We start from the raw sequence: 52,071 nt of genomic DNA, 5'->3' as shown, positions 1-52,071 counted from the left end.
CCCGACACCGCCGACACCCTCAAAGTCAAGATCGGCCCGTTCCCCGACCTCCAAGTCCCCGTCCAGTAACGGCCGGGGGTGCGGCGATTGGCACGTGCACGTCCGCTACCACGGCCAGTTCGCCTATGTCGAAGGTGAACTGGCCGATGGCCACCATCTGCCCCTCATCCGCCTTCGCTACGGCGGATCGGCCTCCATCTGGGGATTCGGGCTCTACCTCGCCAGCAGCGGCAAGTATGAGAACCAGATCCTGCCCACCGGCATGTCCGCCGGCGAGCGGGGTCGTTCAGCTCTTTCTGCCGCCGGGAGGAACTCGACCGCCGCGTGGCGGCTGTTGCGGCGGTCCGAGCCGGTCCAGGTGGTAGCGGATGGCGGCGAGGGCGTCGCCGGGGTCGCGAACGCCGAGCAGCAGGTCTCCGCCGAGGCCGTCGATCATGGCGAGTAGCGCTGTGGCGTCGTGGACGGGGTCGAGTTCGGGCCGGAGTTCCCCGTCGCGCTGTCCTTGTTCGATCAGCTCGGTCACCCGCTCGTGCAGCCACCGATCGCCTTGGCGCAGTTCCTCGATCAGCTCGGGCACGTCGACCGCCCGCGTGGCGAACGCCCGGCCCGCGCGGCGTTCGGCCCGCCGCCGGTCGTCCAGCGGGAGCATCTCGGTGGCCATCGACATCAGGAACGACCGCACCGGGGATGTTCCCCGCACCTCGCACATGCCGTGCAGGATGCGCTCGGTGACGCGCTCGCCCAGGTGTCGGACGACGTAGCGGAGCATCTCGTCCTTGCTGCGGAAGTAGTGCTGGACGGAGCCGAGTGAGCTGCCCGCCTCCGCCGCGACGTCGCGCAGCGTGGCCCGGTCGAGTCCGTCGCGGCCGGCGAGCCGCAGCACGGCCTCGGCGCGCCGGCCGGGCGCGACGGCGCGCTACCGCAGCGAAGGGCCTGGCGTAAGCCCGAACGGGCTTACGGTTCAGGCGACTTACCCGGTGAGGTCGCTCTTGTAGAAGACGGTCGCCCGGAACTGGTCAGGGCTGCCACTGATCTTGCTGGAGAAGCCGAACGCGAGGCGCGGGCCGCCCGACGATCGCCAGATCGCCATTCCCTGAGGTTCGCGACCGGGCAGCGACTCGCCCGCTCTCGTCCGGTACACCTGCTCGACCGAACCCCCGGCCTTGTTCATGTCGAGACGGACCAGGTAGGACGGCCTGGCCGGGTCGGAGGGCTTGGCGGGCGGACCGCCGTAGGAGAGGTACGCGTACTGGCCGTACGAGGTCATGCCCTGGAAGTGGTCGGAGTCGGAGAGACCGAGTTGGGCGTTGGTCGGGAGGGCGCGCTTGGCAAGGATGGGGGTGGTGTCGCTGATGCCCTTGTTGATGACGGCGGGGAGGTCGAACAGTGCGAGGCGCCACGGGCTCGTCGTCCCCATGTACCGGACGAGCAGCCGGTTGGTGTAGGGATCGATCGACGGTCTTGGACAGTCCCGGAAATCGGAGAGGCCTATCGGGAAGTTCCAGACCCCCGCGTCCTTGGCGTAGTCGAGCCGGCCCCCGTCCTTGTACTTGATGCGGCAGATCGTGTGGCTGTTCGGGGCCGTACCGGAGGACAAGCTCCTCCAGTCGCCCGCGAGCCACACATACGGAGATCCGGACGTGTGCGGCTGGATCGCCATCGACGAACCGTGGTCGAACCCGTGGAGCGCCATGGCGCCCAGCACCTTGCCGCTCAGGTCGGTCCTGGTCATCCAGAGATCGCCGTTCTTGCTCCCGACCTTGGTCTGCACGAAGTAGATGTGCCCGTGGACGTGGTCGAAGGCGAAGGACTGCATCGCCCAGTAAGGCTGGTGAAGTGTGGCCCGCACAACGGGATCGCCGCCGGCCCCCTCGAATACGAAACGCCGTGATGTCGGGACGTCCGCGGACGCCGATTCAGCCGAGAACAAGGAAAGGCCGCTGGCGGCGGCTATCCCTGTACCGGCTCGGAGGAGTACGCGACGACTTACGGCAGACGTTCCGCCGATTTGGGTATTTTTGCGCAAGTACCTCACCTTACTGGCCGTTCGGTTGGTTGGGTGGATCGCGATCAACCTAGCAATCAGACCGATGGGTGTCGAAAAGATGAACTGCGGGCGAAATATGGGCACTTCACGCGCCAGAAGCAGGTCAGCGCCCCTCCCCGGCCACCGTCCTGCGCATGCTCCGCGAACACCACCAAATGGGTGCTGTCAAGAACTGCAACGGCGAGGCGCCGGACCGAGCCTGAGCCGGGATCTCGTGCACAGCCAGCACCGCGTCCTTGACCAGCACTTCAGGGAGGTGGAGCTCAAGACCTGCGCGCCTTCCGGAGAGGCAGCCGAAGGCGGTGTGCCCAGCCCTTGTGGCCGACATTCCAGGAGGCCGGCGTCTCGGCGCCGTGCTTGCCCACAGACGTGAAGGGTGCGCGTGGACGCCAGGTTGAGCGCGGCTACCTCGTGGCACCCCTATGGGCAGATTCCGCCCGGCGACGGACACCGCGGCGGCGCGGGCACGCCCGCGCCGAGCGGCTACCGCGCCGCCCGGCACGGCGATCACCCACCACCCTTACGGGAAGTCCGGTTCCCAGCCCTTCGGTGAATGATCTGATTACCGAGAAAATTCACTCGGCCTGAGAACGGACGCAGAATCCGCGCCGACCCCGAAAGAACGCACAAGCTCTGGGTCGTACCGTGGGCGCCGGGGTGCAGATCGTCAGGTGCCACAGCAAAGGTCAGGTAATGCCGACGGTGAGTTCGTTCTCCAGGAATCGGGTCGCCTGCCATTCTCGACCCGGCCCCGATATCCGCACCGGAGAGATCAGAGGCTGATCGGCCGCCAGTCCTGCTCCCCATGGGGACCGCTACTGTACTGCCACTGGATGATCGCCGCACCGTTGCTGTAACTGTCGGCGGCAACGGACCGGTACAGTTGGCTGTTCGCATTCTGCAGCTTTATGTCGTGCGCGCCGTAAGTCCTGTACCAGCGCTGCTCCGGGCCGCCATTGCAGGGCCACTGGATGGCGCGCTCCATTGGTTGTGCTGCCGTTCTCGATGGCCAGACACTTTCCCGAGGAACCGTAAAGAGAACCGAGTCGGAATGGGGTCGCGGCGTTGACCGGTGCCGCGCCGACAAGCGACGCCACCATGGCGACCCGCAGCCTTGCCGGAAATTCCGCTCACAAGTTCGCCTTCCGAGGAATGGCCTGAATTCTTGACCAGGTTGTCGATTGTTGATGCTGTGTCCATGTCGATGGTGGCGCGAGGAGACGACGTCACCCCGACGACGGCCCAGCGCCGCCCACCCCCGGAGTCGGCGAAGGAGGGCATGAGGCAGCACGGCGACCTCTTCACCCGAGATCTCTCGCGATCAAGCAGACCAGTTCCACTGCCCCCTGTCCAATATCGGTTCGAGTCGATCATCGATAGCGAAACGGATATCACGCCTGATCATCTCGGAATGCCTGGACCACCGTGCATCCCGGAGGAGTCCCACCCCCGGACCGGCCAGGATCCAGGGCTTCGGTCGGCGGGGCCGACTTGCCAGGCGGGCAGGCTCCGACTTGGCCGACGGCCGTGACGGCGGCTCTACCGGACCACGCCCACGTACTTCCCTCTCAAGATCGAAGGGCCTCCTTTCTCGGGTATGATCGCCGACAAGCTTCTCCTCCGAGCCATTCATCTGGCATGCCTATCGCCGGATTTCTGATGCATCGGTGGTAGATCAAGCACTGTTCACGGCATTAGATGTCTGACGCTTCAAAGCGTTCTGGCGCCACGCCCTCTCATTCGGAAGGTTTTTCTATGACCATTTCAAGTTTCACTCGTTCCGCTGCGATGGCCCTCGCAGGTCTGGCCCTGGCCACGACGGTCTCTGGCTGTGGGGGTGGCGACAGCACTGCGGATAGTGCCAGTACCGGGAGCGTCGACAAGGCCGCCCTGATCACCAAGATGAAGGAGAATCCGGCCTCGAAGGAAATCCCGGATGCAGTCATCGACTGCATGGTCAGTGTCATGGTGAAGCACGGCGACCAGGCCACATTGCAAGGCATTGTGGATGGCAAGGTGAACGTCGACAACGACTTCAAGGCCTTCGGCGCGAAGGAGAAGCAGGTCGACGAAGAGATAAACAAGTGTCTCTAGCCTCGATGATTCACGGGTTTGGGTGGCCGCGCCCAGCGCGCGTTGCAGTTGCCGGCCCAGGGCCAGGTGTAGGAGATCTTGATGGTGCGTCATCGTCGGCCGCGGACCAGGCGGGCGCCGGTGTGTAGCAGCGTGTAGCGCAGGGTCGACGGTTCGGCGATGGCCGGCCTGGCCTCGCAGCACAGCAGGCGAAACCAGGTGAGCAGGTCGCAGCCGATCGCGGCGGCGATGCACCAGGAGGGCAGGCCGGCCAGGCCGGTGTTCTTGCCGCAGTGGATGAGGTGCTCCACCCGTGCATGGACGCGGTGGCGCGCCTCGCCCTGCCGCAGCGGCAGTGTGCGGGCCGGGGTGTTGGTCGCGATCGGCTGGTACGCCAGCCGATCGCTTCTCGAAGTCAGTCAATTTGGCGCCGGAGGCGGGCTTCTCCCGGCGCACCAAGAAGCGAGAACAGGTCCAATCTCAACATCGCTGAAGTATCACGGTGAATGAAGTATTAACACCCTTCAGGAGAAGATCGACGGCTTGGTGGTATTCGCGGGGCTCGCGGGCGTGGCGGCGGGCGGCGGCGGGGTCCAGCAGTTCCGAGCGAACCCTTGTGGCGTCATCCTCGATCACCCGCAACAGCAGCGTGTCCTTGCGCTTGGCGGGCAGAGCGCCGATCCAGCCGGCCAGGGCCTTTCGATCGTGCTGTACGGCCGGCCGACTTCGGCGGCGGCCGCGAGCAGGTCGTGGTCCAGGCGCAGGAAGTCGGCCAGGGCCCGTTGCGGCGCGCTGAGCGAACCCCGCCCCGACGGGACGGGGGCTCCAGTTCGTCCTCCTCCTCGTAGTCGAAGGCGTCCTCGTCACGTCCCGTACGCCGACAGCCAGGCAAGATGGGGCGGCGGACGCAGGTCTGCGAGTGCCGGAAACTACGTCCAACGATCTGACATGCGAGTTCCTGGTATCTCAGGATCATCTCTTAAGTAAGTGCTCAAGCTTGTCGGGCCGCCGGCTGCCATCATGGGCAGCGTCCCAGGTCAGGACGGCTGGACGAGATACCACACCCCACAGCAGGCGAGGGCCGGCGACCGAGGCGCCACTGAGGTTTCACCAGATGGCAGCCGAGCCGTGAGGAGCCGGACAAAGTTTGGATACAAGGCCTTGCGCCTGGTCAGGCGTTCGTTTAACCTCACACCTACCAACAGCGGACCTCGACGATGCGGCCTGACGAGCCGGATGCTCACGTCACCCACATCAAGGTCGGGCCCTCTCCCTTGGCAGGCGTCGCCGTCCGCGCCGCCGTTCGCCGCCGGGTTCCGGCGCGCCGAGGGAGTGTCCATGTCTCTTCATGTTTCCGGTGCCGCCGTGCGAGAACAACTCGCCGACATGGGCACCACATCGTTCGTCACGAAAGCGGTGTTCGGCAACGCGGCGTCGCTGATGATCGCGACCCGCCCGTCCGGCTATCACTCCAAGCCGCACACCCACGACTGCGAGCAGTTGAACTGGCTGCAGACCGGGCAGGTGTGGGTGTTCGTCGAGAACCGGGCGTTCCGCTTGGAAGCGGGTGACTTCCTGCGGATCCCCGCGGGCGTGGTGCACTGGGCCTGGAACAAATCCGAGCGGCCCTGCACGATGGTGGAGGTCCACGCGCCCGGCCTCCAGCGTGACCGGACGCTCGCCGCACACGCGGTCGGCCTGTTCGACGACGGCGAGAGGCCGCAGCCCACGGCCGAACCGACAACCACGTTCGTGGACTTCGACGCCGAGGCGGTCGAGAAGCTGACGGAGCCCGCGCCATGACGACGTCGCAGCTCACCGAGTGGTGGCACACTACCCCTATGGGTGCGCGTGCCAGCCTGATCGTCGTGGGCTACGCCAAGGTGCCGCGGACGTCCGCTGTCCACGGCGCCAGCGAATTCCTGACGGTCAGCCTGCGCATCGACCGCGAGACCGGCGCGATCATCGAGGTCGATTCGACCGCCGTCGCCGGCATGGTCCGTGATTGGGTGTCCGAGCTCCTGGTGGGCGTCGACTTCGCCGACGACATCGGCCCCGTGCTGGCCGAGATCGACGCTCACTACCTCAGCAACGCGGCCGGCTCGCTCAAGCAGGCCATCTCCGACGCATGGCGGCGCTACGCGGCCTATCGGTCGAGCTGACGACCCAGTTCAACCAGGCCCCGCTTCAACCAGCCCTCCGTTCATCCAACGGGAACCTCCCTTCTGTGAAGGAGCAGGCCATGTCGCCGTCCCGGCTTCGCGCTGCCCTGCGCAACCGCCCCCTCGTCGTGCCGGGGTGCCACGACCCGCTGAGCGCCCGGATGGCCGCCTCCGCCGGTGCCTGGGCGGTCTTCGTCTCCGGCAGCGCGGTCGGCCGCGCGTTGTTCGACGAGCCGATGATCCCGCGCTGGGGCGCGAACACCTATCTGTCCTACGTACGCCATATCTGCCAGAGTTCGCCCATCCCGGTGATTGTCGACGGCGAGGACGGCTTCGGCGACCCGATGGCGGTCTGCGCCGAACTGTCGGCCGTCGGTGCCGGGGCGGTGGTGATCGGCGACTCGCAGCCCGACGGGAGCCTGCTGCCCGTCGGCGCCTTCGCCGAGCTGATCGGCGAGATACGCGACCGCTTCGAGCTGCTGTTCGTGGCCCGGGCGGATGGTCTGGCACACGACCGCGCGGACACTGCGGAACGGCTCGGCCGCTACCACGAGGCCGGCTCAGAGCTCACCCTGGCCCTGCTGAACCCCGTCCTGCGAGCAGAGTCCGCCGACCGGCTGCTCAACACCGTCACGGAGTTGGCCTCCGCTGCCGGAGGGGCGCTGGCCGTGCATTCCAGGCTCGGTCACGAACTGCCGCCGACCAATCGACTACCGGGGGGAGTCGCCGCCGTCTTCGTGACGGCGATCTCCGTACCGCCGTCTCCGGACCATCTCAGACGGCTTCTGACTCAGCGCTGACACCCGGCTGGGCGTCAGGCGGGGCCGCACGCCCGGCCGCGCAAGAAAGGTCACCTCAATGACAACGTCACCGGTGGACATCCAGACCAGGACGCTACGCAAGGTCATGTGGCGTTTTCTGCCGCTGCTGGGACTCTGCTACTTCGCCCTCTATCTCGATCGGCTCAACGTCTCGGTCGCCGCGCTGACGATGAACGAGCAACTCGGAATCACCCCGGCCGTCTATGGGCTGATCGCCGGGATCTTCTTCTGGACCTACTCCCTGTTCGAGATCCCGAGCAACTACATCGTCTCCCGGGTCGGGGTGCGGCTGTGGGTCTCCCGCATCATCGTCAGCTGGGGCCTGGTGACGATGGCGACCGCGGCCGCCCAAGGCGAGCTCAGCCTCATGCTGCTACGCCTGCTGCTCGGCGTCGCCGAGGCCGGCTTCTCTCCGGCCATGCTGTTCTTCGTCGCGTGCTGGTTCCCGCCGGCCCAGCGCGCGATCGCCATCTCGCTGATGGTGGTCGCGGTCCCGCTGTCCGGCTTCGGCACACCGATCTCCACGCACATCATGACCGGCATGGACGGGCTGCTCGGCCTGCCCGGGTGGCGGTGGATGTTCCTCGTCACGGGATTGCCGCCGGTGATCCTGGGCTTCGTGTTCTACATGGTGATCCGCAACCGGCCCACGGATGCGAGCTTCTTGGAGCCGGACGAGCGGGCGTGGCTCACCACGGAACTGGCCAAGGAGGCCGAAGGGCTCGGCGGGCACACGGCCAACCCGTTCCGCCGCGGTGTACTGAACCCCCGCGTCGCGGTGCTGGTCGTCGTGTACATCATGTTCGCGTTCAGCCTGTTCGGATACCAGTTCTTCATCCCGCAGATCCTGCGGCAGTTCGGTATGGAGACCAACCTCATCGGCTGGGTCGCGGCCCTGCCGCCGGTCCTGGCCGTGGTGCCGATGGTGTGGTGGTCGCGGCATTCCGACCGCAGCCGGGAACGGATCCGGCACTTCGCCGCGTCCGCGGCGACGGCGAGCGTCGGATTCCTTGCCGCCGGGCTGCTGATTGACCAGCCGGTACTGGCCATCGCCGGGTTCTGCGTGGCCGGCATCGGGCTGTACTGCTGCATCCCGATTCAGCTTTCCATCCCCTCGACGTTCCTGGCGGGCTCGGCGCTTGCGGCCGGCCTGGCCACCATCAACGGCCTCGGCAACATCGGCGGCTACATCGGGCCGCAGGTCACGGGCATCATCCGCGAGGCGACCGGCGACTTCAGACTCGCCGTACTGGTGATGGGGGTCAGCATCATGGGCTCAGCCGTGCTCGCCCTCGTGCTCGATCTGCGGATACGGCGCGCCAAGGCGGCCGCCACCCGCGCGGCGGTGCTGGATGCGTCCTGAAACCGCCGCGAAGCCTCGCCATCCATCTGGAAGACCCCGCCGGCCCGGCAAGCTGCTCCTGCTCAGCCGGCCTCCGGACGAGGTGATCGCTCCGGACGCCGTCACCGATTACGCGTGTCTCGACACCGTCGTCGCCCTCTACCGTCATTGTTTCACTGGAAAGGAGACCTGATGCCGAGCAGATCGCTGGCGGGAAGAGTGGCCGTGGTCACCGGAGCTGCGAGCGGGATCGGCGCCGCGAGCGCGCGCCGCCTCGCCGCCGAAGGAGCGAGCGTCGTGGTCGTGGACGTTGACCGCGCCGGCGCGAAACGCGTGGCCGCCGAGTTGCCGGGACCCGCGCTTGCCGTGGCCGCCGACGTGTCGCGCGAGGACGAGGTGGAGGGGTACGTCGCTGCTGCCGTAGAGGCGTTCGGCGGCCTGCACCTGCACCACCTCAACGCCGGCATCGCCGGCAGCCTCGCGCCGCTCACCGAGGTGAGCAGCGAGGAGTTCGACCGGGTGATCGCGATCAACCTGCGCGGCCCGTTCCTCGGGATGCGCGCCGCATTCAGGCAGTACGAGCGGCAGGGCGGCGGCGGGGCCGTCGTCGTCACCGGATCGATCGCGGGCCTGAGGGGCAGCCACGACCTGCTGCCGTACCAGGCGTCCAAGCACGGCGTGCTCGGCCTCGTGCGCGGCGCGGCCATGTACGGCGGGCCCAAGGGGGTACGGGTCAACGCGGTCGCTCCCGGCCTGGTGCCCACCGGCCCGGCCGCCGCGTCGCCCGCCGCCGCGGCCGACATGATCCAGCGCGGGAGAACGGTGCCCCAGCGGCGGACCGGCACGCCCGACGAGGTCGCTGCGGCGGTGGCGTTCCTCCTCAGCGACGACGCCGGCTACGTCAACGGTGAGGTGCTCTCCGTCGACGGCGGGGCTGCCTGGGTGAGCATCGTCCGCGCCTCCGGTGGCGCGGGCGCGTGGGACCCCCAGGCCATCGACGGTCACCAGGGTGGAGCCAATGACGAACGTCGATAGTGGTGCGGGCCGTGGCGATGAACGTGGCGATGAACGTGGCGATGAACGTGGCGATGAACGTGGCGATGAACGTGGCGATGAACGTGGCGATGGCTGGGCGTCCGCCGGAGCCGGGCTCGGTGGGGTGGCGCCGATGAACCGGCCCAAGGTGGTGGTGACCGGCCGGCTGCCGGAGCCGGTGCTCGCCGGGCTCGCCGAGGTGGGCACACTGTGGACGCCGCCTCCCCATAGCGGGCCGCTTTCGCCCGAGGCGCTGCGGGCGGCCGTGCCGGGCGCGAGCGCTGTCGTTTCGATGCTGCACGACCAGATCGATGCGGCGGTCGCCGACGCCGCGGGGCGGGGGCTGCGTGTGGTGGCAAACGTGGCCGTCGGCTACGACAACCTCGACGTGACCGCGCTGCGTGAACGCGGCGTCGTCGCGACCAACACCCCGGGCGTGCTGACCGACGCAACCGCCGACCTGACCATGGGGCTGCTGCTGGCGGTGACCCGGCGGCTCGGCGAGGGAGAGCGGCTCATCAGGGACGGCCGCCCGTGGCGGTTCGCGCTGGAATTCATGCTCGGCTCGCAGGTGACCGGCAAGCTGCTCGGCGTGGTGGGGCTGGGCGAGATCGGCCGCGCGGTGGCCCGCCGGGCGCGCGCGTTCGGCATGCGCGTCGCCTACACCGGCCCCCGTCGTGCCGATCCGGAGGTGGAACGCGAGCTTGACGCGACCTACCTGTCTCAGGCCGACCTGCTGGCTCGCTCGGACGCGGTCACCCTGCACTGCCCGCTGACCCCGCGCACCCGCCACCTGATCGACGCCGCGGCGCTGTCCGCAATGAAGCCGACCGCATTCCTGGTCAACACGAGCCGCGGCGCGGTCGTGGACGAGGCGGCCTTGGTGGAGGCGCTCAGAAGCCACGCGATCGCGGGCGCGGGGCTGGACGTGTTTGAGGACGAGCCGCGGGTTCACCCCCGGCTGCTCGAACTTGACAACGTCGTGCTCGTGCCGCACCTGGGCTCAGCCACCACGGAGACGCGGACGGCGATGGCGCGGCTCGCCGCCGACAACGTACGTGCCGTGCTCTCGGGGGCCCCGCCTCTGACCCCGATCACCGGCTGAACTGAGGGCTGAAGGATGGGTTCTGAGGGCCGCCCACCGATCGCCGACGCTCCACCACTGCGCCTGCCGATAATTCCATCCGCCCAGCTCATGACTCTGCGAGGGCTTCGCGTGGCGTACGCGAGCTCCGGTCACCTGGCCTATCTGACCGTCACGAACGCCTTCGCCGCGCTGCGGTTGCCGCCCATGAGTGATCGGGACAAGGACGTGGAGATTCTCGTCCTGCGTCGCCAGACCGCCGTCCTCAGACGGCAACTCGGCGCTGACATCAGAGCGAGATTCGGTCCCGAGGACCGGGCCTTTCTCACCGCGCTTTCGACCTCGTTGCCGCGCGAGGTCCTGCGCCGGCTGCGGCTCCGGGTGGACTTCCCCGAGCTGCTGCCGAAGGTGTTCGACCGGACCGAGCTGTCGGCCGACTTCGCCCACGTCTCCGGCCGATTCCCCGATGGAGGACTTCGCGACCAGCTTGTGCGGACTGGTCGTGTCGGAGGCGTGCGACGTCGGCCTGGTGCCGATCGAGAGGCCCAACGTGCCCGCGCCGATCCGGGCTCGGCTGCCCGCCCGCTAAACCGCAAGGTTCGTCCCAAGTCCGTTCCGGGGTCTGAGGCGCCCGCCCCGGCCGTCGTCGTGCACCAGGCCGTCGAGCACGTCGCGGCCGGCTGACCGGATGGCCGAGTGGCGGCCCGCCGTACGGCCGCGCAGCACGGGCCCGTCCGCAGGCGCATGGCGCCTCCACGCGAGCATGTGGCCCCGGCGTCGACGGACCTCCTGATCGCGCAGCGCGCCATGACCATTCGCGGCACCGCGATCAGGTAACCAGTCCACCGCCGGCCCTCGCCTTGACCGCGTTCGAGCGTTGAGTTTCGGACGGAGGACACGGAACCCGGCTCGAAGATCAACATCGAACTGGGTTGGCCTGATCAGGCTGCCTAACGCGATGACCGTGTGCGGTGCCAAAAACGGCGAATACTGCTGCTGAGCTGAGCGTTCGCAGGGCGATCAGGCCGCTCTGCGGTACTCGCTGGTCAGCCCGCCGAGGACGTGACGGCGCTCGGTCCGGCCCACCGGCAGCGGAATCACGTCAGACCCGGTGGGCGCTCGAAGGCCGAGGGAGCGGTGTGGCCGGTGCCGCTTGTAATGATCGGCATATTCGTCCAGCACAGTACGAAGGTGCCGCTCGTCGAAGATCAGCAGCCTGTCGGTGCACTCCGCGCGTGCGGTGCGGACCCATCGCTCGGCGAACGCGTTCGCGCGAGGCGACCGCGGCGAGATCTTCAGCACGTGAATGTCGTCGCCCGCGAACACCTCATCGAAGCTGTCGGTGAACCTCGCGTCCACGGGCGAACGCGTTCGCCGAGCGGTTCGTCGGCACACTCCGGCGCGAATGTCTCGATCACCTTCTGATCGACGGCAACGCTCCCCCGCCACGCCGCCCACCCCCACCCGCGCAGGCCACCACCCAATGGCCTGCCGATTACAGCCTGCCCACACTGCTAGTCTTATGTCAGACAAGAACTCTAGCTAAGGGTGGGGAGTGCGGGTTTTGTCCACTTTGCACGGGTCAACGTTGATCATCTCAGGCGCCGCTAGCGGGATCGGGCTCGCCACCGCGCGCCTCGTGGCCGGCGCGGGGGCCACCGTCGCGATGCTGGATCGGGACGCGGCCGCCGTGAGCGAGGCCGCCGCGCGCATCGCCGGCGAGGACGGCTCCGCGCTGGCGATCCAATGTGACGTCAGCGACAGAGACCAGGTCGAGGCGGCGGTCGAGCAGGTGACAGAGCAGTTCGGGGCGCCCGACGGACTGGTGACCGCGGCCGGCATCGAGAAGGGGGCGCCGAGCCACCTGGTCTCACCCGCCGACTGGCGGCAGACCCTTGAGGTCAATCTGACAGGTACGTTCCTGCTGTGCCAGGCCGTTCTGTCCGCGCGGCTGGCGGCGGGTTCCGGCGCCACGAGCATCGTCTGCGTGTCGTCGCCCGCCGCCTTCGTCGGATTCGCGGCCGGGCAGAACGCCGCGTACTCCGCCTCGAAGGGCGGCGTGAGCGCGCTGGTCCGGACCCTCGCGGTCGAGTACGCGGCGCACGGCGTGCGGGTGAACGCCGTCGTGCCCGGGGCCACGGAGACGCCCCTGATGTGGGCGAACGTAGCCGACGAGGACGTCGAGGAGGTGCGGCGCGGCGTGGCGGAGGCCGTGCCGCTGGGCCGGCTCGCCGAGCCCGGGGAGGTCGCGGAGGCCATCTCCTGGCTCCTGGGTGACGGGTCCCGATACGTCACCGGCACCCATCTGGTGTGTGACGGAGGGCTGCTCGCCAAGGCTACGATCGCCGTATGACCGCGGGCATCGATCGGCGGAGCGCATCCGGCGCCGACACGGGACGAGACGGCATCCGGCGCATCTCCACCACGAGCGTCGCGGATCGGGTGGCGGGCGAGTTGCTGCGTCTGATCAGCACCGACCAGCTCTCGCCGGGCGACAAGCTGCCCTCCGAGCCCGATCTGGCGCGACAGCTAGGGGTGGGCCGATCGACGGTTCGCGAGGCCAAGCAGATGCTCATATCCAGGGGCTTCCTGGAGTCACGCGGCAAGGTGGGCACCTTCGTCGCCGACCAGGAGAGCCGGCGGGTGCCCCTGGAGATGCTCGACGTGCTGCTCACCATGAGGCGCGTCGAAGAGTTGCACCAGGCCCGCAACATCCTTGAGGTCGGGGCCATCCGCCTGGCCTGCGAGCTCGCCACCGAGGCCGAGCTCGCGGCCCTCGACGCGCATCTCGACAGGCTGTCCCAGGTCGACGGCGACGAGGAGTTCTGGTCGGGGACGGTCGCCTTTCACAGCGAGATCGTCCGGGCGTGCCACAACACCGCCATCATCTACATGTTCAACTCGCTGTCCGACGCCATGCGCACCGACCAACTGCCCATACACGCACGCGCGAACGTGCGGGCCGACGGGGTCGAGCGCCACCGTCGGCTGCTTCGCGCGTTGCGCACCCGCGATCCGAATGCCGCGGCCGCGGAGATGGCCGACCACCTGGCGCAGTCGCACCATCACGACCTGTCCGTGCTGGGCACGGACCGTACGGACTGACGAGACGCCGGCCCGTCGCAGGCACCCGCCGCAGCGGCGTGAGACGCGCCCTCCCCCCGGGAGGGCGCGTTTCGCTGTTTCTGGCCCGGATCTCGCCTCGGGGCCTGACCGAAATCCGCGACCGCACATCGTTGACACCCCGGAGCCGGGTCTATAGCGTTGTCCGACAAGAAGTTCTTGTCTGACAACAGACTAGAGCTGTGTGAAGGACGCTTTCACCGGAGTCTGAGCCCCGAGCCCGGTCACCGCCACGAGGCAGACCACATCTCTCGTGACCACATTTGGAGGACCTTGTGAAGATCGTCGATGTCAAGTGCCACGTGCTGCTCGACCCCGACTACAACATCGGCGCCACCAGCTCGGCACAGGACGACATCGTGGTCGAGATCATCACCGACGAGGGCTTGATCGGAATCGGTGAGAGCGACGTCAACCCCTGGATCGCGCGGGCCTGCATCGAGGCTCCAGGAACGCACACGATGGGCCGCGGGATCACCGAACTGCTCATCGGACGCGACCCGCTCGACGTGGAGGCCATCTGGGAGGAGCTCTACGTCGGCACCGCGATGAACGGCCGGCGCGGCGCGGTGATCCACGCCATCGGGGCCGTCGACATGGCTCTGCACGACCTGCGCGGCAAGGCCCTCGGCAAGCCGTGCCACCAACTCCTCGGCGGAGCGGTACGGGACCGCGTCACGCCTTACGCCTCCCTGCAGCCCGACCAGTCGAGCTTCGACAGTTACAAAGCCTCGCTCGTCGAGTGGGCGCTGAAGGCGCAGGGGCTCGGCTTCGTCGCCGCCAAGTTGGAGGTCACGCTGGCGGGTGCGTACGCTCATCTGGGGCTTAACGCTGAGGTCGAGCGGATGGCCGAGGTGATCGAGGCGGTGCGCGGCGCGGTCGGGCCGGACATGACGCTCATGGTCGACGCACAATACTCGTTCACCGACGCCGACTCCTGCCTGGCCGCGATCCGCGAATGGGAGCCGTACGACGTCTACTTCCTGGAGACGCCGCTGCCGTCCGACGACGTCGAGGGCTACGCGCGGCTGGTCGCCGAGCAGCCCATCCCGATCGCCCAGGGCGAATGGCTGGCCACCCGGTTCGAGTTCGAGGAACTGCTCCGCCGCGGGGCGGTTAGCGTGGTCCAGCCCGACATCGGCAGGGTGGGCGGCCTCACCGAGGCCAGCCGGGTCGTGCGCGCGGCGACGGACGCCAACGTCCCGGTCGTGCCGCACATCTGGAAGACGGGGATCTCCATCGCGGCGGGCATCCACCTCGCGGCGACGACCGAGTCGATTCCCTTCCTGGAGTTCCTGCCCAGGGACCTGTCGTCGTCGAATCTGCGCCGCTCGCTGATCGTCGACGACTTCACGATGGACGAAGGCCGGCTCGTCGTGCCCAGCACCCCCGGTCTCGGCATCGAACTGGATCGTGACGCCCTGGAGCGATTCGCGACCGTGGTGCCGAATTCCGCGTGATCGTGCGGCCATGGCACCACTGGCACCCAGAGGAATCTACGGAAACGCCATCCCGACGTTAGGCAGCACGAAGAGGCCCGCGGAGGTCTGATCATGACAAAGGACGCACTCACCGATACGACGCAGCACACTCTCGACGCCAGTGCCGTTTCGCTGCCCGGGGTACTGATGCAGGCGATCACCCACATCGCTCCAGCCGTTGGACTGATCTTCACGGTCCAGGCGATCTCTGGGGTCGCGGGCATCGCCAGCCCCTTCGCGCTGGCCTTCGCCTGTCTGGCGATGGCGACCGTCTCCGTGTCGGTCATCCAGCTCTCCAAGAAGATCTCGTCGGCCGGCGGCTACTTCACGTGGGTCGGCTCGACCATCGGCCCCCGTGCGGGATTCTTCGTCGCCTGGATCTTCCTGCTCTTCGAACCCATCGGGGCCGGCATCAACCTCGCCTTCCTCGGCGGGATCCTGGAGTCGACGCTCAAGGCGGAGTTCGGATTCCGGTTCGCCTGGTGGATACCGGTCCTCATCGGCATCGTCCTGCTGACGGTGGTGTCCTACTACGGGCTGAAGCTGTCCATCCAGGTCGTCGTCCTGCTGGGTGCCTTCGAGATCATCGTCTGCGTCGCGCTGGCGCTGACCGGCCTCCTCCAACCCGGGCCCGGCGGCGTCAACCTCATCCCCTTCGACCCGTCGAACGCGTCCAGCTTCAACGGCCTCTTCCTCGGCATCGTGTTCTCGATCTTCGCGTTCGCCGGGTTCGAGCAGGTCGCCCCGCTGGCGGAGGAGAGCCGCGACCCGGCGAGGACCCTGCCTCGGGCAGTGGTGCTGTCACTGCTCATCTCCGGCGTGTTCTTCCTGTTCACCTCGTGGGGCATCATCATCGGCTGGGGCACCGACGACCTGTCCGGCTTCGTGTCGGACGGCTCGCCGGTGCTGACCCTGGCACACCGGCTGTGGGGTGTCGGGTGGATCCTCCTCCTGATCACGTTGATCAACTCCGCGGTAGGGGTCGGCATCGCCGTGCAGAACGCCTCGACACGGGTCATCTACGGCATGGCTCGGGCCGGCGCGCTGCCGGCGCCGCTGGCGAAGATCCACCCGGTACGCCGTACACCGGTGAACGCGGTCTGGACACAATCGGTCGTCACGGCGGTTGTCGCGCTGGGCGGCGGCGCGCTCTTCGGCCCGGTCGGTGTGCTGTCGTTCGCGGCCATCATCATCACCCTGCTGGTCATCGTCGTCTACTCGGCCGGCAACCTCGCGATGTGGCGGCTCTACTCACGCAGGTACCCGCAGGAGTACAACCGGCTGACTCACCTCGCCATCCCGATCTTCTCCACGATCGTCCTGCTCTACGTCGGGTACAAGACGGTGAGCCCGCTGCCCGAGGGGATCAACGGATGGGCGCCGGTCGTGGCGGTGGCCTGGTTCGTGGCGGGACTGCTCGTCGTGGCAGTGCTGTCGCGCACCGGACGTGGCGACTGGATGGCCCGCATCGGCCGCGCGATCGCGGCCGACGACGGGTCGCAGGCAGAGCGGGCCGGCACTCTCTCAGACAAGGCGGTAGGCCGATGACTCGCGAGTTCGGCGGGGACCTGGTGCCCGCGCCCCGTTCGTACGGCATGGTCGACCTCGTCCTGGCGGCGCGCGCCGAACTCGCCGAGGGGCCCTGCTGGCTGGACGGCGAACTGCTCTGGGTCGACACACCACGAGGCGAGGTGCACTGGACGGACATCCGGCGAGGCCGTGACGTCGTGGCCCGCTTCGGCCGGCACCTCGGCGTGGTCGTCCCTGCGGACGACGGTACGTACCTCGCCGCGACGGACGAGGGTTTCGCCGTCATCGACGGCGACCGCCTCGACGTCCACGACCCCGTCGCCGCCGGCCCGGGCCTGCTGATGAACGACGGCAAGTGCGACGCCGCCGGCCGGTTCTGGGCGAGCGTGAACGGGAGCGAGGAGGAGCCCGGACGTGGCACCTTGCGCGTCTGGGCGCCGGGACGGCCGAGTCGCCTGGTCGACGAGGGGTTCACCCTGCTCAATGGCATCGGCTGGAGCCCCGACGACACGATCATGTACGTCGTCGACAGCGTGGCCCGGCGGTTGTACGCCTACGAGTACGACCTTGAGACGGGCGACGCGGGCATGCGTGAGACGCTGCGCCACTTCGACGACATTCCCGGCCTGCCCGATGGCTTGGCCGTCGACGCCGAAGGCTGCCTCTGGGTGGCGTTCTACGCCGGGTCGTGCCTGCTGCGACTGGCGCCATCCGGACGCACGATCGCGCGGATCGGGATGCCGGTGTCCCGCCCGACGAGTTGCGCGTTCGGCGACGGCACCGATCTCTACGTCACCTCGGCCAGGGAAGGACTGTCAGCGGACCAGCTCCACAGCGAGCCGCTGGCCGGCAGCCTGTGGCGAATCGACGCCGGTGTCGCCGGAGCGCCGGTCGCCGCCGCCGCCCCGCGATGAGCGTCACCACCCGCCTGGGGTGGGACATCGTGACCCTGCGCTCGGCGTACGCGGAGGTCGAGGTGCTGCCGGGCAAGGGCGGGGACATCCTGTCAGTTCGGCGCCCTTCGGACGGCGTCAACCTACTGTGGTCGACGCCGTGGGGACTGCGACCACGTGGCGCCCTCAGCGCGGCGACGGACAGCGAGGGCCGCCTCATGGAGGCGTACCCGGGCGGATGGCAGACCGTGTTCCCCAACGGGGGCAACGCCGCCTCCGCCCAGGGCACCACCTGGGGGATGCACGGTGAAGCCTGGCTCGCGCCATTCGACTGGCACCTCGACGCGTCCGCCACCACCATCGAGATGACCGCCGAACTGGTTCACAGCCCGTTCCGGATCCTGAAGCGGATCACCGTCGACGGCCCTCGCGTGGCCGTCACCGAAACGATCACCCACCGCGGCGGGCACTCCGTCGACGTCATGTGGAGTCACCACCCCGCCTTCGGCCCGCCCTTCCTGTCCGCCGACTGCGTGATCGACAGCACGGCCACGCATCTCACCGTCGACGCCGTACCGCCCGGCGGCCCGACCGACGTGCAACCCGGCGCGACCGGCACATGGCCACACGTCGCAAGCCGACCGGGCGGCGAACCGGCCGACCTCCGGCGGGTACCGCACCCGCGCGCCGGGGTCAGCCGCATGGCCTACCTCTCCGGCTTCCCCACCGGACTGGTCACGCTCCGCAACACGCGACTCGACCTGGGCGCGCGACTCGAATGGAACGCCACCCTCATGCCCTACGCCTGGTATTGGCTGGAAGCGGCGGGAACACCCGGATTCCCGTGGTACCAGGGCGTCTACGTCCTCGGTATCGAACCGGCGACCAGCATCCCGGGTCTCGGGATCGAACAGGCACAGGCCGCCGGAACAACCATCTCCTTCACCCCCGGCACGACCAGAACCGCCGAAATCGCGCTGACCCTGACGGACGGGGCGGGCAGGTGAGCAACCCGGCGTTGGCAGGCCGCGTCAACCCGTACGGGACCGGGCTGGTCACGCCGCGGCCGCCGCGCGCTGCCACCTCTCTGACATCGCTGCGGTCGGACAGCAGCTCGACGATCCAACCGGCGCGCAGCCTCCATGCCGACAACGCGGGCAGGCCCCGGTCGGTTGGTGATAGGCGCACCAGGAGTTGATGGGGTTCTTGGCCTGGGCGGTGGTGCGGCGCGGCCGGAACTGATACCGCGAGATGGACAGGCCCTCGGCCTGGGCGACTACGAGGCCGTGGTTACGCCGGATTCCAGCGCCATGTCACTCTTGTCTCGACAGCCCACCTGTTTGTTCTGCCTGGAACAGCGCCTCAGCCCAAAAGGAATGCACACGGCCTGAACCTGTACCAGGTCGTGTCCCGTCTCCAGACCACGCTGATCGCCGTGCTGTGGCGATGCCCCGCCTGCCTGTCGGGCTCGATAATTGGATTCGGTGCCCGACCTGTGGCTTCTTGACAGTGTCAACTGGCGATCCGGTACTCGTTGATGAGGCCGCCAAGGATGGTCCGGCGGTGGACTCGGTGTGCGGCGAGGGCCGTTCTTGATGCTGCTGTGTCGCCGGCAGCGCCGATGGCTATTGTCGCGATCATGAACAATGAGAAGATTGACCACCTGTGGCAGACTTTTTTGGCCAACCGCGACCCGCGCATCATCGAGCGGCTGATGCAGCACAGCGTGACCCTGCTCGAACCGGAGTCGAGTGAGGCAGCCGAACTGCGAGGACTCTTGCTGCTGGGCGGTGACGGTGACGTCCCGTTCGCCGAGGACTCCCCATGGGGTGTGCCGACCGGTGCGGGCCTCGTCAATGCCCTGGAGCATGTCTGGGCACCCGTCGCCGGATGCTCCCCGCGCTTCCTGGCGGCGCTGCGCGCGGAGGTGCTCGGGCTGGCGCTGGTCGCATTAGAGGGCGAGTATCTGCTCGGGTATCTGCACGTCCACGGAGGCCTCTCGGATCTCTCGGGGGAGCCACCGCGTGACCTGGCGGACGTGCCGCCGGACTACCCAGATGTGCTGTGGGCGACGGCCCCGACCCGCCTCAACCCGACGGACGTCGTCCCCACGCTTGCCGAACCGCTCCCCGCGCCCGTCCGTGACCTCACGGCAGTCCACGCCTCCCTCGCATCCTCCGACATCGATCTGCGCCTCGACCGCTTCACCACCACGCTCGGCGCCTCAATCCGCGCGAACTACGCGGGCGAGGATCCTGCCGACTACGACGAGACCGATGATTTCGTCCGCGCGGTGAACGGTGAGTTTGACCGTCGCATACTCTTCTGCACCTGTCGCTCCGCTGCCGAGGCCTACTTCTTGGACATGGCCGACCGCGATCCAGACGACATCCCCCGAGTCGCGCTCTCGGGCGTCGACGGCACATCCGAGCAGCCGGGCACACCATTCTGGGAGTGGGTCGACGAGGCGCTTCCGTCCCTGCTCTTCTGCCGTTGAAGATGGCGATCACGACCCGTCCGTTGAACCCCGTAGTCAGTCCTCAGGGCGAAGGGCTACAGAAGGACTACGTACGGGGCGGCTACAGCCAGACGCCCCCGCATCCGTGTAGCCCGCGTGTGTGCATGCACGATCCGCACGCTTGTGCGCGCCCCCGTCGCCGTGGCCGCCGCCCGCACCCGATACATGTCTCCGGAGCGATACCCTAGGACAAGGCCCCGAAAGGGCATAACGGTCCGGGGAACATCCGACCTGACGCCGCAGCACTGCCACTTCGTGACACAACACCATGATCTCCGTGTCCTTCGACGCTTGACCACGGCCCAGCACCATCAGCCAGCCGAACACCCGGAGCGCGATCAGCTAGAGCAGGCGGACAAGCACAAGACGCGATCTTTCCTGCTGGGACGAACCCCGTCAGACCGCAGGTCAGAGCCGTCGTGGCTGTATTTTGACGCGGTACAGGTGCGGACGGAACGGCGGAGCAGGCAGCTGAGCTGGTCGAAGATGCCGTCTTTTGCCAATGGGCGAAGTAGGCGTAGGTGGTCTGCCAGGGCGGGTAGCCGTGGGGCAGGTAGCGCCAGGGGATGCCCGGTGCGGTTGACGTAGAGGACGGCGTCCAAGATGGTGCGCAGGTCGTGCTCGGGTGGCCGGCCGACGTCGAGGGCGCCTGCGCGGCGTTCGGCGCGCCAGGCGATCAGGTCTGGCTCGACGAGGGCCCATCGGGCGTCGGACAGGTCGCTGGGATACGGTCGCGATTGCGGCATTTTTTCGGGGTGCTGCCGGATGAAGCGGCTGGCCAGACGGCCGTTCGACCGTCGATCAAACGCGGGCGAAGCGCCGCCTTTTGGGATGAGGCAGGATCTTTCAGGGCCAGATGGGCGTGATGCGCTGGCTTGAATCGCCTATGCAGTACCGAAACGGGTTGAAGCGTGCGCCCATCCGACGACCGACCTGCGGAACAAACGCTGCTATATGCCATTAGTAGGGCCTAACCATCCACTTAGGCGACCCCGCCGATGCGATCCTGCGCGAGCTCCGACCGGTCGGCACGCTGGAGCAGGCCCGCGCCGCCCCTCGCCACGCTCATCCGCAGGAAGCTGGGGCCATGATTGAGTTGGCTGTCCCATAGGTGCACTGATGCAGATGGCCGAATTGTTGGGGCTTTGGATCGTCTCAGTGAGTGGCGATGAGTTTCTTTAGCTGCGGGCCGCTCTGCGGAATAAGATGAGGATAATCTTGAATGAGCAGCTTTGCCACGAGATCGTCGACACTTTCCCTGAGGAGGCCGCTGTTCATACTGAGAAGCTCTTCGCAGATGTTGAGGAAGGACTTGATCACGTCCTTGTCGTCGTCCTCCTCCACGGCCGGCATAAACACTTCGGCAACGACCTCGAGCAGATATTCGAACATGCTGATGTAGGTTTCGCCGTCTTGCTCGGCCTCCGCGTCGAGCGCCTGAATGAATCGTCGCGCAGAGGGCATCTTCCAAAGGATCTCCCGAGTTCGCCGGATCTGTTCTTCCAGGCTCACAAACTCGTCGCGATCAAAGTCATTCATGGTCATCCCCGAGGGAATATTCGCCGAATACCGAAGTGATAGGTCAAGGAGACTTCAGGTCGATGCAGGCCCGTTTGATTGGAAGAATAGTTATATTATTGTCAACTCGGGCCGCCCGAACTCTTCGTCAAATAATCGTCTACACATTGAGGATCAGCAGCGCAGGCCGCACCGGTGAAAACGAAGAGCAGATCGCCCAGGGCACCTATCTTATTGCTTAGCCCGATCATACCGCGCAGGAACCCCGTCGGCTTCCGACCCTGTGGGGCTCAATAACTCAAATCACTGCCACCCCTGCCGGCCGATCGCCTGTGGTTGGCGGCGCTCTCGCACCTGATACCCCGCTACCGTTGGGCGGAAATCTTCCCGATCAGACCGGACACGTTGCTGGCCTGGCACCGCAAACTCGTGGCGAACACGGGATCGACCCCGCCCCGCGCCGGGCCAACCAGGAAACAGTTCCTGACCGCCCAGGCCGAGCACATCGTCGCCGTCGACTTCCTACACGTGGACACCATCAACCTCACCCGCCTGTACGCCCTGATCATGCTCGAACACGGCAGCCGCCGTCCCCACCTGCTCGGCGTCACCGCCAACCCCGCCGGCCCGTGGACCACCCAAGCCGCCCGCAACTTGCTGATGCACACCGACGCCGACATGACGAACCTCAAGTTCCTGATCCGCGACCGCGGCGGCCAGTTCACCGAAGCCTTCGACGCGGTCCTCACGGACGCAGGCCTACGCGTCCTCAAGAGCCCACCGCAGGCTCCGAAGACGAACGCGCACTGCGAAAGGATCATCGGCACCCTACGCCACGAACTCCTGGACAGCATGCTCATCCTCAACGAGCACCATCTACGCCGAACGCTCATCCGCTACCTGGAGCACTACAACACGGCCCGACCTCACCGCGGCATCGGACAGTTGTCCCCAGCACAAGCCGAAGCACGACCGCCCACTCCCATCGACTTGGCCGATCAACGAGTCCACCGCACAGCCATCCTCGGCGGCCTCATCAACGAGTACCGGATCGCCAGCTAATCAAATGACCGGCCGACACCACCCGAGAACCGGCAGGTCAGACACCGCATCCTACTTATGAGCCCCACAGGTCAAGAAGAGCGATGATCACGCGGGGACGTGACCTGGCTCCTGTGTGCGCAGCCTGGTTCTGCGCGGCCTGCGATGCCGGTGAGCAGCAGGTCGAGTTGGGTCAGCGTGTCCTTCAGCGCGGCGCGTTGGTCGGTCGTGCGGGCGATGACCAGGGCGGTCTCGCAGATTCCCCCGTACAGCAGCGAGGTGAGTGGATCCAGGGGGCGCTCGGGGATGCATCCCGCTTCGACGGCGATGGTGAGTCCGCGCCGCAGTTGCTCCTTGCATCCGGCCTGGATATCGCGCATGGCGGTCCAGCCGAGCGCCGCCGGTGCCTCGACCAGGGTGATCTGGCGTACAGCGGGTTCGAGGGAGGCCTCCAGCAAAGCCTGGCAGCCTGCGGTTATCCCATCCCAAGGGTCCTGCTCGGCCCGGAACGCGCGCCGGACGATTGCGGAGAGTTCCTCCTGGTTGGCCGCGTAGACTTCGCGGAAGATGTGTTCCTTGTTTCTGAAGTGGTGGTAGAACGCTCCCCGCGTGACGCCGGCACGGCGGCAGATCGCGTCCAGCGTGACGGCGGAGAATCCGTCGCTCACGAAGAGCGCACGCGCCGCTGTGACCAGGGAGCTCATGGTCGCCCTTGTGCGTTCCTCCTGGGTTCGCCGCACATCCGCGTTCTGTGCCACACGCTCATCCTCTCTCGCCCTGCCCCGAGGATAGGAGAAATACGTGCTGCATGTATCCCGGGGCCATCTGGCGGCTCTCCCTTCGAGTACGCCAGTTGGAACGGGCAGCGCGGCCTTCGTGAAGCTGCCGAACGCCTGCGGCCGAGACGCAGCCGCTACCGGCTCGGTCGGGGGGTAATAGGGCACGGCCGACAGCGCGGTAGCGGCTCCGGGATCCGGATGTCCCTCATCTGTGCAGTCGGGGCAGGACGCTCGCAGCGAACCCCTCCAGGGCCGCGAGGTGGTCGTCGGCGGCCAGGCGGATGACGATGTGCCTGGCTCCTGCCTCGATGTAGGAGTTCAGCCATACGGCGGCGTCCGAGGGCGGGCCGGCGAACATGGCCTGGATCTTCTCGATGACCTCCAGCGGGGCGTTGTAGTAGGGCTCGATGCTCCTTCGCTGGAGTTCACGCGCACGCTGGGGGTCCTCGTCCAGGGTGAGCGTCGCATACAGGGCGGAGGTGACCGGACGGGTCGCCGTCTGGTGGATGGTCGCTCGATCGCGGGCGTAGTCCTCGACGGCGGGCGGGTAGGGCAGCCAGCCGTCGCCCAGGCGCGCCACTCGCCTCAGCGCCGGTTCGCCGCTTCCCGCCAGCCAGATCGGCGGACCTGTGGGGCCGGCCGGCGCGGGCGCCAAGGTGACGTCGCGGAAATCGAAGTGCCGGCCGGCGAACGAGACGTCCTTGCCGCTCCACAGCCGCCGCATCGCCTCGATGGACTCCTCGAGGCGGCTGACGCGGCTCCGGAAGGGTACGCCGATCGCATCGAATTGCCGTTGCGTGCCGGCGGTGGGGAAGCCGGCGCCCATGCCGACGATCAGGCGCCCATCGGTGAGCCTGTCCAGGGTGGCGAGCTGGTGTGCCATCAGAATGGGGTGCCGGAGCGCGGGCAGCAGCACCGCGGTGCCGAGCGTGACCCGGCGCGTGGCGACGGCCACCGCGGCCAGCAGGACCAGGGGATCGGCACGCGGTCGAGCCAGAGGGCTGTCCCCAGCCCAGACGGAGCCGAACTCGAGGGCCTCGGCGCGCTGGGCGATCGTGATCAGCCGCGTCAGCTCGTCGCCGCCGCGTACGGCCTGATCACGGGTCGGCAGCAGGTAGCCGATCTTCACTTCGGCCATGCGGCCACCTCTCTTCTTGGGGTACGACGTCGGCTCAGGACGGGTACACGTCCCGCATCAGGATGTCGGCCAGCGGGCCGGGCGCGGTGACCATGGCGTCGTGGCCTGCGTCCAGGACTGCGGTCGACCAGCCGTGTTCCTCGGCGAGTCGCGGGAAGGGCATGGGGCCGCCGGGGGTGCACAGCACCGCGCGGCAGTCGATCGCGTCGACGGCGCCGGTCAGCCGGGTCGGCTCGGAGAAGGTCCGCCGGGGCTGGGCGGTCAGTTTCGGTTCCAGCCACGCGACCTGGTCGGGGTCGGTCACGCCGACGGCGGCGGCCGGGGAGGGCGGGATCAGGCCGTCCACGGTCACGGACTCGATCCAGTCGAAGAAGAATGCGGGGGCCAGATCGTCCAGCGACTGCCCGTCCCGGCCGGCCCAGGCGTCGACCATGACGAGCCGGGAGACGCGTTCTGGCACGCGGTCGGCAGCCTCGCGCACGACGAGCCCGGCATAGCTGTGCCCAACCAGAACGACGTCCCGAAGGTCCTCGTACGTCAGCACACCGAGCAGGTCGTCCACGTGGGTGCGCAGCCCGATCTCGCGGTTTGCCAGGTGGGCTCGTTCGCCGAGGCCGGTCAGCGTTGGGGTGTGCACCTCATGTCCGGCCTGCCGGAGCCGGGAGGCCACGTGTCGCCAGCACCAGCCGCCGTGCCACGCGCCGTGCACCAGCACGTAGGTGGTCATCGCAGGGCCGCCTTCGCACGCTCGCGCCAGGCCGTGAACTTCGCCCCTGCGGCGTCGGTGGACAGGCCGAGTTGCTCGCACATCTGATGAAAGTCGAAAAGGAACCGCTCGCGGACGATCAGCCCGTCCCGCACCCTCCAGTGACGAGCGAACGGCAGAGCGTAGCTCCTGCCCGTGGACTCGATCCCGGCCAGGCTCTCCACCATGGTGGCCCGGATCGTCCCGCCGCCGACGACCGAGTCACCTGCCTCGATCAGGTATTCCAACTCGACCTCATAGTCGGGAAAGGCACGCAGGAACGCGGTGTTCTGCCGGGCGACCTCGTCGATGCCGGTCGCCACCACCTGGAAGGCGATGGTCTCGAAGACCATCTCCGGGTGGCAGAGCCGCAGCACCGCCGGCATATCGGCGCGGCTCTTCGCCTGCGCATAACCCCGGACGACGTCGGCCGGGGCGGTACAGCTCTCGGACAATTCTTCGCTCCCTGTCTACTTTGAGTCCCTCTGGGCCGATGGCGAGCACGACTTTGCCGGTGGTACGGCTGGTGGCGACGAGGTCGTGTGCCTTGACTGCTTCCGCCAGCGGGAACACCGCCTCGATGTGGACCTTGAGCCGTCCGTCGGCGACGAGGCCGGCCAGAGCCTGAAGCCCCGCGCCGTCGGGATCGACGAGGAAGGTCACGGCGCGTACGCCGAGTTCACCGGCGCGCTCCTGCGACCCCGGAGTCCAGGCGCCCTGCCCGCTGACCAGGACACCGCCGGGACGCAGGCATTCCAGCGCCTTGAGTCCGGCCTGTCCGCCGAGCATCTGGATGACGACGTCCATGTCGCGCACCGCGGCGGACACCTCCGTCGTGGTGTAGTCGATCACCTCGTCCGCGCCCAGTCCGCGGACGAAGGCGTGCTTGGCAGCGCGGGCGGTGCCGACCACATGAGCCCCGACGGCCTTGGCGACCTGGACAGCCAGGTGCCCGACGCCTCCGGCCACGCCCGCCACGAGCACTCACTGTCCCGGTTCGAGATCGGCGACCTCCGTGACATTTGCCAGGCCGTGAGCCCGGCCGGCGGCAGCGCCGCCGCCTCGGTGAAGCTCAAACTCTCGGGCATGCGGGCCAAGTGACGGGCGGTGACGTACTCGGCGTAACCGCCCGCCGCTCTGGGGAACCAGGGCATCCCGAACACCGGGTCGCCCGGCTGAAACCGCGTCACGCCGTACCCGGTCTTCTCCCCCACCCCGGCGACGTCCCAGCCGTTGCTGAACGGCAGGTCGAGCACCCGGTTGTAGGCCTGGCCCCGGCGCGTGAAGACATCCACCGGATTCACCCGGCCGCGACCACCCGGACCAGCACCTCACCGAACACCGGCTCAAGCTCCTCCACCTCGACCAGAGCCATGGTCGCGGTCTCTCCCCACGCCGATTGCCGAATTGCCCACATGAGCGCCCTCCTCGATCCGACGATGAGGATGTTACATACATACGCCATGTATGTAAATGACCAAAATGGTCGGCGAAGCAGTGCGCCTGCCGAAAATTACATCCATGCAGTTCAAGCGGCATGTGAGTACTCGTGGAGGACGCCGCCGAGCCGGTCTCTTTGGCGTATGTTCAGGTCGATGATCCGCTCTGGGTCCGTGATCGGATCGGGGACGGTGCGCAGCGGCGCCGCCGTGGGCTACGGGTTGTTCGTGCTGTGGCAGAGGCGAGCCCGCTCGCCCTTGATGGACGTCCGACTGCCGGCTCGGCGGCCCGTGGCAACCGGCGCCTTCCTCATCCTGATGGCGACGGCGCTGATGATCGCGGTGTTCTTCCTCGGCACCTTCTACTTCCAGCACGCCTTGGAATACGGCGCGCTGCAGACCGGGCTGCTGTTCGGGCCGGAGCCGCTCGACATCGCCACGGCCATCGAACTGTGGGTTACAAGCCCGCTGGCGACAGGTTCATCCGGAGCGGACAGTCGACGTCGAGGAAGTCGGTCCGGTTCTGATCGAGGGACGGCAGGTGCCGGCACCGTCAGGTCAGGTGCCTGTTCAGGAATTCGAGTATGTACCCCATGGTCTGCTGGGTGTTCCAGGGCTTGGAGGCTTCGGTGTCGCCCGTGAAGGACAGATCGCCGTGATCGGCGCCCTCGAGCACGTAGCGGGCGGACTCGACACCCTCGGCGCGCAACGCCTCATGCACGATCAGGGTCTGACTGGGTGAGACGAAGTGATCCTGGGAGCCGTGCAGTTCGATGAACGGCGCGGAACGGCTGCTGACATGGCTGGCCGGGTTGGCCGCCCGGACCTCCGGCGTCTCGTCCTTGACGGACCGTTCGGTCCCCGGGCCGTACACCCACTGCGCGAAGCCGTTGCCAGGTGTGTAGGTGTCGTTCTGCATGTCGACGTCGAAGTCGGCGGCGAGCTTGGACAGGTCTGAAGGGCCGAACTGATCCACTACGCCCTGGACCTCGCTGCTCTGGTCCAGGTTGTCGCCCTGCTCGTACTGCTTGTCCCCATTGGTGGCTCCGGCCATTGCGGCCAGGTAACCTCCGGCCGACTGACCCCACACCGCCACATTGGCCGGATCGATGCCGTACTCGCTTGCGTGCGCACGCAGAAAGCGCACGGCGGACTTCACGTCGGCGACCGCGTCCTTGTAGGTGGCGTTACCGTTGCTGACGGTCCGGTATTCGATGCTGGCCACCACGTAGCCCTGTTCGGCCACCCAGGTGCGCTGGTTCAGGTTCGCGGACTTCTGCGCGAAGTTGAACCCGCCACCGGTGATGTAGACGACCAGGGGCTTGCTGCCGGCCGACCCCGGTGTCTGGATGTCGAGCTTCAGCGGGATCTGCCGGCCGTCTGTCGTGGTCGGAGTGGCATACGTGATGTCGGACTGAAGTCTGACCGGCGTCTTGCCGCAGGTGATCTCCGGTCCCGCCGGCGTGTAGACGGTGCTCGTGCTGTTGTCGCTCGGCTTGATCGTCTTCGCGATCGACAGCTCCCGGATCGGGCCGGGGGATGTCCCTGCCGGCGGGCTCGCCGCGCCGGGCGGCGCGGAAGGGGTACCGCCGGCGGCCGGGCCGGACGGCGGAGCGCCGCCGTTGCGTCCGGCGAAGGACGGCTGCGGGCACGCCGCGGAGGCGGAAGCGGAAGAGGAGGAGGCGGAGGCGGGCCTCGGCGTCTCCGCGCTGCTGCTGCCCGACGAGCATGCGGCGACCGTCAAGCAGCCCAGAGCCGTCAGCACGGCCGGTACCGCTACCCTCCGTCTGCCGTACGGCCTGGCGGTCGGCTTCGCGTCTTCGTGGTTCACTGCTGTCTCCCTCCAACGGTCCGGAGCGGCTCACTCCGGTGCGATCCACTGTCACGACCGGTGGCTGTAATCGGCGTCGTCTGCGCGCGGTTCGTTGAGGTACTGCGGCCGTGGTACGCCCGGCGTCCCGGCCGACGCGTCCGCCCGCACCGACTGGTGGTCGCGGAAAAATCACCGCACGCTCGCCTGGAGCGCAGCCCGGGGCGGGGGGCGGGCCCGGGGCCGCTGCCTACCGTGGTCACGCCGCCGGGCCGCGGGTCGAGCACCGCCCACACGGCCCATGACCTGCCCGCCGCGATCGGCCTCAACGCCTACCGCATGGTCCAGGACACGGCGCCGGCGCGGCTCAGCCGTCTAGAGGGTATCGCCGGGGCGTACCAGTCCGGTCTGGTAGGCGATGACGACGAGTTGCGCCCGGTCGCGTACTCCTAGTTTCGTCATGGCCCGGTTGACGTGCGTCTTCGCGGTGGAAGGGGAGAGGTAGAGCCGCGCGCCGATGTCGTTGTTGGACAGGCCGAGCGCGACCAGCGCGAGGATCTCGCGTTCGCGGTCGGTGAGGATGTCGAGGACGGAAGCGTCCGGGAGCGGACCGGGGTCACCGCTGGCGAGGAACCGGGCGATCAGCGCTTGGGTGGCTTTGGGAGACAGGAGGGCGTCTCCATCGACGACGGTTCGGATGGCGTCGATCAGCTCCGTCGGGGTGGCGCCTTTGCCGAGGAAGCCGCTGGCCCCGGCGCGCAGGGCGCGCAGTACGTATTCGTCGAGCTCGAACGTGGTCAGGATGAGCACCCGCACTCCGGCCAAGTTCTCGTCGGCCGTGATCTGCTGGGTCGCCTGGAGCCCGTCGATCTCCGGCATGCGAATGTCCATGAGCACGATGTCGGCACGGGCGGTGCGGGCGAGTGTGACCGCCTCGCGGCCGGTGGCGGCCTCGCCGACGACTTCGAGATCTGGCGCGGATTCGACGATGCCACGCAGGCCGGCGCGGATCAGGGCCTGGTCGTCGGCGATGAGGACGCGAGTCGTCACAGTCTGCTTTCTGGTTGGGCCGCCATGGGCAGGACGGCATGAACGTGGAAGCGGTCCCCGGCCGGACCGGCCGCGATCGTGCCGCCGACGGCATGCACCCGTTCGCGCATGCCGATCAGGCCGTGCCCCGTCTCGCCTGATGGCGTGATCGGGGGCGCTGCCGGGTTGTCGACGTCGAGCACGACGGCGTTCGCGCGGTATTCGATGCGCAGGTTCGCCAGATGCCCGATGCCATGCTTGTGCGCGTTGGTCAGCGCCTCCTGGACGATGCGGTAGGCCGCCTGGTCGATTGCCGCGGGCAGCGGGCGCTCAGGGCCGACCTGACGATGTTCGACCCGCAGCCCGGCCGCAGCGACCGTGTCCAGCAGCTCGCCGAGCTGCGACAGGCTCCGTACCGGCTCGGTGGGCGCATCGGCGTCACCGTTCTGCCGTAGCACGGACAGGATCGTGGTCAGCTCGCCGAGGACGGTCTGGGCTGCCTGCCGTACATGGCCCAGAGACGCTTCGGCCTGCTCCGTCCTGGTGCGTACGGTGTGTTCGGCCAGCCCGGCGTGCACGTTGATCACCGCGATGTGATGGGCGACCACGTCATGCAGATCCCGGGCGATGCGCATCCGCTCCTCGGCGATCCGGCGGCGGGCCTCCTCCTCACGAGTCTGCTCCGCCCGCCTGGCGCGCTCCCGGACCGAGGCTACATAGGCCCGACGGTTGCGAGTGGCGTCACCGATCGCGGTCGCCATGCCGATCAAGGCAACCACACCCAGCGGCGGGCCGAGCCAGACCTGATCGGTGAAGGCGACGGTTCCCACGTACCCCACGGCCGCCGCCGTCCCACTCGCCAGCCACGCGCTCCGCCGGTTGGTCTGAGCGGCCACGGTGTACGCGGCGACGACAGTGACCGCGACGAAGCCGGCCGGATCGTTCGCGGACCCGGCCACGGCTATCACCAGCGCCGTCAACACAGCGAGCAGTGGCAGTGGCCATCGGCGACGTACGAAGACCAGCCCGAAGGCGATGACCGCGACGAGCGCATCTTGCCAGGTCATCGGCCTGCCTTCGGCAGTTCCCGGGCGTGTGACCATGATCAGGCCGGCCGCCACCACCGCGACCGCGAGAACGACGTCCAGCACGAGTGGGGGCACCTGTCGCCATGGCGGGGACGACTGGATGCCCGATTCATCCATAAAAATCACTTTACCGGCCTGGTAGGTCGTCCGGAATCGACTGAATGCGGTATGCGTACCTACCGCAGGCACGGTAGCGAACAGTGCGCCTGCCGAAAATTGCATCCATGCAGTTCAAGCGGCATGTGAGTACTCGTGGAGGACGCCGCCGAGCCGGTCTCGTCGGCGTATGTTCAGGTCGATGATCCGCTCTGGGTCCGTGCTCGGATCGGGGACAGTGCGCAGCGGCGCCGCTTGGTCCAGGGCTTGATGGGCGCGGTGGTGGCACCGACGGGTCTTCCCCGAGCAGTACGCCAGCGCCGCTCACGCCGCCCTGGCTGACCGGCTCCGGGTACGGCTGCCGGTCGGACACACCGGCCAATTCCGGGACGCGGAACAAGCTCAGGTATGGTCACTGGGCCGTTGCGGACACCCCGGGAGGCGAGCGCTCTCAGCGGAGGGAGTCTGGGAGCAGGTGCTCATGCGCCGCGAGCAGCTCATCGCAGAGCGCGGCGATCTCGGGCATCGGCAGCGTCGCTGAGGTGTTCGGGTCGAGCATGGCCGCGTGCCGAACGTGGTCCCGGCTGCCCGACAGCACGGCACGTACTGTCAACTCGGTCACGTTCAGGAAGGTCCGGCAAAGCGCCGCAAGTTGCGGCGGCATCGGTCCGATGGCCGTCGGCGTCGCGCCATTCGCGCCAACCGTGCAGGGCACCTCGACGCAGCACCCGTCCGGGAAGTCTGGAAGCAGGCCACAGTTGCGCACGGTGGCGTACACCTCGCGCTCGACGCCGGTCTCAATGGAGTGAATGAACCCGGCGGCGAGCTCGTCGGTGGGGCCGAGCGGACCGACGGCGCGTTCGGCGACGGCATGGGTCAGGTCCGCCATCTGGCGGCGGTAGCCGGCGGCGCGGTCTGCGGCGCAGTCGGCCACCGCGCTCAGCCGCGCCAACTCCTGGTCGTGCCGCATGATCCACGGAAAGTACTCGGCGGTGCCCTCAGGGGCGGTCGGGAAGAAGCCGAATCTCCGGTACAGCTCGGCCCTCAGCCGCATCCGCGGGGGTAGCTGGACGGCGGCCAGCGCGTCATCGAGCCTGGGATAGAGCGAGGTCCCCTGGTGTTCGAAACGCAGGACGAATGCTTGGTGGTTGAGGCCGGCGGCGCGGAAGCCGACGTCGGCCGGCGCCATTCCCACCAGGGCGGCCAGTTCCTCGTGTGTCTCCCGCACCGAATGGCACAGGCCGACCACCCGCCGCAGCGGCGTGGCATCAAGTATCGCCTGGATCGACATGGCCATCGGGTTGGTGTAGCTGAGCAGCCAGGCGTCCGGGCAGTGCGCGACCATCTCCTGTGCCAGCTCGACCATGACGGGGAGGGTTCGCAGGCCGCGGAAGATGCCGCCGATGCTCAGCGTGTCGACGGACGGCTGGCGGACCCCGTACCTGGCAGGGACGTCGAGGTCGACGCAGGTGGCGTCGATGCCGCCGACCTCCAGTTCGGTGATGACGTAGTCCGCGCCGGTCAGCGCCCGCCGCCTCTTGTCGTACGTCCGCACGGCGGCGCCCGCACCCGTACGCTCGACGATCGCCCGGGAGAGCGCCGCTACCCGGTCGAGTAATCCGGTGTTCGGGTCGAACAAGGCGAATTCCAGCTCGCCGAGTTCGCTCATGTTGCAGAGGTCGACAATGTCGGACTGGCTGAACTCGATGCTGTTGGCTCCGATGAAGGCTACTTTTCTCACTCCTCGAAGTCTGGAATCGCGGGGACGGTGGTGCAATCCCCGCCGACCGGCCCTGTATCAGGGGCGTATCAGTTGCGGACAGCATGCGGCCAGGCCCTCTCAACGGGCATCGCGCGGCACGCGGAGGTAGGAACGGTGAAGACTGATCCCCGCACATTTCCCCTGTCCGCCAGCCAGGAGCTGCTGTGGGAGCACATGGCGGCGCTGTCCCCTGGCGACCCCGGAGCCGCGCCGGAGGTCGCGGTGTGCTTGCGGGAGTTGCTCGGCCCGCTGGACCCGGAGGTGTTCCGCAGAGCGGTCGCCCAGGTCGCGGCCCGGCATGACCCGCTGCGCATGAGGTTCGTCACGGCCGGCCGCGACCCGCTCGTGGTGATCGAGCCCGGCGTCGAAAATCCGCTGGGCTTCGCCGACCTGAGCGCTCTGCCAGGCGACCGGCAGGAGAAGGAGCTGTCGAAACTCTGCGCGGAGACGAGCGGGCAACCGTTCGACCTGGGCCGGGCACCGCTCTGGCGGGCCTGGCTGGTGCGGTTGTCGTCGCAACACCATGTCCTGATCGCCGCCTTCTTCCATCTGGTGGCCGACGGGTGGTCCACGCAGGTCTTCGCCGAGGAAGCAACGGCCTGGTACGGGAGTCTCACCGGCCGGTCCCCCGCGCCGTCCGAGGTCCGTGCCGGATTCCCGGAGATCCTCACGATGCAGGCCCGCGAGCTGGCCGAGACCGCGGCGCGGCGCGAGTTCTGGCGAAGATCGCTGCGGCCGGTGCCGAAGCCGGTCGCGTACCCGGTGCGGTCGATTGACCCGCAGATGGATGTGCGGGCGATGGAGGCCGTCAGGTTCCGGTTCGCGGCGCACGTCGGCCGTCGGCTGCGCGGGGTCGCCTGGCGGGCGAAGACCACCGAGTACGTCGCGCTGTTGACCGCTTACCACATCCTGCACCGGCGTCGCACCGACGCCGAGCGGATCGTGATCGGCACCACCACGCTGGGGCGGTCCAGCCCGGTGGCCAGACGCCTGATCGGGCAGTTCACCAACGACGTCTACATGGCGACGGACATCCGCGGCGAGAGCTCGCTGGCCGACACGGTCCGGCAGGTGCACGAAGCGCTCGAGGCGGCCATGACCAACGCCGTCTCGTTCAAGAGCCTGGCCCAGGCGGCGAACCCCGACTTCGCCGCCGAACGTCCGTGGCCGGACATCCACCTGTTCGACTCCTACCTCCAGGCGGAGCCGCCGGCGGCGCCCGATCTCGAGGTCGCAGGTCTGCGGGTACGGCAGCTCCGGATCGACCAAGGGGACGCCGGATCCGCGGCCTCCGTGCTCAGGGCCGGCGACGTTCCCGCCTTCCGGCTGCCGATCTGGATCAAGAAGAGCGCGCCGTTCATGCTCATCGACGACGACCGGCTGGGCGGTGCTCTGGTGTGCAACCCCGGGTTCTTCGAGGAGGGCCTGGCCAAGGAGCTGGTCGCCGAGTACGTGGAGATCGTCGAGGCACTTGCCGAGGACCCCTCCATGCCGGTGGCGGCGGTCACGTCCGCCCTGTGACGCATCCGCTGTTCGTGGAGCAGGTCGTCGACGTGGTCGGGCTGTATCACGACCCGCCCGAGCGGCGTCCAAGAACTGGATCAGTGGAACGACGACCCGCAGCCGTTCGTCTGGGCCAAGACCGCCGAAGAGATCCTCGAACCACTCACCAAATATTGCCGACGAATCTCAGGCGCATGACACTAGCGAGTGGTCGGTAGCTGTTCGCGCAGTTGCGCCCGCAGTAACCGGGGCACCTCGTAGCGGTGGCGCTCCTCCTCCCCGGGGACGACAGCCAGCAGATTCTCCCGCACCAGGCGGACGAGGATCCTCGACACCTCGGGCAGTGGCGCCCCGGTGAGACGGCTCGCCTGGTCCTCGGTGAAGGCCCGCGCCGAATCGCCCGCCAATGCGGACAGCACCCGCTGGTCGAGGGCGTGCAGTGACGTGTGTCCGTGGTCGAGCCGTGCTCTGATCGACGCGTCACCGGCTTCGAGCTCGTCAAGCATCGTGGACTCCTCCTCCAGTTGGTCGGCCAGCTGCGACAGGCTCATGCCCCGGCACAGCACCAGCCGGCCGGCGGCGATGCGCAGGCCGAGGGGCAGCCCGCCGCAGGCCATGACGATGCGGGCCGCGGCCCCGCGGTCCTCCTCATGCAGGTCGCGGCCGGCGGCGTGGGCGAGCAGGCTCGCGCCGGCCTCGGTGTCGAGCGGTTCGAGGTTGCAGTGCCAGGTCGCGTCGAGGCCGACCAACTGCCGCCGGCTGGTGACGATCGTCATCGACCAGCCACTCCACAGCAGCGGGCGGACGAGCTCGGCGTTCAGTATGTCGTCGAGTACAAGCAGCATCCTGCGGCCGTCAAGGATCCGGCGTAGCAGCGCGGTGCGCTGCAGATCACCGTCGGGCGCGCTACCCGGCCCGGCGAGGATGATCAGCAGCTCCTCCAGCACGTCCGACAGCGACTTCGGCTGGGCGGACGAGCTGTCGAGGCCGAGGTAGATCTGCCCGTCCGGGCAGTACCGTCGCAACTGGCGGGCGAGGGTCAGCGCGAGCGCCGTCTTGCCGATCCCGGCCGTGCCGGTGAGCGACACGGTGACCGGGGACGCGGCGCTCTGCCGATGTGGCCGGCCCACGCCGCACAGCGCCAGGACGGAGGCACGCTCATGCTCTCGCCCCACCAGATGCCGTGGCGGCGGCGGGAGGGCCGTGACGGGCGCGGGTGCCGGCCGGTTCGCGCTGCCGCGGCCATTCAGCGGTGTGATGCGCCGCCGCGGCGGCCGGACCTGCGGCTGCGGCTCTGCCGGAGCGTCCGGCGTGTCAGCGGGGCGGTGGTGTGCGCCGTTGCGGGAGTCGCTCACCTCTGGCGCCGGTCCGTCCGGCGACGGATGCGCCGGCACGGGCAGCGCGTGCGCGCCGCTGGTGAGGATTTCGGCGTGCAGGCGCTTGAGGGATTCGCCGGGTTCGACGCCGAGTTCACGGACGCAGATCTGGCGGACGCTGCGGTACGCGCTGAGGGCGTCGGCGGTCTGCCCGGCCGCGCGGAGCGCCGCGATGAGCTGGAGCCAGCCGCGTTCGTCGAGTGGCCGCTCGGCCACCACCCGGCGCAGGTGCGGCATGACGATGGTGTGGCGGCCGACTGCGAGCTCGGCGTCGACCCAGTCCGCCGCGACCCCCCAGTACTGCTCCTCAAGCGCGAGGACGTCCGCGGCCAAGTTGGGCTCGAGGTCCGGGACCTCTTCCAACGGGCGTCCCCGCCATAGCTGGAGGGCGCGGCGCAGGATGGCCGCCGCCTGCTCGTGGTCTCCGGAATTCGCCGCCGTCCGTCCCCGAGCGGCGAGGGTGCGGAACTCCTCGAGGTCGAGCTCGCCCTTGCCCACTTTCAGCTCGTAGCCGGAGGGATGGCTCTTCACCCTGCCGTCCTCGTCGCCGATCTGCCGGAGCAACTGGCGGATCTCGTACACATAGGTGCGCAGGTTCGCCACGGCGGACTTGGGCTGGTTCGAACCCCACATGCGCTCGATGAGCGAGGTCACCCCGATGGGCCGTCCGGAGTTCAGCAACAGGACGGACAGCAGCAAGCGGCGCTGCCGGCCGGTCACCGCGAAGGAGCCGTGCGGGCCGTCGATCGACAGCGGCCCAAGGATGCGAAAGAGCATTTCACACCTCCGTGGCTACGCGTACGGTGCCTGCGAGGTCTGGCGGCATGGTCCACCGCGGGCGCAGGACGGTGTAATGGAAGCGCTTCCACGTGAGTCGCACAAGTTTCCTCTCCGCTTCTCGCTCCCAATTCGGTGTCCGACTGAGGAAGTTACGCAGTCAGACATGGAGATGCCGGCCGATGCTCAAGCCGGCCGAACACGGCAGACCCACCCTCCGGCGACCCGGTCGGGCAGGACCTTCTCACTCGTTCCCTCACAGGCGCTCAACGCTCCGGCGTTCCAGATGCGTGGCGATCTTGTCCCAGCTCATGGCGCACGCCCGGGCCATGGCGGCGATCTGCATCGCCTGGTGGTCGGGCGCTCGCAGCACCAATTCGGCATCTCGCTCGCGGACGAGCCGTGCCTCAAGGCATCGGATGATCAAACGGCCCTCGTCGTTGTATTTGAGGGCAGGATCCCGCCGTAACGAAGCAAGGTACGACGTGGGTTCTGTGGGTGGCATGACCTGGCAGGGCCCTGCGGCGCTCGGCCCGCCGCGCCCCACCGGCAGCGGGCTCTTCCCACGGCTGAGGCGCTCGCGAACGTCCCGCGCGGTCTCCACGGAGACGCCCGCGGCCTTGGCCACCTCCCGTAACGACAGGTGCGGTTCGCGGGTGAGGATGTCCCCCGCCTTCAGGCGCCCATCGACCGGGCTGAGTGGCCGGGCCCGGCCGTCTCGCCCGACTCTGACGGGCGGCTGCGCCGGCTGCGGTCCAGTGGTGCGCCGCAGCGCCCCCACTGTCTTGCCGGAAAGCCCGGTCTTGGCGGCGATCGCCCGGTCCGACCACTCAGGGAAGCTCCGCAGTATCCGCCGCGCCGACTCCTTCCGCTCCGCCAGGGTCAGCGGCAGCCCGTGCCGCACGTTGGACTCGACAGCCAGCAGGAAGGCCTCCTGCTCTGTGCCGTGGAAGTACACGACCTCGACGCTCTCCCGGCCGCCCAGGCGCGCCGCGTGCAGCCGGTGCATTCCGTCGATGACCCGCATCGTCTCGCGGTGCACGATGATCGGCGGCAACTCGTCCGCGATCTCGGCCAGCGTGCGTACGTGGCCGAGGTCGACACCGGCCAGCCGAGGCGAATCAGCGTTGCGCAGCACGTCGGTCGGGACGCGCACCGTGGCGGCCCCGAACCCAGGGGGCCGGTCGGAGCCGGCAGCCTCCTCGAGGTACGCCGGTGCAGCGGCGGTTGCATCGCGCGTGCTGCTCATCGGTAGGGCTCCTTCTGTCGCAGAACACGGTGGTGGCGGACAGGGTGCGCGAGGACAGGATGTGCGAGGGCAGGGAGCGCCGCGCGGCTGGGCGCGCTGCGGTTGTGGGGCGGTGCGGGCGGCGACACGCGGGACACGCCCTCCGGCGGAGTGACCCAGGGAGGTTGGCACAGCCTGGTGCGGTTGCGTCGTACCGCAGACAGTCGCTCGGCCGCGATCGGGCGGCCACCTCTGCGCGGCTCACCTCGGGCATCGCGCCACCCCTCCCGTCTCGGAGGAAGAGGAAAGAAGAATACTCACTATGTTTGTACCACAAAGAGAGCGCTCGCTTTGTTATTTTGCCAGGATCCTCTTCGGAGGCACAGACAGAGGGAGCCGACCAGCATCGCCCAGACTGGGAGCTGATCATGACCAAACAGGAACGGGCGGGAAAGACGAGAAGGCTCCTCATGGAGGCGGCGGCCTTGGAGTTCGCGGGTCGCGGGTACGCAGGCACCACGCTCCAGGGGATCAGCGCCATCGCGAACACCACCATCGGCGCCCTCACCTTCCACTTCTCCGTGAAGTCCGCGTTGGCCGATGCCGTGTGTGAGCACGGATGCGACGTCACCCGCGAGACAGTGCTGCGCGCCGAGCTGCGCGGCCTCCCGCCGCTCGAGACGGTGGGGGGCATCACCCGTGCCCTCGCCCAACTCCTTGAGGGCACCCACGTGGTACGGGCCGCGGCGCGGCTGTCCCGCGAACGACCCGGGCTACACCCCGAGTGGTACGACTCCTGGATGCCCGCGGTTCGGCGACTGCTGGCGCAGGCCCGCCGCGAGGGCTCGTTACGCGCCGACCAGGACACCGAGACCATCGCCGTATTGGTCGGCTGCCTGGCCGCGGGCCTGGAGGCGACGGCCACACCGCTGTGCGCGCCACCGGCGACCCGGAGCTGGGAGGCCCACAGCCAGGTGGACGAAGTGTGGCGAGTGGTCAACGCGGGCATCGAGCCACCGCCCGCGGCGACCGACGTCTCGGGCGAGGCCGGCTAGGACCTGCCCTCGCCGGCCTGCGAGCGGTACCAGGATGCGGCCGCGCCGAGACGGGCGAGCGGTCCGGGCCCTGGAGCGCAGCCCAGGAGCTGCCAGATCTCGTCGCAGTGGTAGTGGTGGTCCTGGGCGAGAAGCGCGAACTGCCGCTCGCTCACCTGTCCTGGTGTGCTCCGCAGCCGGTGCAGGCACGCCTCCCAGGTCAGCCCTTCTGCATCGTCCGCCGCGGGCGGCAGGATCCGGTGCCTGGTCAGCGCGGCCAGCAGAGCCCCCACCCGCACCGGCTCCGGGTTCGCGGCGTGATACACGCCGACCGGGGCGGCGTCCGCGGTGACCGCCGCCGCGACCAGCCGGGCCAGGTCCGCCACGTCGATCAGTGACAGCAGCGCCCGCCCGCCGTCCCACCGGCCGGGTACGCGCTGTGCGAGCTCTCTCAGGGCCGGCACCACCCAACGGTCCCCCGGTCCCAGCACCAGTCCGGCTCGCAGCACGAGACCCGCCGCACCTGTCACGGACCGCTCCGCGGCGAGCCGGGTGCGGCTGGTCGCGGAGATGGGAGCCGGGGTCAGCTCTCCCGTCTCGGCGCCGCGGTGCGGTCCAGGGCCGTAGACGGCGGTGGTGGACACGTACACGATCCGCCGGACACCTGCCGCCTGCGCCTCCGCGACCAGCTCCGCGGTGCCGCGCTCGTTGACCGCCACGCAACGCGCCTGATCCCGGCCCACGTACGGGGCCGCGTGCACCAGGACGCCGGCGCCCTCGCACAGTCCTCGCAGCGACGCCGGCTCCGTCAGGTCGGCCCGCGCGTATTCCACGCCGGGCACGCGGTGCGGCCCTACCGGCTCCGTGCGGCAGACGGCCCGGACCCGGGCGGGGACGCCGACAGCGCTCAGCCGGCGCAGGATGGCAGATCCGATGAAACCGGTGGACCCGGTGAGGACGACCCGTCCACGGGTCATGGCTGCGGGCCCTCGGGGGCGGCCTCGATCCGGAGCCAGGAGATCGCCTCCGGGGAGGCGACTCCTGGCAGCAGGTAGCGCCACATGGTGGCGATGCGCTCGAGCAGGTCTGCCCGGCCGGTGGAGATCTCGGAGAGCAGCTGGGTGCCGCTGTAGGCGCCGACCAGCGCCCGTGCGAAGTCCTCCACGTCCACGCCGGGGAGCAGTTCGCCGCGCCGCTCGGCGGCGACGAGCTGCTCCGTGAACCGCTTGATCCACAGCTCGTACGGCGCGGACTCCCGCATGCCGAAGTCGCCCTGTTCGACGGCGAGCCGGACACCGGCGCGGAAGAGGACGTTGGTGCGCAACTGGCGGGCCACCTCCATGCTCATGTCCAGCAGGCGCTGCAGGCCATCCTCGCCGGGCGGGAAGTCCAGGTCGGCGTCCTGCTCGGCCATCACCGCACGGGCCAGGTCCTCTTTGGAGGAGAAGTGGTGGTACATGGCGCCCATCGTCGTGCCGGACCGGCGGACGATCCTGCTGATGCTCCCGCCGGAGAAGCCGGACTCGTCGAACACCTCGGCCGCGGCGCGCAGGATCCGCTCTCGGGTGCGCACTGCGCGCTCTTGTCTGGGATGGGGCATGGCTCCTCACTACCCGCCGCACGAGGAGTCGGCCCTCGGCGGCGACGAGCGTTACCCAATGTACGCACTCGCGCAGCCGCCGGACCAGCACGGCCGACGCCCGCGACGGCGGTCGCCCGCACCCACCTCGACATTCCTACAGAACACTCTTTACGTTATTGGCCGGGACGGTCCCCCGACATCACATGCCCCCGTGGCCTCGCCGGTCTACACGTCGATGCACACACAGGAAATCAGATGAAGCCCATCATGCGCGGTCCTGAACCTGTCTCATCCCACACCTCCGACAAGCTGCCCGACGCGCTGCACCAGCTCACCACCACCGTGCCCCGTGAGTACGTGCACAAGGCGGCGATCGCCGAGGTGCTGCTCACCGACTGGACACAAACCGGTGGGGATACGTTCACCATCACCGCCCAGTGGCCCAGGGAACACTGCTTCTACACCCCTGGCACCGGCTACTACGACCCGCTGCTGTTCGCTGAAACGGTGCGGCAGACGCTGCCGTTGCTCTCGCACGTCGCCTACCAGGTGCCGATCGGCCACCATCTGATCTGGGACCACTTCTGCTACGCCATCCACGGCGCAGGCGCCCTCGCCATCGGCCCGCAGCCCGCCGACGTCGCATTACAGGTGCGCTGCTTCGACATCGCGCGGCGCCGGGACCGGATCGCGGCGCTTTCGCTGCGGGTGGACGCTCTGCGCGACGGCTCCCCGCTGGGCACCGCCGAGACCAGGTTCAGCTGCCACCCGCCCGCCGTCTACCGCCGGGTGCGGGGCCGTCGCGCCGGTTTCGACCCCTCCCTCGGCGGCCTGCCGCCGGCGCCGCCGCCGCTGCCGGCGTCCCAGGTCGGCCACGAACGGCGCCGGAACGTCGTGCTTTCCGCGACCGACACCCCTGGGCGCTGGCAACTGCGGACCGACACCACGCACCCCGTGCTCTTCGACCACCCGGTTGACCACGTTCCCGGAGCCGTGCTGCTGGAGGCCGCGCGTCAGGCGGCGGTCGTCCTGTCGCGGCCCATGCCCGCGGTGGCAGTCGGCATGCGGGCGACGTTCACGAGATTCGCCGAGTTGGACGCCCCGTGCTGGATCGAGGCGCGGCCCGGGCCGGCCGATCACACGGTCCACGTCACGACCCGGCAGGGCGAGGAGGAGTTGTTCAGCGCCGTCGTCACAACGGAGCTGACCGGCACAGCGGACGACGGCACCCAGGTGACGGAGCCGGCATACGTCCCAGCCTGACCACGAGTCCTGGGGCCGCCGGAAGCCCGGCGGCCCCAGGACGACCGCCCGATGGCCCCGTCCGCCCGGGACTCTCGGCTACGTGAGGGATACACCGTTCATATCCGCGGGACCTCCTTCCACTCGGCGCGCACCGGCCGGTCGGTGAATTTCCGCGCACTATCGTGGCCGCGCCTGTCTCCGAGGAAGGACGTGCACCATGCAGGAAATCCGTGACCTCCGAACGCCGCAGCAGGGCTCCGCCGACCTCCTGCGGTCCGTATTCGGGCAGCACGCGGCAGGGGTGGCCGTGATCACGGCGATGGGCGAGCGGCCCGTCGGACTAACGGCCGCCTCGCTGTGTTCCGTAGCCCTGGAGCCCCCGGTGGTCTCGTTCAACATCGGGACCCGTTCGTCGTGCTGGCCCGTCATCAGTCGCGCGGACCACGTCGTCGTCCACCTACTCGGCGAGCAGCAGCAAGGGCTGGCCGCCACCTTCGCGCGTCATGGTGCCGACCGCTTCGCCGAATACACGCACTGGACCGCGGGCCCTCGCGGGATCCCCGTGCTGGACGGCGTACTGGCCTGGCTCATGTGCGGTGTCACGGCCCGCATCCCCGTAGGGGACCACCGGCTGATCCTGGCGAGTGTGCTCCTGGGCGATCAATCCGGCGCGGGCCGCCCGCTCATCTACCACCAAGGGCGCTACAACGCACTCAAGTACTGAGCTCGCCGGGCGACGTATGCGGTCCGTATCCGCGTCTACCAGTCTCGCTTTCTGAACGAGCCGAGCACGCCAGGTAAGCGAGGAGAGAGCCATGTCTATCGCGTCTGCCGACGTCCCGACCGGCATCTGGTTCAACGGCGCCCGTGGATCCGTTGCGACGACCGCCGTGACCGGACTGCTGGCCCTGCGGGAGGGGCTGGTCGCACCGATCGGGTGCGTCACGAAAGGCGCCGAGTTCGCGCACGTACAGTTGCCTGATTGGGCGCAGTTCACCGTGGGCGGGCACGACATCGTCAACGATCCGATCGAGAAGCGGGCCGAACACCTCGTCGGGACCGGTGTCATCCCGCCGGAGCTCTACCAGGCGGTTCGGCCCGGCTACGCAGCCGTCGAAGCGGAGCTGCGCGAAGGGTGTCAATCAGACACCCTCAAAGGGACGCAGCACGCGGCGATCGAGCGGATGAGCGCCGACATCGCGGAGTTCAGGGAACGCAACCACCTGCACCGGGTGGTCGTCGTCAACGTGGCCTCCACCGAGGCCCCGGTACCGCTCACCGACGACGTACGGGACGTCGCGAAACTCGAGCAGGCACTGCTCGACCCCTCCCGCCGTGTGCTGCCGCCCAGCTCGATGGCCGCCCTGGCGGCGTTCAGGGCCGGGTGCGCGTTCGTTGACTTCACCCCCTCGGCGGGCGCCCGGCTGCCCGCGCTGGCGCAGACGGCCGAGCGCCTGCGGGTGCCATACGCCGGTTCCGACGGCAAGACCGGAGAAACCCTGCTGCGAACAGTGCTGGCGCCGATGTTCACCTCCCGTGCGCTGCGCGTGCTGTCGTGGGCCGGGACGAACCTGCTGGGCGGCGGGGACGGTGCGACGCTGGCGGACTCGGCGACGGCCGAGAGCAAGATGCGCTCGAAGTCGGGCGTGCTGCCCTCGCTGCTCGGCGAGGACGTGCCGGCGCCCCTGCACATCGACAACGTGCCCGACCTGGGCGACCACAAGACGGCCTGGGACCACATCTCCTTCGAGGGTTTCCTGGGCATCCGGATGGCGCTCCAGTTCACCTGGCAGGGCATCGACTCCACGCTGGCCGCCCCGCTCGTGCTGGACCTCGCCCGGCTCATGGCCGCCGCCCACGCCGCCGGGCGGGTCGGCGCGGTCACCGAGCTGGCCTTCTTCTTCAAGGATCCGGTCGGGCTGGACACGCACGAACTGGGCAAGCAGCAGGTGCGGCTCGTCGAGTGGGCCCGCTCCCTGTCGACGTCGACCAGGTGAACCGCCGTGGCCATGGAACCGGACCGGACGGACTGGCAACGGCTGCTGGCCCAGGTGCGAGCTGACGCACTGGACTGCCTGCAGTCCAACCTCGCCGTTGTCGCGGACCGCCGCCACGGCCCCGGTACCCACCTGGCCCTGGGCGCGGGCTGGGGATTCCAGCCGGGTGCCGACGGTGGCTTCGAGCGTTCGCCCGCGGAGCGGCTCGCGGAGGCGGAAACGGCACTCGGTCTGCGGGTGGCCGAGACGTGGCGGACTTCAGACGGGACGTTCCTGCGTCGGATGGCGCGCGAACACGACCCGCTCTTCGTGGTGAGCGACGCGCACCGGATGCCGTGGCTGCCCTACGCGGGACGCGAGCACATGACGCACAGCTTCCTGCTGTGCGCCGGTCCTGACGACGACCGGGTGACGATCGTGGACGCCTACCACAACGACACCCGCTGGGGACCCGCACGACCCGGTACGTGGACGCTTCCCGCGGACGAGGTCGGCGCGCTGCTCGGCGACTGCGCCACCGCCTACCTCCTGGAGTCCGCGCACGTCACGGACGTTCACCCCGGCCGCGTCCTCGCGGAGAACGCGGCCCGGCTGAGCGCCGCGGAAGGGGACGGGGAACGCTACCTCAAGCGGGCCCGCCAGTGCGTCAAGGATCCCGGCACGCTGGATCGCCTGGTCCTGGACATCTGGATGCTGCTGCGGGAGCGGATGCTGCACGAAGCGTGGTTACGCCACGCCGGCCTACCTGCCGAGGCAGTGGGCCCGATGGGCGACCTTGTCGACCGGTGGCGAGCCCTGGCCACGCAGAGTTACGTGGCCCAGCGGCGGCGACAGCGATCGGGTGTCCAGGACCTCTCTCTGGCGGACCGCATGGCCGCCCTGCTGCGCGACGAGGCCGAGGTCGCCCGGCAGCTCGTGCACGTGCACGCGCACGCCGGCGCCGGGGACGAAGCCGTGGTGGCGATCCGGCGTGCGCTGATGGAGACGCTGTCGATCGACGCTGAGGCACTGGATCGGGCGCCGACCCTGCGCGAGCTCCCCGGCTTCGACTCCTATCGCCTCGTCGAGGTGCTCGACTCCGTCGAGCAGCTCCTGGGCCGGCCGTACGACGCCGCCGGCCTGTCGGCGCGTACCGTGCGCGACGCCGTCTCACTCGCCGAGCTGTTCTCGCCGGCCGAACGGCACAGCGGTATCCGGGTGTTGCCATGAGCGCGACCGTCATTCACGACCTGCTGGATGCCGCGGCCGCCGCGCACCCCGGGCGACCGGCCATCGGGGACGGCACTGACTCGATGACCTACTCCGCGGTGCGACTGGCCAGCCTCCGCCTGGCGACCTGGCTCCTCGGTCAGGGCGTGCGCGGGCGGGAGCGGATCGTCGTCAGCGAGGCGGCGGGTCCGTGGCTCGCTCCCCTGCTGATCGGCGCCGCACGCATCGGCGCCGTCTCGGTCCCGCTCAGCGCCGGGGCGCCGCCCGTCGTCGTACGGCACATCCTCACCGACGCCGAGCCCGCGCTCGTCATCGGCGACGGCGCGACCATCGGCGAGGCGGCGCGCAGCGGCATCGTCCACCGCGGCCTCGATGAGATGCGCGCCGCGGCCCGCACCGGGCCGCACGACGCCGGCATGCCTTCCCGCACCCTCCCTGTGGACCCCGCGTGGTTCATCTACACCTCCGGCAGCACCGGCGCGCCCAAGGCCGTGGTGTCCACCCACGCCCAGGTCGTCTTCGCGGCGCGGGCGGCACACAGAGAGCTGGGATACATCAGGGACGACGTCGTGTACAGCCCGCTGCCCCTGTCGTTCGACTACGGGCTGTACCAGATCCTGCTGGCCACCCTCGGCGGGGCACGGCTGGAGCTGGGCTCGGCGAAGGACGCGGGCCGGGCCCTGCTGGGCCGGCTGTGCGAGACCGGAGCGACGGTGTTCCCCGCGGTGCCGTCACTGGCCTCCACCCTTGCCCGGCTGGTGGAGCGGCCCGGCGCCCGCGCGCCCGTCCTCAGGCTGCTGACGAACACCGGAGCAGCCATGCCCGCTGACGTCCTCGCCACGCTGCGCAAGCACATCCCCGGACTCAAGGTGCAGCTGATGTACGGCCTCACAGAGTGCAAACGGGCGACGATCATGCCGCCCGACGGCGACTTGCTGCGTCCGGGCTCATCCGGACGCGCGCTTCACGGCACTGAGGTGTTCGCCGTCGACCAGCGGGGAGAGCGGCTCCCTCCAGGTGACGTCGGCGAAATCGTGGTGCGCGGGCCGAACGTCATGAGCGGCTACTGGCGGCGCCCGCAGCTCACCACCGAGCGGTTCCGCCGGGTTGACGGACTCTTTCCGCAGCTCCACACCGGCGACTACGGAAGCGTGGACGCGGAGGGCTACCTCTATTTCGACGGGCGGCGCGACGACGTCTACAAGGAGCGCGGCACCCGCGTCAGCTCCCTCGAAGTCGAGGCCGCCGCCAACCGGATCCCCCATGTCCGGGACGCCTGTGCGGTGCCACCGCGCGCCCCGGCCCACGGAGCGACGCTGGTCGTGGCGTCGGAGCTGACTCCCGGACAGGTGCTCGCAGCGCTGACCGGCCATCTGGAGGAGACGAAGATTCCGCGCAGATGCCTGACACTCCCCGCGCTCCCGCTGACGGCCAACGGGAAGATCGACCGGCTGCGGCTGACGCGTCTCGTCGAGGAGACCTCTGATGCCTGACACCACCCTGCCGGCCGAAGCGTACAAGAGGGGCACACCAGCGTACGTGTACGACCTGAACGAGGTCGAACGGTGCCACCGGACGCTTGTGGCCGCGCTGCCTCAGCCGAGCCGCCTCTACTACTCACTCAAGGCGAACCCGCATCCCGCCGTCGTGGCCCGGCTGAGTCGCATCGGCTGCTCCCTTGAGGTCAGTTCGGCCGGCGAGCTGGCCACCGCGCTCGCGGCCGGGGCCGACCCGGCGGCGATCCTGTACACCGGCCCGGGCAAGCGAGACGCGGAGGTTCGCGATGCGGTGGCGGCGGGAGTGCGCTGGTTCTCGGTGGACTCCCCGCACGGACTGGATCAGGTCGATCGGGCGATGGCGGCCCAGGCCGGCACGGCGCGGTGCCTCCTGCGGCTGAACGGACACGAGCAGGCCGCCGGGCAGGGCCTGACGATGACGGGCATAGCCTCGCAGTTCGGGGCCGACACCGAATGGCTGGAGGCCGAGCCGGATGCCTTCGCCTCCCGCCCTCGGGCGTCGGTGTCCGGCCTGCACCTGTATCTCGGCACGAACCTCATGACGGAAAGCGAACTCCTCGCGCAGTTCGCGGCCGCCCTGCGCACCGCCCAGCGCGCACAAGCCGTGATGCGGGACCGGATCGAGGTGCTCGACCTCGGAGGCGGCTTCGGCGCGCCGTTCGCCCGCTCCGGCCACCTGCCCAGCCTTTCGACGCTGGCGGGCGAGCTCGCGCGGCTCCTGGACGACTCCTTCGCGGGCTGGCGGGACGGGCGCCCGCTGGTCGCCTTCGAGTCAGGACGCTTCCTCACGGCCACGTGCGGCACGCTGATCACCCGAGCCGTGGACGTCAAGTGGTCGCACGGCACTCAGGTCGTCGTCCTCGAGTCGGGCATCAACCACCTCGGCGGCATGTCAGGGCTGCGCCGGCTGCCGCCCCTGCTGCCGGAGTTGGCGAACGGCAGCGGGGGCGGCGGTCCGGCAGAGCGGTCGCTGGTCACAGGACCGCTGTGCACGCCGCTGGACATCTGGGTGCGGGCCGCGCCGGTGCCCCCGGTACGGCCGGGTGACGTGTTGGAGGTGCCCAACGTGGGGGCGTACGGCCTGACCGCCAGTCTGACCGGGTTCCTGGGCCATCCGGCGCCGCTTGAGGTGATCGTCGAGGGCGGCGAGATCACCGAGGTGTCGCGGCTCGTATGGGAACGTCATGCGATTGACCGTACTGAGGAGAGCTGACCATGGACGCACAGTTCGTCGACATCCTGCGGCCGTACCTGAAGTACGCGGGAGACCAGGAGATCACCGACACCGCACGCCTGCGGGACCTCGGACTCGACTCCATGCGTGAGATCGAGTTGCTCTTCGCCATTGAAGACACCTACGGCATCTTCTTCCCCGAGGAGCGGATGGTGGACCGGACGTTCGAGACGGGCGGCACCCTCTGGAAGGCGGTCCAGGAGATCCGCGGCGCGACGCAGGCGGCGGCGTCATGAGCTCCGGGACGCTCACAACAGAGCTGCCAGGAGCGGGCCTGGTGCCGGATCCCGCCTGGCGCGAGGCCGCCGAGGCCGTCGCGGCGGTCGCGAGCGAGCACGCCGACCAGGCCGACCGGGACGCCGCCTTTCCCGCGGCGGCCCTGGCGGAGATGCGCAGGACCCGGCTGCTGGGCCTACCCGTGCCCGTCGAGCACGGAGGCTGGGGTGGCGGCTTCACCGAGCTCGCCGACGCCACGATCGCCCTGGCGCGGGCGGACATGACGACCGCTCTGGTCTTCGCCATGCACTGCCAGCAGGCCACCGCTGTCGTCCGGCACGGCGATCCTCAGCTCCTCCGGGACCTGCTGCCCACACTGGCGCGTGGCGAGATCTACCTCGGCTCGGTCACCACCGAGCCCGGTACGGGCGGGCAGCTACTGACCTCCGAGTCCCCCTTGCAGGAGAGCGGCGGCACGCTCGTCATCGACCGCGTCGCTCCCGTGGTCACCGGCGGCAGGCACGCGGACGCGTTCCTGGTGACCATGCGGTCGGCAGGCGCCGCCTCGCCCACGCAGGTCGACCTCGTGTACGCCGCGCGGGACCACCTCGAGGTCGAGGTCACCGGCGGCTGGGATCCGCTGGGCATGCGCGCCACCGAGAGCGTGCCCCTCCGGCTGCGTGGCGCCGTTCCGGCCACGCACCTGATCGGCGGTCCCGGCGGCTTCCCCGACATCGCCGCCGGACTCTTCGGGCCTGTCGCGCACATCGGCTGGGCCGCCGCGTGGCTCGGCACCGCGGCCGGGGCCCTCGCCCGGGTCATCCGGTACGTACGGGGGCAGAGCGGCCCGCGGGGCCTCGACGTCTCCTCGCCGCTGGTGCTGTCCAACCTGGCCGTGATCCGCGAACGCGTGGACACGGTGCATGCGCTGCTGCGGCACACGCTGCGGGTCGTCGCCGACGAGGAGACCCGGCACGGCGCGGTCTCCTCCACGTCAGCACGCCTCCTCGTCAACACGCTCAAGACGCGGGCCTCGGAGGAGTGCTTCGCGGCGGTGAACGGCCTGGTAGAGCTGGTCGGCCTGCGCCACGGCTACCTCAAGGGCTCGCCCACGGGACTGGAGCGGGCCTTCCGCGACCTGCGCTCGGCATCGCTGAACTTCGCGAACGACCGGCTGCGCACCGCCGATGGAGCCATGGCGCTGCGCGACGTCTCAGTCCGGCTCGTGTGACCTGCACGGTCACGTCCCAATCCTCAGACGCGTTCCGGAGAGCTGCTCATGCCTGGTGGAGTCGAATTCCCTGACGCCGTGCCGGAGTTCGCCGGCTCCGGCGCCTTCGTGCACGTGTCCGCCTGCCCGATCGGCGATGCCCCCATCGGCCTCTGCGTGCCCGACGATCTTGCCGCGGCCGGCGGGCTGCCTGCCTGGCGGGCCGCGGAGCGGATCGCGGCACGCGCTCTGCTGCGCAGTCTGCTGGTGGTGACCGCGGACGAGGAGGCGGCGGCCGCGCCTGTACGCGGCCGGAAATCCGGGCGTCCCTTCCTGGGCGGACGGCCCGACGTCGCCGTGAGCCTGTCGCACAGTGACGGGTGGGCCGCGGCGGCCGTCGGGCTTCGCGGCCGGGTCGGGGTCGACGTCCAACTGCCGCGGCCGCGCATCGCGCCGGTCCGCGGCGGCGAGGGAAACCAGAGCGGTGCGGGAAGCCAGAGCGTCGCGTCGCGCCGGCCGCGGACCGTCGCGTCGGTCGTGGAGGCAGCCTGGATCTGGTCGGTTCAGGAAGCATGTGTGAAAGCGACCGGCGAGGGACTGGCCGGTCGTCCCTGGCAGATCCCGGTAGAGCCGGGCGCGAGCACCGGCCGGTGGGGGAGGCTGCGCTGGGCGGCGTTCAGGGAGTTGTTCCCGGTCCCGGTCAGTTGCGCCTGGGACCCGGGCGCGGAGGCCGGCTCGTGACCGCGGCCACGATCATCGACTACGACGGTCTGAGCTGCTACACCGCCAACCTGGCGGCGTATCTGGACGGCGAGTTCGACGCAGCCGACCTCATCTCCCGCAGCGTGCGATCCGCCGCGCGGACCGATCTGCCGCCGCCACTGCTCGCTTTCTCCCACCACCGCGTCCGCCTGGAGCGGCTGCCCGACGGCAGCCGCCTGCGCTACCGGCACGCGTCGTCCGCCGCGGACGCCCTCCGCGCCGTGGCGGACCAACTGCACCAGTTCGGCCGGGTGCTCATCCTCGTCGACAACCGCAGGCTGCCGTGGTCACCCGCCCTCCCTGCCGGCCCGAGCGCCCCGCACTGGCTGCTGGTGGACGGCGCGGAAGGAGGCGACTGGCGGGTGCGGGACGAGTTCGCCGGCCTGCTGCCGGACGGCCGGCAACGGCCCTTCGCCGGCCGGTTCTCCTCCAGCCGGCTCGCTGAGGCCATGGAAACGCCCGAGTGGAACGAGCAGCAGCGGATGCGCAACAGGCTCGCCTGCGGTTTCCCGCTCGCCGGAGCTGACGTGCCGGGATGGTGGTGGCTGGAGCGCACCCGGGAACCGCGGCCGGCTCAGCGGTCAGCCGAAGAGACCGAGGCACTGCCAGGGCGGTGGCTCGAAGGTGAGCGGTCGGCCCTGACGTTCCTCGGCGATCGGCTGGCCCGGTCGGCCGAGTCGGCCGCACTCCACCTCGACGACTGCTGGGCCCTCGCCGGGCACCACCGCTTCGCCCTGCGGCACCGTCTCACCGCCGCGGCGCCTGGTGATCCGGCCCGCCCGATGCTGGCAGCGGCGGCGGAGCGGTGGGCGGCGCTGCCGCGGCTGCTGCGGTACGCGGTGGAAAGCGCCGCCCGCGGCCGGCCCCGCCCGGGAATCATCCGCCGGGCCTTCGCCGACGCCCTCGCCGCCCAGCTCGCCCTCGGGCAGACCGACGCCGACCAACCCTTCCCAGGAGACCAGACGTGATCACTTCACCAGGAAGCCTCACCTCCCGCACCAGCACCTTGTGGCACCTGTTCTCGTCGAGCGCCGAACGGGCCGCCGACGCGACCGCACTCGAGATCGGCCCGCACAAGCTGACGTACGCCGAGCTACACACCAGCGCCGAGCAGCTCGCCGCCACGATCGAGTCGCGGATCGCCGGCCCGGCACCCGTCGGACTGCTCGCCGGACGGGATGCCGGGACCTACGCGGGATACCTGGCCGTGTTGCGCACGGGCCGGCCGGTGGTTCCCCTCAGCCCTCGGTTCCCGGCGGCGCGTCTGGCGCAGATGTGCCGGTCCGCAGGCGTCGGCGTGCTGCTGACCGATCCCGGCTCCGCCGAGCTCGCCGCCGGCATCGCGCGGGACGTCCCCGGCGTAGAGGTGTGCGTGCACCCCGGCGACGGCGAGCCGGGGCCGGCGAAGTCCAGGGCCGCGCCAGGGCCGGCCTCCGCGTATCGGGGGGAGCCTCAGGACGTCGCCTACATCCTCTTCACCTCAGGCTCGACCGGTAGGCCCAAGGGCGTTCCGATCCGGCACCGGAACCTCTCGGAGTACGTGGCCGCCAGTCTGGAGCGGTACGCGCTCACGCCGGAGTGCCGGGTCTCCCAGCACTACGCCCTGACCTTCGATCCCTCCGTCCTCGACATGTTCCTCGCCTGGGGGTCAGGCGCCACCCTGGTCGTGCCCAGCCGCGAGGAGGAGCTGACACCGATCTCGTTCGTCAACGAACGTGGAATCACGCACTGGAGCTCCGTCCCCTCGGTGATCTCCCTGGCCCGCCGGATGCGGACGCTCACGCCCGGCGTGCTGCCAGGGCTGCAGGTCAGCATCTTCGCGGGCGAGCAGCTCACCCTCGACCAGGCCACGGCGTGGGCGGACGCGGCGCCTGGCAGTGTCATCGACAACCTCTACGGGCCGACCGAGCTCACCATCACCTGCACCGCCTACCGACTGCCCAGCGAGCGGTCCGCGTGGCCGCGGACGCCGAACGGGACGGTCCCCATCGGCCGGCCGCTCCCCCACCTGGAGGCGGTCGTCAGGGCGAGCGGCGAGGACGGCGGAGAGGGAGAGCTGTGCGTCCGCGGCTCTCAGCGCTTCCCCGGCTACCTGGATCCGCGGGACGACGAGCACCGCTTCCTCAAGGGCGCGCCACCCGACCTTGCCGAAGTCGCCGGGCGACCGGCGGACGGCGACTGGTACCGCACCGGTGACCGGGTCCGGTGGTGGGAAGGCGAGCTGCTGCACCTCGGCCGCATCGACGACCAGGTGAAGGTGAGAGGGCACCGCATCGAGCCCGGCGAGATCGAAGGTGTGCTGCGAGGACACGACGGCGTCGCGGAGGCCGCCGTCGTGCCGGTCGAGGCCGACGGCGACGGCGGCGTGGAGATACACGCCGTCTACACCGGGCTGCAGGGACTCGGCGACGACCTGCGGGCGGCGGTCGAGGCCGTGCTGCCGCCGTACATGACCCCCAGCGGCGTTCACCACGTGCCGGCGATGCCGGTGAACGAGAACGGCAAGACCGACCGCCGCCGGCTGGCGGCGGACCTACGGCGACGTCTGCGGCGGGGCGCGGCGCGCACAGAGCCGCTCGCCGGCGGCGGCCAGGGCGCCGGCCCGGGCCTTGGCGAGCTGGCGCTGG

General features: G+C 69.2%; 49 protein-coding genes and 2 pseudogenes. 29 read left to right on the top strand and 22 right to left on the bottom strand.

Translation table 11 applies throughout. From position 1 onward, the window contains the following. Nucleotides 1–286: 286 nt before the first annotated feature. The 3 genes from ABD844_RS38185 to ABD844_RS38175 all read right to left on the bottom strand — a co-directional run bounded on the left by ABD844_RS38185 (nt 287) and on the right by ABD844_RS38175 (nt 3,032). Nucleotides 287–883 (bottom strand): TetR/AcrR family transcriptional regulator, encoded by a 597-nt coding sequence (locus ABD844_RS38185; RefSeq protein WP_344889357.1) that lies wholly within the window; start codon nt 881–883, stop codon nt 287–289. A gap of 87 nt (nt 884–970) precedes the next feature. Continuing rightward, entirely contained in the window at nt 971–1,816 is an 846-nt protein-coding gene (locus ABD844_RS38180) for a phage baseplate protein (RefSeq protein ID WP_344889354.1), read from the bottom strand. 1,003 nt (nt 1,817–2,819) lie between these two features. After that, nucleotides 2,820–3,032: an RICIN domain-containing protein gene (locus ABD844_RS38175; protein WP_344889351.1), complete on the bottom strand. Its 213-nt coding sequence runs from the start codon at nt 3,030–3,032 to the stop codon at nt 2,820–2,822. Between the two features lie 770 nt (nt 3,033–3,802). Here ABD844_RS38175 and ABD844_RS38170 point away from each other — a divergent pair. Continuing rightward, complete coding sequence (locus ABD844_RS38170) at nt 3,803–4,141, top strand: hypothetical protein (RefSeq protein WP_344889348.1); 339 nt, start codon at nt 3,803–3,805, stop codon at nt 4,139–4,141. A gap of 89 nt (nt 4,142–4,230) precedes the next feature. Here the strand turns inward: ABD844_RS38170 and ABD844_RS38165 are convergent, their stop codons facing one another. Then, on the bottom strand, nt 4,231–4,431 hold the full coding sequence (locus ABD844_RS38165) for a hypothetical protein (RefSeq protein WP_344889345.1): 201 nt from the start codon (nt 4,429–4,431) through the stop codon (nt 4,231–4,233). A 1,027-nt stretch (nt 4,432–5,458) separates the two neighbouring features. On the opposite strand from ABD844_RS38165, the gene ABD844_RS38160 reads away from it, so the two are divergent. The 7 genes from ABD844_RS38160 (at nt 5,459) to ABD844_RS38130 (ending at nt 11,248) form a co-directional block, all read left to right on the top strand. Then, nucleotides 5,459–5,923, top strand: a complete 465-nt coding sequence (locus ABD844_RS38160; protein ID WP_344889342.1) for a cupin domain-containing protein — start codon at nt 5,459–5,461, stop codon at nt 5,921–5,923. Nucleotides 5,924–5,961: 38 nt separating this feature from the next. After that, nucleotides 5,962–6,282, top strand: coding sequence for a DUF3870 domain-containing protein (locus ABD844_RS38155; protein ID WP_344889339.1), 321 nt, complete (start codon nt 5,962–5,964; stop codon nt 6,280–6,282). Between the two features lie 80 nt (nt 6,283–6,362). Further along, complete coding sequence (locus ABD844_RS38150; RefSeq protein WP_344889336.1) at nt 6,363–7,082, top strand: isocitrate lyase/phosphoenolpyruvate mutase family protein; 720 nt, start codon at nt 6,363–6,365, stop codon at nt 7,080–7,082. 58 nt (nt 7,083–7,140) lie between these two features. Next, nucleotides 7,141–8,466 (top strand): MFS transporter, encoded by a 1,326-nt coding sequence (locus ABD844_RS38145; RefSeq protein ID WP_344889333.1) that lies wholly within the window; start codon nt 7,141–7,143, stop codon nt 8,464–8,466. A 171-nt stretch (nt 8,467–8,637) separates the two neighbouring features. Continuing rightward, complete coding sequence (locus tag ABD844_RS38140) at nt 8,638–9,480, top strand: SDR family NAD(P)-dependent oxidoreductase (RefSeq protein ID WP_344889330.1); 843 nt, start codon at nt 8,638–8,640, stop codon at nt 9,478–9,480. After that, nucleotides 9,464–10,585 carry a 2-hydroxyacid dehydrogenase gene (locus ABD844_RS38135; protein ID WP_344889327.1) on the top strand — a complete coding sequence of 374 codons (1,122 nt, stop codon included), beginning with the start codon at nt 9,464–9,466 and terminating at the stop codon, nt 10,583–10,585. Before ABD844_RS38140 ends, ABD844_RS38135 begins: the two co-directional genes overlap by 17 nt. Before the next feature lie 111 nt (nt 10,586–10,696). Then, nucleotides 10,697–11,248 carry a hypothetical protein gene (locus ABD844_RS38130; RefSeq protein WP_344889324.1) on the top strand — a complete coding sequence of 184 codons (552 nt, stop codon included), beginning with the start codon at nt 10,697–10,699 and terminating at the stop codon, nt 11,246–11,248. Between the two features lie 336 nt (nt 11,249–11,584). Here the strand turns inward: ABD844_RS38130 and ABD844_RS38125 are convergent, their stop codons facing one another. Next, entirely contained in the window at nt 11,585–11,890 is a 306-nt protein-coding gene (locus tag ABD844_RS38125; protein WP_344889321.1) for an integrase core domain-containing protein, read from the bottom strand. Nucleotides 11,891–12,152: 262 nt separating this feature from the next. On the opposite strand from ABD844_RS38125, the gene ABD844_RS38120 reads away from it, so the two are divergent. From ABD844_RS38120 to ABD844_RS38090, 7 genes are all read left to right on the top strand, one after another. Beyond that, complete coding sequence (locus ABD844_RS38120) at nt 12,153–12,917, top strand: SDR family NAD(P)-dependent oxidoreductase (RefSeq protein WP_344889318.1); 765 nt, start codon at nt 12,153–12,155, stop codon at nt 12,915–12,917. Further along, a complete protein-coding gene (locus ABD844_RS38115) occupies nt 12,914–13,669 on the top strand; it encodes a FadR/GntR family transcriptional regulator (protein ID WP_344889315.1) in 756 nt (251 codons plus the stop codon). The genes ABD844_RS38120 and ABD844_RS38115 overlap by 4 nt, the downstream gene beginning before the upstream one ends. Nucleotides 13,670–13,962: 293 nt before the next feature. Beyond that, nucleotides 13,963–15,147, top strand: coding sequence for a mandelate racemase/muconate lactonizing enzyme family protein (locus ABD844_RS38110; protein WP_344889312.1), 1,185 nt, complete (start codon nt 13,963–13,965; stop codon nt 15,145–15,147). 93 nt (nt 15,148–15,240) lie between these two features. Beyond that, nucleotides 15,241–16,716, top strand: coding sequence for an APC family permease (locus ABD844_RS38105; protein WP_344889309.1), 1,476 nt, complete (start codon nt 15,241–15,243; stop codon nt 16,714–16,716). Further along, a complete protein-coding gene (locus ABD844_RS38100; RefSeq protein ID WP_344889306.1) occupies nt 16,713–17,612 on the top strand; it encodes an SMP-30/gluconolactonase/LRE family protein in 900 nt (299 codons plus the stop codon). Before ABD844_RS38105 ends, ABD844_RS38100 begins: the two co-directional genes overlap by 4 nt. After that, nucleotides 17,609–18,598 (top strand): DUF4432 family protein, encoded by a 990-nt coding sequence (locus tag ABD844_RS38095; protein WP_344889303.1) that lies wholly within the window; start codon nt 17,609–17,611, stop codon nt 18,596–18,598. The genes ABD844_RS38100 and ABD844_RS38095 overlap by 4 nt, the downstream gene beginning before the upstream one ends. 632 nt (nt 18,599–19,230) lie before the next feature. After that, nucleotides 19,231–20,088, top strand: a complete 858-nt coding sequence (locus tag ABD844_RS38090; RefSeq protein WP_344889300.1) for a hypothetical protein — start codon at nt 19,231–19,233, stop codon at nt 20,086–20,088. A gap of 205 nt (nt 20,089–20,293) precedes the next feature. Here the strand turns inward: ABD844_RS38090 and ABD844_RS53420 are convergent, their stop codons facing one another. The 3 genes and pseudogenes from ABD844_RS53420 to ABD844_RS38085 form a co-directional block, all read right to left on the bottom strand. Further along, nucleotides 20,294–20,677: a transposase gene (locus tag ABD844_RS53420; RefSeq protein ID WP_425568724.1), complete on the bottom strand. Its 384-nt coding sequence runs from the start codon at nt 20,675–20,677 to the stop codon at nt 20,294–20,296. Then, nucleotides 20,595–20,855, bottom strand: a pseudogene (locus ABD844_RS53415) (transposase); the annotation flags it as partial. The pseudogene ABD844_RS53415 and the gene ABD844_RS53420, both read right to left, overlap by 83 nt. A gap of 409 nt (nt 20,856–21,264) precedes the next feature. After that, a complete protein-coding gene (locus ABD844_RS38085; protein ID WP_344889296.1) occupies nt 21,265–21,654 on the bottom strand; it encodes a hypothetical protein in 390 nt (129 codons plus the stop codon). Nucleotides 21,655–22,056: 402 nt separating this feature from the next. On the opposite strand from ABD844_RS38085, the gene ABD844_RS38080 reads away from it, so the two are divergent. Continuing rightward, nucleotides 22,057–22,689, top strand: coding sequence for an integrase core domain-containing protein (locus ABD844_RS38080; protein WP_344889293.1), 633 nt, complete (start codon nt 22,057–22,059; stop codon nt 22,687–22,689). Nucleotides 22,690–22,760: 71 nt separating this feature from the next. Here ABD844_RS38080 and ABD844_RS38075 read toward each other — a convergent pair whose 3' ends face one another. The 10 genes and pseudogenes from ABD844_RS38075 to ABD844_RS38035 all read right to left on the bottom strand — a co-directional run bounded on the left by ABD844_RS38075 (nt 22,761) and on the right by ABD844_RS38035 (nt 32,533). Further along, nucleotides 22,761–23,372, bottom strand: a complete 612-nt coding sequence (locus ABD844_RS38075; RefSeq protein WP_344889290.1) for a TetR/AcrR family transcriptional regulator — start codon at nt 23,370–23,372, stop codon at nt 22,761–22,763. Nucleotides 23,373–23,652: 280 nt separating this feature from the next. Further along, nucleotides 23,653–24,585: an LLM class flavin-dependent oxidoreductase gene (locus tag ABD844_RS38070; protein ID WP_344889288.1), complete on the bottom strand. Its 933-nt coding sequence runs from the start codon at nt 24,583–24,585 to the stop codon at nt 23,653–23,655. A 34-nt stretch (nt 24,586–24,619) separates the two neighbouring features. Further along, a complete protein-coding gene (locus ABD844_RS38065) occupies nt 24,620–25,312 on the bottom strand; it encodes an alpha/beta fold hydrolase (RefSeq protein ID WP_344889285.1) in 693 nt (230 codons plus the stop codon). Beyond that, nucleotides 25,309–25,785: an ester cyclase gene (locus ABD844_RS38060; protein WP_344889282.1), complete on the bottom strand. Its 477-nt coding sequence runs from the start codon at nt 25,783–25,785 to the stop codon at nt 25,309–25,311. The genes ABD844_RS38065 and ABD844_RS38060 overlap by 4 nt, the downstream gene beginning before the upstream one ends. A 103-nt stretch (nt 25,786–25,888) precedes the next feature. Continuing rightward, nucleotides 25,889–26,242: pseudogene (locus ABD844_RS53410) on the bottom strand (zinc-binding dehydrogenase); the annotation flags it as partial. Further along, nucleotides 26,179–26,586 (bottom strand): alcohol dehydrogenase catalytic domain-containing protein, encoded by a 408-nt coding sequence (locus ABD844_RS53405; RefSeq protein ID WP_425568723.1) that lies wholly within the window; start codon nt 26,584–26,586, stop codon nt 26,179–26,181. The pseudogene ABD844_RS53410 and the gene ABD844_RS53405, both read right to left, overlap by 64 nt. Nucleotides 26,587–27,322: 736 nt before the next feature. Beyond that, complete coding sequence (locus tag ABD844_RS38050) at nt 27,323–28,600, bottom strand: prolyl oligopeptidase family serine peptidase (RefSeq protein WP_344889276.1); 1,278 nt, start codon at nt 28,598–28,600, stop codon at nt 27,323–27,325. Nucleotides 28,601–28,954: 354 nt separating this feature from the next. Further along, nucleotides 28,955–29,629 (bottom strand): response regulator transcription factor, encoded by a 675-nt coding sequence (locus ABD844_RS38045; RefSeq protein WP_344889274.1) that lies wholly within the window; start codon nt 29,627–29,629, stop codon nt 28,955–28,957. Then, complete coding sequence (locus ABD844_RS38040) at nt 29,626–30,918, bottom strand: sensor histidine kinase (RefSeq protein WP_344889271.1); 1,293 nt, start codon at nt 30,916–30,918, stop codon at nt 29,626–29,628. Before ABD844_RS38040 ends, ABD844_RS38045 begins: the two co-directional genes overlap by 4 nt. A 325-nt stretch (nt 30,919–31,243) precedes the next feature. Continuing rightward, the gene (locus tag ABD844_RS38035; RefSeq protein ID WP_344889268.1) at nt 31,244–32,533 is read right to left on the bottom strand and encodes a family 4 glycosyl hydrolase; all 1,290 of its coding nucleotides are present in this window, start codon (nt 32,531–32,533) and stop codon (nt 31,244–31,246) included. A gap of 135 nt (nt 32,534–32,668) precedes the next feature. Between ABD844_RS38035 and ABD844_RS38030 the strand changes: the two genes are divergently transcribed. Next, nucleotides 32,669–34,075 carry a condensation domain-containing protein gene (locus tag ABD844_RS38030; RefSeq protein ID WP_344889265.1) on the top strand — a complete coding sequence of 469 codons (1,407 nt, stop codon included), beginning with the start codon at nt 32,669–32,671 and terminating at the stop codon, nt 34,073–34,075. 182 nt (nt 34,076–34,257) lie between these two features. Here ABD844_RS38030 and ABD844_RS38025 read toward each other — a convergent pair whose 3' ends face one another. Together ABD844_RS38025 and ABD844_RS38020 are read right to left on the bottom strand one after the other, a co-directional pair. Then, nucleotides 34,258–36,210: an AfsR/SARP family transcriptional regulator gene (locus ABD844_RS38025; protein ID WP_344889262.1), complete on the bottom strand. Its 1,953-nt coding sequence runs from the start codon at nt 36,208–36,210 to the stop codon at nt 34,258–34,260. A gap of 256 nt (nt 36,211–36,466) precedes the next feature. Then, on the bottom strand, nt 36,467–37,459 hold the full coding sequence (locus tag ABD844_RS38020) for a ParB/RepB/Spo0J family partition protein (protein ID WP_344889259.1): 993 nt from the start codon (nt 37,457–37,459) through the stop codon (nt 36,467–36,469). Between the two features lie 407 nt (nt 37,460–37,866). Here ABD844_RS38020 and ABD844_RS38015 point away from each other — a divergent pair, with 407 nt between their 5' ends. Beyond that, the gene (locus ABD844_RS38015) at nt 37,867–38,493 is read left to right on the top strand and encodes a TetR family transcriptional regulator (protein WP_344889256.1); all 627 of its coding nucleotides are present in this window, start codon (nt 37,867–37,869) and stop codon (nt 38,491–38,493) included. Here ABD844_RS38015 and ABD844_RS38010 read toward each other — a convergent pair. Together ABD844_RS38010 and ABD844_RS38005 are read right to left on the bottom strand one after the other, a co-directional pair. Next, nucleotides 38,490–39,449 carry an NAD-dependent epimerase/dehydratase family protein gene (locus ABD844_RS38010; protein ID WP_344889253.1) on the bottom strand — a complete coding sequence of 320 codons (960 nt, stop codon included), beginning with the start codon at nt 39,447–39,449 and terminating at the stop codon, nt 38,490–38,492. The genes ABD844_RS38015 and ABD844_RS38010 overlap by 4 nt on opposite strands. Further along, nucleotides 39,446–40,045 carry a ScbR family autoregulator-binding transcription factor gene (locus ABD844_RS38005; protein ID WP_344889250.1) on the bottom strand — a complete coding sequence of 200 codons (600 nt, stop codon included), beginning with the start codon at nt 40,043–40,045 and terminating at the stop codon, nt 39,446–39,448. Before ABD844_RS38005 ends, ABD844_RS38010 begins: the two co-directional genes overlap by 4 nt. A 264-nt stretch (nt 40,046–40,309) precedes the next feature. Between ABD844_RS38005 and ABD844_RS38000 the strand changes: the two genes are divergently transcribed. The 11 genes from ABD844_RS38000 to ABD844_RS37950 form a co-directional block, all read left to right on the top strand. Then, a complete protein-coding gene (locus tag ABD844_RS38000; protein ID WP_344889247.1) occupies nt 40,310–41,317 on the top strand; it encodes a ScbA/BarX family gamma-butyrolactone biosynthesis protein in 1,008 nt (335 codons plus the stop codon). Nucleotides 41,318–41,516: 199 nt separating this feature from the next. Continuing rightward, nucleotides 41,517–42,023, top strand: a complete 507-nt coding sequence (locus ABD844_RS37995; RefSeq protein ID WP_344889244.1) for a flavin reductase family protein — start codon at nt 41,517–41,519, stop codon at nt 42,021–42,023. Between the two features lie 91 nt (nt 42,024–42,114). Next, complete coding sequence (locus ABD844_RS37990) at nt 42,115–43,296, top strand: inositol-3-phosphate synthase (RefSeq protein WP_344889241.1); 1,182 nt, start codon at nt 42,115–42,117, stop codon at nt 43,294–43,296. Nucleotides 43,297–43,302: 6 nt separating this feature from the next. Beyond that, nucleotides 43,303–44,505 carry a hypothetical protein gene (locus ABD844_RS37985; RefSeq protein WP_344889237.1) on the top strand — a complete coding sequence of 401 codons (1,203 nt, stop codon included), beginning with the start codon at nt 43,303–43,305 and terminating at the stop codon, nt 44,503–44,505. Continuing rightward, nucleotides 44,502–45,998: a class I adenylate-forming enzyme family protein gene (locus tag ABD844_RS37980; RefSeq protein ID WP_344889234.1), complete on the top strand. Its 1,497-nt coding sequence runs from the start codon at nt 44,502–44,504 to the stop codon at nt 45,996–45,998. The genes ABD844_RS37985 and ABD844_RS37980 overlap by 4 nt, the downstream gene beginning before the upstream one ends. Further along, the gene (locus tag ABD844_RS37975; protein WP_344889231.1) at nt 45,991–47,235 is read left to right on the top strand and encodes a type III PLP-dependent enzyme domain-containing protein; all 1,245 of its coding nucleotides are present in this window, start codon (nt 45,991–45,993) and stop codon (nt 47,233–47,235) included. The genes ABD844_RS37980 and ABD844_RS37975 overlap by 8 nt, the downstream gene beginning before the upstream one ends. Before the next feature lie 2 nt (nt 47,236–47,237). Further along, nucleotides 47,238–47,492, top strand: a complete 255-nt coding sequence (locus ABD844_RS37970) for a phosphopantetheine-binding protein (protein WP_344889228.1) — start codon at nt 47,238–47,240, stop codon at nt 47,490–47,492. Further along, complete coding sequence (locus tag ABD844_RS37965; protein ID WP_344889225.1) at nt 47,489–48,703, top strand: acyl-CoA dehydrogenase family protein; 1,215 nt, start codon at nt 47,489–47,491, stop codon at nt 48,701–48,703. Before ABD844_RS37970 ends, ABD844_RS37965 begins: the two co-directional genes overlap by 4 nt. A gap of 78 nt (nt 48,704–48,781) precedes the next feature. Continuing rightward, nucleotides 48,782–49,423, top strand: coding sequence for a 4'-phosphopantetheinyl transferase family protein (locus ABD844_RS37960; protein ID WP_344889222.1), 642 nt, complete (start codon nt 48,782–48,784; stop codon nt 49,421–49,423). After that, a complete protein-coding gene (locus ABD844_RS37955) occupies nt 49,420–50,412 on the top strand; it encodes a hypothetical protein (RefSeq protein ID WP_344889218.1) in 993 nt (330 codons plus the stop codon). The genes ABD844_RS37960 and ABD844_RS37955 overlap by 4 nt, the downstream gene beginning before the upstream one ends. Beyond that, nucleotides 50,409–52,071, top strand: a 1,663-nt coding sequence (locus ABD844_RS37950; protein WP_344889215.1) for an amino acid adenylation domain-containing protein, incomplete at its 3' end; no start/stop codon positions are given. The genes ABD844_RS37955 and ABD844_RS37950, both read left to right, overlap by 4 nt.

The organism is Nonomuraea antimicrobica, from assembly GCF_039536965.1.
Classification (GTDB): Bacteria; Actinomycetota; Actinomycetes; order Streptosporangiales; family Streptosporangiaceae; genus Nonomuraea; species Nonomuraea antimicrobica.
The sequence above is the reverse complement of the archived record's forward strand: the minus strand, read 5'-3'. Positions and strand labels throughout refer to the sequence as shown.

Excerpts from the sequence above, each read along its gene's own strand:
- ABD844_RS38000 (WP_344889247.1), top strand. The coding sequence starts at position 40,310 with ATGAAGCCCATCATGCGCGGTCCTGAACCTGTCTCATCCCACACCTCC.
- ABD844_RS37990 (WP_344889241.1), top strand. The coding sequence starts at position 42,115 with ATGTCTATCGCGTCTGCCGACGTCCCGACCGGCATCTGGTTCAACGGC.
- ABD844_RS38105 (WP_344889309.1), top strand. The coding sequence starts at position 15,241 with ATGACAAAGGACGCACTCACCGATACGACGCAGCACACTCTCGACGCC.
- ABD844_RS37995 (WP_344889244.1), top strand. The coding sequence starts at position 41,517 with ATGCAGGAAATCCGTGACCTCCGAACGCCGCAGCAGGGCTCCGCCGAC.
- ABD844_RS38180 (WP_344889354.1), bottom strand. The coding sequence starts at position 1,816 with ATGCAGTCCTTCGCCTTCGACCACGTCCACGGGCACATCTACTTCGTG.
- ABD844_RS38040 (WP_344889271.1), bottom strand. The coding sequence starts at position 30,918 with ATGCAATTTTCGGCAGGCGCACTGTTCGCTACCGTGCCTGCGGTAGGT.
- ABD844_RS38160 (WP_344889342.1), top strand. The coding sequence starts at position 5,459 with ATGTCTCTTCATGTTTCCGGTGCCGCCGTGCGAGAACAACTCGCCGAC.
- ABD844_RS38010 (WP_344889253.1), bottom strand. The coding sequence starts at position 39,449 with ATGACCCGTGGACGGGTCGTCCTCACCGGGTCCACCGGTTTCATCGGA.
- ABD844_RS38145 (WP_344889333.1), top strand. The coding sequence starts at position 7,141 with ATGACAACGTCACCGGTGGACATCCAGACCAGGACGCTACGCAAGGTC.
- ABD844_RS38170 (WP_344889348.1), top strand. The coding sequence starts at position 3,803 with ATGACCATTTCAAGTTTCACTCGTTCCGCTGCGATGGCCCTCGCAGGT.
- ABD844_RS38020 (WP_344889259.1), bottom strand. The coding sequence starts at position 37,459 with ATGAGCAGCACGCGCGATGCAACCGCCGCTGCACCGGCGTACCTCGAG.
- ABD844_RS37970 (WP_344889228.1), top strand. The coding sequence starts at position 47,238 with ATGGACGCACAGTTCGTCGACATCCTGCGGCCGTACCTGAAGTACGCG.
- ABD844_RS38095 (WP_344889303.1), top strand. The coding sequence starts at position 17,609 with ATGAGCGTCACCACCCGCCTGGGGTGGGACATCGTGACCCTGCGCTCG.
- ABD844_RS38015 (WP_344889256.1), top strand. The coding sequence starts at position 37,867 with ATGACCAAACAGGAACGGGCGGGAAAGACGAGAAGGCTCCTCATGGAG.
- ABD844_RS38075 (WP_344889290.1), bottom strand. The coding sequence starts at position 23,372 with ATGAGCTCCCTGGTCACAGCGGCGCGTGCGCTCTTCGTGAGCGACGGA.
- ABD844_RS38100 (WP_344889306.1), top strand. The coding sequence starts at position 16,713 with ATGACTCGCGAGTTCGGCGGGGACCTGGTGCCCGCGCCCCGTTCGTAC.
- ABD844_RS38070 (WP_344889288.1), bottom strand. The coding sequence starts at position 24,585 with ATGGCCGAAGTGAAGATCGGCTACCTGCTGCCGACCCGTGATCAGGCC.
- ABD844_RS38090 (WP_344889300.1), top strand. The coding sequence starts at position 19,231 with ATGAACAATGAGAAGATTGACCACCTGTGGCAGACTTTTTTGGCCAAC.
- ABD844_RS38140 (WP_344889330.1), top strand. The coding sequence starts at position 8,638 with ATGCCGAGCAGATCGCTGGCGGGAAGAGTGGCCGTGGTCACCGGAGCT.
- ABD844_RS38115 (WP_344889315.1), top strand. The coding sequence starts at position 12,914 with ATGACCGCGGGCATCGATCGGCGGAGCGCATCCGGCGCCGACACGGGA.
- ABD844_RS38065 (WP_344889285.1), bottom strand. The coding sequence starts at position 25,312 with ATGACCACCTACGTGCTGGTGCACGGCGCGTGGCACGGCGGCTGGTGC.
- ABD844_RS38135 (WP_344889327.1), top strand. The coding sequence starts at position 9,464 with ATGACGAACGTCGATAGTGGTGCGGGCCGTGGCGATGAACGTGGCGAT.
- ABD844_RS38085 (WP_344889296.1), bottom strand. The coding sequence starts at position 21,654 with ATGACCATGAATGACTTTGATCGCGACGAGTTTGTGAGCCTGGAAGAA.
- ABD844_RS37980 (WP_344889234.1), top strand. The coding sequence starts at position 44,502 with ATGAGCGCGACCGTCATTCACGACCTGCTGGATGCCGCGGCCGCCGCG.
- ABD844_RS38025 (WP_344889262.1), bottom strand. The coding sequence starts at position 36,210 with ATGCTCTTTCGCATCCTTGGGCCGCTGTCGATCGACGGCCCGCACGGC.
- ABD844_RS37965 (WP_344889225.1), top strand. The coding sequence starts at position 47,489 with ATGAGCTCCGGGACGCTCACAACAGAGCTGCCAGGAGCGGGCCTGGTG.
- ABD844_RS38175 (WP_344889351.1), bottom strand. The coding sequence starts at position 3,032 with ATGGAGCGCGCCATCCAGTGGCCCTGCAATGGCGGCCCGGAGCAGCGC.
- ABD844_RS38155 (WP_344889339.1), top strand. The coding sequence starts at position 5,962 with ATGGGTGCGCGTGCCAGCCTGATCGTCGTGGGCTACGCCAAGGTGCCG.
- ABD844_RS37975 (WP_344889231.1), top strand. The coding sequence starts at position 45,991 with ATGCCTGACACCACCCTGCCGGCCGAAGCGTACAAGAGGGGCACACCA.
- ABD844_RS38150 (WP_344889336.1), top strand. The coding sequence starts at position 6,363 with ATGTCGCCGTCCCGGCTTCGCGCTGCCCTGCGCAACCGCCCCCTCGTC.